General features: G+C 62.9%; 57 protein-coding genes and 1 other RNA gene (2 of these 58 only partly in view). 22 read left to right on the top strand and 36 right to left on the bottom strand.

Annotated features, from left to right (window positions below; all coding sequences use genetic code 11):
* The 4 genes from GE073_RS09400 to GE073_RS09385 all read left to right on the top strand — a co-directional run.
* Positions 1-645: the end of a 6-phospho-beta-glucosidase gene (locus GE073_RS09400; RefSeq protein WP_153783332.1), read on the top strand. It extends 669 nt beyond the left edge of the window; only the last 645 of its 1,314 coding nucleotides appear in the window; its start codon lies off the left edge, out of view; its stop codon occupies positions 643-645.
* A gap of 321 nt (positions 646-966) precedes the next feature.
* Positions 967-2,622, top strand: a complete 1,656-nt coding sequence (locus GE073_RS09395; protein WP_153783331.1) for an extracellular solute-binding protein — start codon at positions 967-969, stop codon at positions 2,620-2,622.
* A gap of 76 nt (positions 2,623-2,698) precedes the next feature.
* Positions 2,699-3,589, top strand: coding sequence for an ABC transporter permease (locus tag GE073_RS09390; protein ID WP_028599530.1), 891 nt, complete (start codon positions 2,699-2,701; stop codon positions 3,587-3,589).
* 12 nt (positions 3,590-3,601) lie between these two features.
* Complete coding sequence (locus GE073_RS09385) at positions 3,602-4,492, top strand: carbohydrate ABC transporter permease (protein WP_153783330.1); 891 nt, start codon at positions 3,602-3,604, stop codon at positions 4,490-4,492.
* A 51-nt stretch (positions 4,493-4,543) separates the two neighbouring features.
* On the opposite strand, the gene GE073_RS09380 is transcribed toward GE073_RS09385, so the two are convergent.
* The 6 genes from GE073_RS09380 to GE073_RS09355 all read right to left on the bottom strand — a co-directional run bounded on the left by GE073_RS09380 (position 4,544) and on the right by GE073_RS09355 (position 10,384).
* Positions 4,544-6,283 carry a cache domain-containing sensor histidine kinase gene (locus GE073_RS09380; RefSeq protein WP_153783329.1) on the bottom strand — a complete coding sequence of 580 codons (1,740 nt, stop codon included), beginning with the start codon at positions 6,281-6,283 and terminating at the stop codon, positions 4,544-4,546.
* 23 nt (positions 6,284-6,306) lie between these two features.
* Positions 6,307-7,917 (bottom strand): response regulator, encoded by a 1,611-nt coding sequence (locus GE073_RS09375; RefSeq protein WP_153783328.1) that lies wholly within the window; start codon positions 7,915-7,917, stop codon positions 6,307-6,309.
* Positions 7,905-8,921: an alpha/beta hydrolase gene (locus GE073_RS09370; protein WP_153783327.1), complete on the bottom strand. Its 1,017-nt coding sequence runs from the start codon at positions 8,919-8,921 to the stop codon at positions 7,905-7,907. Before GE073_RS09370 ends, GE073_RS09375 begins: the two co-directional genes overlap by 13 nt.
* Before the next feature lie 176 nt (positions 8,922-9,097).
* Entirely contained in the window at positions 9,098-9,703 is a 606-nt protein-coding gene (locus GE073_RS09365) for a nitroreductase family protein (RefSeq protein WP_153783326.1), read from the bottom strand.
* Between the two features lie 152 nt (positions 9,704-9,855).
* Positions 9,856-10,167: a hypothetical protein gene (locus tag GE073_RS09360; protein ID WP_028599526.1), complete on the bottom strand. Its 312-nt coding sequence runs from the start codon at positions 10,165-10,167 to the stop codon at positions 9,856-9,858.
* Positions 10,168-10,174: 7 nt separating this feature from the next.
* Positions 10,175-10,384: a YwbE family protein gene (locus GE073_RS09355; RefSeq protein ID WP_153783325.1), complete on the bottom strand. Its 210-nt coding sequence runs from the start codon at positions 10,382-10,384 to the stop codon at positions 10,175-10,177.
* A gap of 219 nt (positions 10,385-10,603) precedes the next feature.
* Here GE073_RS09355 and GE073_RS09350 point away from each other — a divergent pair, with 219 nt between their 5' ends.
* Both GE073_RS09350 and GE073_RS09345 read left to right on the top strand, forming a co-directional pair.
* Complete coding sequence (locus tag GE073_RS09350) at positions 10,604-12,271, top strand: DEAD/DEAH box helicase (RefSeq protein WP_153783324.1); 1,668 nt, start codon at positions 10,604-10,606, stop codon at positions 12,269-12,271.
* Between the two features lie 130 nt (positions 12,272-12,401).
* On the top strand, positions 12,402-12,500 hold the full coding sequence (locus GE073_RS09345; RefSeq protein WP_127464540.1) for a YjcZ family sporulation protein: 99 nt from the start codon (positions 12,402-12,404) through the stop codon (positions 12,498-12,500).
* Between the two features lie 107 nt (positions 12,501-12,607).
* Here the strand turns inward: GE073_RS09345 and GE073_RS09340 are convergent, their stop codons facing one another.
* From GE073_RS09340 to GE073_RS09320, 5 genes are all read right to left on the bottom strand, one after another.
* Positions 12,608-12,946 carry a CD3324 family protein gene (locus GE073_RS09340; protein WP_052333383.1) on the bottom strand — a complete coding sequence of 113 codons (339 nt, stop codon included), beginning with the start codon at positions 12,944-12,946 and terminating at the stop codon, positions 12,608-12,610.
* The gene (locus GE073_RS09335; protein WP_153783323.1) at positions 12,909-13,049 is read right to left on the bottom strand and encodes a hypothetical protein; all 141 of its coding nucleotides are present in this window, start codon (positions 13,047-13,049) and stop codon (positions 12,909-12,911) included. Before GE073_RS09335 ends, GE073_RS09340 begins: the two co-directional genes overlap by 38 nt.
* Positions 13,050-13,338: 289 nt before the next feature.
* The gene (locus tag GE073_RS09330) at positions 13,339-14,139 is read right to left on the bottom strand and encodes a pseudouridine synthase (RefSeq protein ID WP_028599523.1); all 801 of its coding nucleotides are present in this window, start codon (positions 14,137-14,139) and stop codon (positions 13,339-13,341) included.
* Between the two features lie 99 nt (positions 14,140-14,238).
* Positions 14,239-15,057 carry a GTP diphosphokinase gene (locus GE073_RS09325; protein WP_028599522.1) on the bottom strand — a complete coding sequence of 273 codons (819 nt, stop codon included), beginning with the start codon at positions 15,055-15,057 and terminating at the stop codon, positions 14,239-14,241.
* Between the two features lie 18 nt (positions 15,058-15,075).
* Positions 15,076-16,173: a quinone-dependent dihydroorotate dehydrogenase gene (locus tag GE073_RS09320; protein ID WP_153783322.1), complete on the bottom strand. Its 1,098-nt coding sequence runs from the start codon at positions 16,171-16,173 to the stop codon at positions 15,076-15,078.
* 206 nt (positions 16,174-16,379) lie between these two features.
* Here GE073_RS09320 and GE073_RS25415 point away from each other — a divergent pair, with 206 nt between their 5' ends.
* A complete protein-coding gene (locus tag GE073_RS25415) occupies positions 16,380-16,520 on the top strand; it encodes a hypothetical protein (RefSeq protein ID WP_153783321.1) in 141 nt (46 codons plus the stop codon).
* A gap of 17 nt (positions 16,521-16,537) precedes the next feature.
* Here GE073_RS25415 and GE073_RS09310 read toward each other — a convergent pair whose 3' ends face one another.
* From GE073_RS09310 to GE073_RS09300, 3 genes are all read right to left on the bottom strand, one after another.
* Positions 16,538-18,010: a L,D-transpeptidase gene (locus GE073_RS09310; RefSeq protein ID WP_153783320.1), complete on the bottom strand. Its 1,473-nt coding sequence runs from the start codon at positions 18,008-18,010 to the stop codon at positions 16,538-16,540.
* A gap of 133 nt (positions 18,011-18,143) precedes the next feature.
* The gene (locus tag GE073_RS09305; protein WP_028599520.1) at positions 18,144-18,380 is read right to left on the bottom strand and encodes a ferredoxin; all 237 of its coding nucleotides are present in this window, start codon (positions 18,378-18,380) and stop codon (positions 18,144-18,146) included.
* A gap of 86 nt (positions 18,381-18,466) precedes the next feature.
* Positions 18,467-19,750 (bottom strand): DNA polymerase IV, encoded by a 1,284-nt coding sequence (locus GE073_RS09300; protein ID WP_028599519.1) that lies wholly within the window; start codon positions 19,748-19,750, stop codon positions 18,467-18,469.
* Positions 19,751-19,944: 194 nt separating this feature from the next.
* Between GE073_RS09300 and cimA the strand changes: the two genes are divergently transcribed.
* Positions 19,945-21,564: a citramalate synthase gene (gene cimA, locus GE073_RS09295; protein ID WP_028599518.1), complete on the top strand. Its 1,620-nt coding sequence runs from the start codon at positions 19,945-19,947 to the stop codon at positions 21,562-21,564.
* A 299-nt stretch (positions 21,565-21,863) separates the two neighbouring features.
* Here the strand turns inward: cimA and GE073_RS09290 are convergent, their stop codons facing one another.
* Positions 21,864-22,430: a TlpA family protein disulfide reductase gene (locus tag GE073_RS09290; protein ID WP_028599517.1), complete on the bottom strand. Its 567-nt coding sequence runs from the start codon at positions 22,428-22,430 to the stop codon at positions 21,864-21,866.
* Between the two features lie 109 nt (positions 22,431-22,539).
* Here GE073_RS09290 and GE073_RS09285 point away from each other — a divergent pair, with 109 nt between their 5' ends.
* On the top strand, positions 22,540-23,010 hold the full coding sequence (locus GE073_RS09285; protein WP_043111526.1) for a M67 family metallopeptidase: 471 nt from the start codon (positions 22,540-22,542) through the stop codon (positions 23,008-23,010).
* On the opposite strand, the gene GE073_RS09280 is transcribed toward GE073_RS09285, so the two are convergent.
* Both GE073_RS09280 and GE073_RS09275 read right to left on the bottom strand, forming a co-directional pair.
* Positions 22,984-23,718 carry an exonuclease domain-containing protein gene (locus GE073_RS09280; protein ID WP_028599516.1) on the bottom strand — a complete coding sequence of 245 codons (735 nt, stop codon included), beginning with the start codon at positions 23,716-23,718 and terminating at the stop codon, positions 22,984-22,986. The two genes, GE073_RS09285 and GE073_RS09280, sit on opposite strands and share 27 nt — an antisense overlap.
* A 19-nt stretch (positions 23,719-23,737) precedes the next feature.
* Positions 23,738-24,712: a DUF294 nucleotidyltransferase-like domain-containing protein gene (locus GE073_RS09275; RefSeq protein ID WP_228551842.1), complete on the bottom strand. Its 975-nt coding sequence runs from the start codon at positions 24,710-24,712 to the stop codon at positions 23,738-23,740.
* Between GE073_RS09275 and GE073_RS25410 the strand changes: the two genes are divergently transcribed.
* Positions 24,614-24,856, top strand: a complete 243-nt coding sequence (locus GE073_RS25410; protein ID WP_228551933.1) for a hypothetical protein — start codon at positions 24,614-24,616, stop codon at positions 24,854-24,856. The genes GE073_RS09275 and GE073_RS25410 overlap by 99 nt on opposite strands.
* A 9-nt stretch (positions 24,857-24,865) precedes the next feature.
* Here GE073_RS25410 and GE073_RS09270 read toward each other — a convergent pair whose 3' ends face one another.
* Positions 24,866-26,200, bottom strand: coding sequence for an ammonium transporter (locus GE073_RS09270; RefSeq protein ID WP_373864127.1), 1,335 nt, complete (start codon positions 26,198-26,200; stop codon positions 24,866-24,868).
* Positions 26,201-26,629: 429 nt separating this feature from the next.
* Here GE073_RS09270 and GE073_RS09265 point away from each other — a divergent pair, with 429 nt between their 5' ends.
* Together GE073_RS09265 and GE073_RS09260 are read left to right on the top strand one after the other, a co-directional pair.
* Complete coding sequence (locus GE073_RS09265) at positions 26,630-27,067, top strand: MerR family transcriptional regulator (RefSeq protein ID WP_028599513.1); 438 nt, start codon at positions 26,630-26,632, stop codon at positions 27,065-27,067.
* Between the two features lie 42 nt (positions 27,068-27,109).
* Positions 27,110-27,775, top strand: coding sequence for a zinc metallopeptidase (locus GE073_RS09260; protein ID WP_043111552.1), 666 nt, complete (start codon positions 27,110-27,112; stop codon positions 27,773-27,775).
* A gap of 155 nt (positions 27,776-27,930) precedes the next feature.
* On the opposite strand, the gene GE073_RS09255 is transcribed toward GE073_RS09260, so the two are convergent.
* Positions 27,931-28,563: a rhomboid family intramembrane serine protease gene (locus tag GE073_RS09255; protein WP_028599511.1), complete on the bottom strand. Its 633-nt coding sequence runs from the start codon at positions 28,561-28,563 to the stop codon at positions 27,931-27,933.
* 103 nt (positions 28,564-28,666) lie between these two features.
* On the opposite strand from GE073_RS09255, the gene tpx reads away from it, so the two are divergent.
* A complete protein-coding gene (gene tpx / locus GE073_RS09250; protein ID WP_043111525.1) occupies positions 28,667-29,179 on the top strand; it encodes a thiol peroxidase in 513 nt (170 codons plus the stop codon).
* Positions 29,180-29,234: 55 nt separating this feature from the next.
* Here the strand turns inward: tpx and GE073_RS09245 are convergent, their stop codons facing one another.
* From GE073_RS09245 to GE073_RS09235, 3 genes are all read right to left on the bottom strand, one after another.
* Positions 29,235-29,624 (bottom strand): DUF1499 domain-containing protein, encoded by a 390-nt coding sequence (locus tag GE073_RS09245; protein ID WP_028599510.1) that lies wholly within the window; start codon positions 29,622-29,624, stop codon positions 29,235-29,237.
* Positions 29,625-29,739: 115 nt separating this feature from the next.
* A non-coding RNA gene (ssrS, locus tag GE073_RS09240) (6S RNA) lies at positions 29,740-29,925 on the bottom strand.
* 44 nt (positions 29,926-29,969) lie between these two features.
* Positions 29,970-30,749: a YesL family protein gene (locus GE073_RS09235; RefSeq protein WP_028599509.1), complete on the bottom strand. Its 780-nt coding sequence runs from the start codon at positions 30,747-30,749 to the stop codon at positions 29,970-29,972.
* Between the two features lie 165 nt (positions 30,750-30,914).
* Here GE073_RS09235 and yjcZ point away from each other — a divergent pair, with 165 nt between their 5' ends.
* Entirely contained in the window at positions 30,915-31,025 is a 111-nt protein-coding gene (gene yjcZ, locus GE073_RS09230) for a sporulation protein YjcZ (RefSeq protein ID WP_084137398.1), read from the top strand.
* A 189-nt stretch (positions 31,026-31,214) separates the two neighbouring features.
* Here the strand turns inward: yjcZ and GE073_RS09225 are convergent, their stop codons facing one another.
* Positions 31,215-32,852, bottom strand: a complete 1,638-nt coding sequence (locus tag GE073_RS09225; protein WP_028599508.1) for a degradosome RNA helicase CshA — start codon at positions 32,850-32,852, stop codon at positions 31,215-31,217.
* A gap of 170 nt (positions 32,853-33,022) precedes the next feature.
* Here GE073_RS09225 and GE073_RS09220 point away from each other — a divergent pair, with 170 nt between their 5' ends.
* The 3 genes from GE073_RS09220 (at position 33,023) to GE073_RS09210 (ending at position 35,505) form a co-directional block, all read left to right on the top strand.
* Positions 33,023-33,853: a YitT family protein gene (locus GE073_RS09220; protein ID WP_028599507.1), complete on the top strand. Its 831-nt coding sequence runs from the start codon at positions 33,023-33,025 to the stop codon at positions 33,851-33,853.
* A 142-nt stretch (positions 33,854-33,995) separates the two neighbouring features.
* A complete protein-coding gene (locus GE073_RS09215; RefSeq protein WP_028599506.1) occupies positions 33,996-34,190 on the top strand; it encodes a hypothetical protein in 195 nt (64 codons plus the stop codon).
* A 127-nt stretch (positions 34,191-34,317) separates the two neighbouring features.
* On the top strand, positions 34,318-35,505 hold the full coding sequence (locus GE073_RS09210) for a putative glycoside hydrolase (RefSeq protein WP_153783319.1): 1,188 nt from the start codon (positions 34,318-34,320) through the stop codon (positions 35,503-35,505).
* Between the two features lie 138 nt (positions 35,506-35,643).
* Here the strand turns inward: GE073_RS09210 and GE073_RS09205 are convergent, their stop codons facing one another.
* The 6 genes from GE073_RS09205 to GE073_RS09180 all read right to left on the bottom strand — a co-directional run bounded on the left by GE073_RS09205 (position 35,644) and on the right by GE073_RS09180 (position 39,654).
* Positions 35,644-35,847, bottom strand: a complete 204-nt coding sequence (locus GE073_RS09205; RefSeq protein ID WP_028599504.1) for a DUF3906 family protein — start codon at positions 35,845-35,847, stop codon at positions 35,644-35,646.
* 22 nt (positions 35,848-35,869) lie between these two features.
* On the bottom strand, positions 35,870-36,838 hold the full coding sequence (gene pfkA / locus GE073_RS09200) for a 6-phosphofructokinase (RefSeq protein WP_028599503.1): 969 nt from the start codon (positions 36,836-36,838) through the stop codon (positions 35,870-35,872).
* 64 nt (positions 36,839-36,902) lie between these two features.
* On the bottom strand, positions 36,903-37,985 hold the full coding sequence (locus GE073_RS09195; protein WP_028599502.1) for a tetraprenyl-beta-curcumene synthase family protein: 1,083 nt from the start codon (positions 37,983-37,985) through the stop codon (positions 36,903-36,905).
* Positions 37,986-38,008: 23 nt separating this feature from the next.
* Entirely contained in the window at positions 38,009-38,326 is a 318-nt protein-coding gene (locus GE073_RS09190; RefSeq protein ID WP_028599501.1) for a hypothetical protein, read from the bottom strand.
* A 274-nt stretch (positions 38,327-38,600) separates the two neighbouring features.
* Positions 38,601-38,798 (bottom strand): cold shock domain-containing protein, encoded by a 198-nt coding sequence (locus tag GE073_RS09185; protein ID WP_028599500.1) that lies wholly within the window; start codon positions 38,796-38,798, stop codon positions 38,601-38,603.
* Between the two features lie 103 nt (positions 38,799-38,901).
* Positions 38,902-39,654 (bottom strand): class I SAM-dependent methyltransferase, encoded by a 753-nt coding sequence (locus GE073_RS09180; RefSeq protein ID WP_228551392.1) that lies wholly within the window; start codon positions 39,652-39,654, stop codon positions 38,902-38,904.
* Positions 39,655-39,832: 178 nt separating this feature from the next.
* Here GE073_RS09180 and GE073_RS09175 point away from each other — a divergent pair, with 178 nt between their 5' ends.
* From GE073_RS09175 to pepF, 3 genes are all read left to right on the top strand, one after another.
* A complete protein-coding gene (locus tag GE073_RS09175; protein WP_028599498.1) occupies positions 39,833-40,066 on the top strand; it encodes a hypothetical protein in 234 nt (77 codons plus the stop codon).
* 88 nt (positions 40,067-40,154) lie between these two features.
* Positions 40,155-40,334 carry a hypothetical protein gene (locus tag GE073_RS09170; RefSeq protein ID WP_028599497.1) on the top strand — a complete coding sequence of 60 codons (180 nt, stop codon included), beginning with the start codon at positions 40,155-40,157 and terminating at the stop codon, positions 40,332-40,334.
* Between the two features lie 211 nt (positions 40,335-40,545).
* A complete protein-coding gene (gene pepF / locus GE073_RS09165) occupies positions 40,546-42,348 on the top strand; it encodes an oligoendopeptidase F (RefSeq protein WP_028599496.1) in 1,803 nt (600 codons plus the stop codon).
* Positions 42,349-42,511: 163 nt separating this feature from the next.
* On the opposite strand, the gene GE073_RS09160 is transcribed toward pepF, so the two are convergent.
* From GE073_RS09160 to hemE, 6 genes are all read right to left on the bottom strand, one after another.
* Positions 42,512-43,381 (bottom strand): DUF92 domain-containing protein, encoded by an 870-nt coding sequence (locus GE073_RS09160; RefSeq protein WP_052333381.1) that lies wholly within the window; start codon positions 43,379-43,381, stop codon positions 42,512-42,514.
* A 38-nt stretch (positions 43,382-43,419) separates the two neighbouring features.
* On the bottom strand, positions 43,420-44,175 hold the full coding sequence (locus tag GE073_RS09155; protein WP_153783318.1) for a glycerophosphodiester phosphodiesterase: 756 nt from the start codon (positions 44,173-44,175) through the stop codon (positions 43,420-43,422).
* Positions 44,176-44,289: 114 nt separating this feature from the next.
* Positions 44,290-45,663, bottom strand: a complete 1,374-nt coding sequence (locus tag GE073_RS09150; RefSeq protein ID WP_153783317.1) for a CapA family protein — start codon at positions 45,661-45,663, stop codon at positions 44,290-44,292.
* Between the two features lie 120 nt (positions 45,664-45,783).
* Positions 45,784-47,235 carry a protoporphyrinogen oxidase gene (hemG, locus tag GE073_RS09145; protein ID WP_153783316.1) on the bottom strand — a complete coding sequence of 484 codons (1,452 nt, stop codon included), beginning with the start codon at positions 47,233-47,235 and terminating at the stop codon, positions 45,784-45,786.
* Positions 47,232-48,170 carry a ferrochelatase gene (gene hemH, locus GE073_RS09140; RefSeq protein WP_028599491.1) on the bottom strand — a complete coding sequence of 313 codons (939 nt, stop codon included), beginning with the start codon at positions 48,168-48,170 and terminating at the stop codon, positions 47,232-47,234. The genes hemG and hemH overlap by 4 nt, the downstream gene beginning before the upstream one ends.
* Entirely contained in the window at positions 48,163-49,251 is a 1,089-nt protein-coding gene (gene hemE, locus GE073_RS09135) for a uroporphyrinogen decarboxylase (protein WP_028599490.1), read from the bottom strand. Before hemE ends, hemH begins: the two co-directional genes overlap by 8 nt.
* Positions 49,252-49,496: 245 nt before the next feature.
* Here hemE and GE073_RS09130 point away from each other — a divergent pair, with 245 nt between their 5' ends.
* Both GE073_RS09130 and GE073_RS09125 read left to right on the top strand, forming a co-directional pair.
* Positions 49,497-52,955, top strand: a complete 3,459-nt coding sequence (locus tag GE073_RS09130; protein WP_153783315.1) for a PAS domain S-box protein — start codon at positions 49,497-49,499, stop codon at positions 52,953-52,955.
* Between the two features lie 100 nt (positions 52,956-53,055).
* A complete protein-coding gene (locus tag GE073_RS09125) occupies positions 53,056-53,391 on the top strand; it encodes a helix-turn-helix domain-containing protein (protein WP_028599489.1) in 336 nt (111 codons plus the stop codon).
* A gap of 138 nt (positions 53,392-53,529) precedes the next feature.
* Here GE073_RS09125 and GE073_RS09120 read toward each other — a convergent pair whose 3' ends face one another.
* Positions 53,530-55,726, bottom strand: partial view of an alpha-amylase family protein gene (locus tag GE073_RS09120; RefSeq protein WP_153783314.1) — the 3' portion only. It continues 938 nt past the right edge of the window; only the last 2,197 of its 3,135 coding nucleotides appear in the window; the start codon falls outside the window, past its right edge; its stop codon occupies positions 53,530-53,532.

Below are 55,726 nucleotides of genomic sequence, written 5' to 3'. Positions count from 1 at the left end.
GGCGAGGACAGCTTCTCCGCCAAGAACGTCTCCGGCTCCGACTGGGATCCGGCGTTCATCTCCGGCCTGAACGCGATGCCCTCCTACTATCTCAAATACTTCTACATGACCGACACGATGCTCGCCGAGCAGAAAGCCGCGTTCGAGAAGGACGGCAACCGCGCCGAGGTCGTCAAGCGCGTCGAGAAGGAGCTGTTCGAGCTGTACCAGGATCCGGAGCTGAAGGAGAAGCCGAAGCAGCTGGAGCAGCGCGGCGGCGCCTACTATTCCGAGGCGGCAGTCAACCTGATGCGCTCGCTCTATGGCGGCACCGGAGACGTGCAGACGCTGAACGTGCCGAACAACGGCATCCTGCCGTTCCTGCCGGACGACGCCTGCATCGAGGTCAACTGCGTCGTCACGAGCGGCGGCCCGATCCCGCTGCAGCTGACGGCCGTGCCGGCCCCGTGCGTCGGCCTCATCCAGGCCGTCAAGACGTACGAGTCGCTCGCGATCGAAGCCGCCGTCAGCGGCGACCGCAGCATCGCGCTGCAGGCGCTGGCGCATCATCCGCTCGTGCCGTCGGTCCGCGTCGCCCAGGCGCTGCTGGACGAGATGCTGGAGGCGAACCGGGCGTATTTGCCGAAGTTTTTCACGCAGGAATGAAAAAAAGCGCAGCGGCTCCTTCTTCGGCCTGCAGCCATGCTCGCCATGCTTGCCGCTGCGCTTCCCCCTTGCTTCTATGTCGCCGCTTCGCCGCAAGGCCGCTCCCCGCAACCCTCAGCCTGCTTGCCCCCGCCCTGTCCGGGCCAGCGGACAAAAAAGTACCATCCGCCGACAAATCTTTCTCCTTCCGGCCTTCACCCCCAGCCAAATACCGCAAAAAAGGAAATGCGATTGGACAATTATCTTCATAGGCTTGCGTTCTCCCCCGATTTACAATGAACTGGCGGATTGTTCCGTCAGACCAGTATGGGGGGAAATTGAATGTCAAAGAAGAAAATCGCTCTGTTGTTGTCTCTTTGCATGATGCTGGCTTTGCCGACGGCTTGCAGCAACGCTCCGAGCGCAAGCAACGGCGCCGGCAGCGCTTCGACCGGCAATGAGGCCGCGGACGCTCTGGAAGCAAATCCTTCCGACCCTGCCTTCAGCGCCTACAAGGAGCCGGTGACGATCCATACGGTCACTTCGGAATATCCTTCGGCCAAATATCCGCAGGGCGACGACATTACCAACAATGTATGGATCCGGCGCTACCAAGAAAAATACAACATCAAAGTCGTGACGGATTGGGTAAGCGATGAATACGACACCAAGCTGAACCTGGCGATCACCTCCAACGACCTTCCCGACGTGTTCAAGGTCAACGCCTCCCAGCTGCAGCAGCTCATTGAAGCCGACATGATCATGGACTTGACGGAGGTGTTCGACAAGTACGCTTCCAGCCGCTTGAAGGATTACATGAAAGCGGATACAGACAGCTATGAATCGGGGATGAAGGACGGCAAGCTGTACGGCATCCCGCAGCTGCACTGGGGATTGATCGATCAATCCGACTACATCTGGATCCGCAACGATTGGAAAGAAGAGCTGGGACTTAAAGATCCGCAAAGCCCCGAAGACATCAAGAACATCGCGCTTGCCTTCATGGAAAAGCACGGCGGCTACGGCATGGCCGTCGACCAGACGCTGGATTACCTCAATGTGCTTGCCGTGAGCTGGAACGCCCATCCCGACATCTGGATCAAGGACAGCAGCGGCTCCATCGTGTACGGCTCCATCCAGCCGGAAATGAAGGACGCGCTCCAGGCATGGGCGGAATGGTACAAGCAAGGCATCATCGATCCGGAGTTCGCCATCAAGGACTTCAGCGCGATGAACGCGGACGTCGTCGCCGGCAAAGTAGGCCTGCAGCCTTACTATCAATGGTGGGGCTACAATCCCGGCGTCGATACGATTACGAATCTGGGCAAGGAAGCCATCTTCTATCCTTACCTGCTGCGCACGGCGAACGGCGAGGAAGCGAAGCAATCCATCTCCTTTGCCAACGGCAGCTATATCGTCGCCAAAAAGTCGTTCAAGCATCCTGAAGCGGCCGTCAAGCTGCTCAACGATTACGCCTACATCGTCGATGAAGGATTGGAAAAAGAGTCGAAGGAAACGCTGTCCGGCCTGCTCGACAACGATATGGCGCATGTCGTAGGCGCCTTCCGGGTGCTCAATCCGACCTCCGACTACGAGCAGTACGAAGCCGTTTCGGCAGCGCTGGAATCCGGCGACTCCAGCGGCCTCACCTCCTCGGGCATGTGGCAGAAATATAAAAACAGCATTGAATTCAAAGAGAATGCGACTCCTAGCGCCGTAGGCGACTACCTGCAGCAAGGAGCGCCGAAGTCGGCGTTCAGCCTGGCCAAAAAAATCTATGACAGCGGCAACTATATCAAAACCGAGCTGTGGGGAGCGACTCCAGAGGCGCTTGCAGCGTACGGAACGACTCTCGATGATATTTTGACGGAAGGCTTCACCAAAATCATCATGGGCTCCGAAAGCATCGATTATTTCGATACGGTCGTGCAAAATTGGAAGACTGCAGGCGGAGATGCGGCTACTCAGGCCGTAAACGAAGCTTACGGAAACAAGTGACTCTTTCTGTAGAGGGGATGCGGATTTCCGCAGCCCCTTTTCCACCTATCCAAGTCAAGAAACGAGGCGACCATCCATGCTGACGAAATTAAAGCAGCAGCGCGCGCTGCATCTCATGCTGCTTCCGAGCCTCATCCTCGTCTTCATTTTCAGCTACATTCCTTTTTACGGCCTGGTCATTGCGTTTCAAAAGTATAATCCCGGACTCGGCTTCCAATCTCCGTGGGTCGGTTGGGACAACTTCAATCATGTCTTCCAGCAGCCTAACTTCGTCCGAACGATATGGAACACGCTCTATATGTCGGCCTTCAAAATCATCGGCGGCATCGTCGTCCCCGTCGTTTTCGCCCTGCTGCTGAACGAGGTGGCGCACGGACTCGTCAAACGGACGTTCCAGACGCTCGTTTATATTCCGAACTTCCTGTCGTGGGTCATCATGGCCGGCATCCTGCTCGACATCCTCAGCTCCGACGGCATCATCAACCATTTTCTGAGCTTGCTCGGAATTCCCGCCGTCAATTTCCTCGGCAATCCGTCCCTCTTCCCCTGGACGATGATCGTGAGCGATATATGGAAAGGCTTCGGCTTTGGAACGGTCGTTTATTTGGCCGCGTTGTCGGGCATCGACCCCGGCTTGTACGAGGCTGCCGTCATCGATGGCGCAAAACGCTGGAAGCAGACGATTTATATTACGCTGCCGCTGCTTATGCCGACGATCGTGCTGATGTCCGTGCTGTCGCTCGGAAACGTGCTGAACGCCGGCTTTGATCAGATCTACAATCTGTACTCGCCGGTCGTGTACCAGACGGGCGACATCATCGATACGTATGTATACCGCCTCGGCATCCAGCAGGCCCAATACTCGATCAGCACGGCGGTCGGATTGTTCAAGTCGGTCATTTCCTGCATCCTCGTCGGCGTATCCTATGTGCTTGCCTATAAAGTCGCCAACTATAGAATCTTCTAAGGGGGGATCCGGATGATTCAGGACCGAAGCGTCGGGAGATATTTGTTTGTAGCCGCCAACTATGTCATCTTGATCGCCACATCGCTGCTTTGCATCTTGCCGTTCGTCAACCTGCTGGCCGTATCGTTCAGCGGCAGCGCCGCCGTGTCGGCAGGAGACGTCGTGTTCTGGCCGGTGGACTTCACGACCAAAGCGTACGAGTTCGCGATGACCGGCGGAAAGTTCCTCTCTTCTTTATGGGTATCCGTGCAAAGGGTCGTCCTGGGGACGATCGTCAACCTCCTGCTCATCGTCTTGACGGCTTATCCGCTATCCAAGTCATCGGGCAAGCTCGCGGGCCGCAACTGGTACATGACCTTCTTCATCGTCACGATGCTGTTTAACGGAGGCTTGATTCCCACCTACCTCATCGTCGTCAAAACCGGCTTGATCGATTCGATCTGGTCGTTGATCCTGCCCGGGGCGCTCCCCGTATTCAGCATGATCATCCTCATGAACTTCATCCGCGGCTTGCCGGAAGAGATCGAAGAGTCCGCCATCATCGACGGGGCGAGTCCGATGCAGATCTTGATCCGCGTCCTGCTCCCCTTGCTGAAGCCCGCGCTGGCCACGGTCGGCCTGTTCAGCATCGTCGGCCACTGGAATTCATGGTTCGACGGCATCATCTATATGAAAAACCCGGCCAACTATCCTTTGCAGAGCTATTTGCAGACGTTATTGATGAGCTTCGAGCAGCTTATGCTCAAGTCGGGCTCCGATTACACGAAGCTGCTGTCGATGATGAATGCCAGGACAGGCCGCGCTGCCCAGATGTTCCTGGGCGCCATTCCGATTTTGCTCGTCTACCCTTTCCTGCAGAAATATTTCACGAAAGGCCTCGTTCTCGGCAGCGTAAAAGGCTGACCGCTGGGCAAAAACGGCGCTTCCGCATAGGAAGCGCCGTTTTTTGATCGTTCAGGAAATACCGGGAAGCAGGAACGTAAACGTCGTCCCTTCCCCGGGGCTGCTTGCCACTCCGATGCCGTAACGCTCGCCGAAATGAAGCTTGATGCGGCGCTGCACGTTGAACAGCCCGATCCCCCGCGCTTCGGCCTCCGTCCCGGTTCTCCAGCTCTCCAGCAAGCACCGCACCGTCTCCTCCTCCATCCCCGCTCCGTTGTCGTGAATCTCGATGGCGACATCGGCCTGGATCGAGTAGATGCGGATGGTGATGCAGCCTTCCTCCTCCAATTCCGCGAAGCCGTGAAAGATCGCATTTTCAATGATCGGCTGCAGGATCATTTTCGGAATCCGGTAGTCCAGCAGAGGCTCTTCGATTTCCCGGCGGATCTGGATGGAGTCATAATAGCGTACGTTTTGAATCGTAATGTAATTGTCCACATTGTCGAGCTCTTCGCGGATCGTCACGAGCGGGCTTTCGAGCCGCGAGGCATACCGGAGCATGGAGATCAGCGCTTCGGTCATGTCGACGATCTTGTCGGACTGCTGCATCGCCGCGATCCATTTCAACGAGCCGAGCGTATTGTACAAAAAATGGGGATTGATCTGAGAGTGAAGCGCCCGGATTTCCGTCTTCGCTTTTTCGATCTCATCCTGCTGGATTTTTCCGACGAGCCTTTTCAGCTCATCGGCCATCTTGTTGAACCGCTGGGAGAGCTGCCCGAACTCGTCCCGCGCGTTGATCTGCTGCACCCGTTCGAAATGCCCCTTCTCCACGAGCACGATGTTGTTCATCAGCTTTTTCATCGGCCGGGCAATGACGGAGGAAAGAAAGCTCGACACGATGGCCGCGAACAAAACCATGACGACCGCCAGCAGGAGCAGATTGCGCCCCAGCAGCCTTCCTTCATTCGTCAGCTCGCTCTTCGGCATGTATAAATACGTCATCCAATCTTTTTGGCCCAGCCGATTGGTCACGACGATATTTCTCTTTTCGTCGGGGCGGACGTTCGCCCGGAACAAGGTGCCGATCAGCGACTCGTTCCGGCTGTAGACGATTTTGTCCTCGCTGTCCACGATCATATAGTTGGAACGAAACGTATCTTGCAGATTGCGGTTCACATTTTCCACGAATTTAATGTCGATGCTTACGACGATGACTCCAAGAAGCGCTCCCGAAGACGAATCGTATATTTTTCGGGCATGGGAGACGGCCAGCGGCTTCGTTTCGATCTGCTCGTCGACGCGAGTCGTCAGCGTGATCGTCCGCTCCTTGTCATGCATGAATTTTTTGTACCACAGCTCGGTCTCCACGTTGTACGCCTCATGGACCGGGCTGTTCGGGCTTACGATCAGATCCGGCCCGCCGTTCAAGTTGTACAGGTAGATCGAAAAAACGCGATCCTCCATCATGATGTAGGTCATCAGATTGTTGTAAGCGAGCGTCGTGTTCGGCTCGCCGCCCTCTCGCAAAAAATCCTGCACCGGATCGCTTCCGTCTCCGGTCGCAGACTGGCTGCCGCTGAGCCCGGTGCTGGCCAGCAGCGATATTTTTTCGATCTTTTTCAAGAAGTCGTCGATGCGAATGCTCGTCTGATAGCCCAAGTCCTCCATGATCCGCTTATAATTCCGCTCCAGCAGCCGCTCGGAGGAGCGGTAGGAGCTGATCGTCATGACGGTGATCGGCAAGACGATGACGACCATGCAGATCAGGATGATTTTCGTTTTGATCGAGACAGGCCGGCTTCTCCGCATGCTGCACCTCTATCGGCTCGAATTCAATGGATTTGTTCCCGATATTCCTCCGGCGTGACGCCGACATGCTTTTTGAATATTTTGCTGAAATACGTGTAGTTCGGGTAGCCTACCATCTCGGCGACGGCGTATACCTTCAGCTTTCCGCTCCGCAAATAGATTTTCGCCTTCTCCAAGCGCACCTCGGTCAGGTAGGAGACGAAATTGACCCCTTTTTCCTGCTTGAAGATCCGGCTCAAATAAGAGGGGCTGACATTGATTTGGCTGGCTACGCTTTGAAGGGAGATCGCTTCCGCGAAATAGGTATGGATCAGGTCGACAGCCATCCCCGTATACGTGCTTTCCTCGACAACACGGCCCTCCTGGTCGAAGCAGCAGGACACATAGTCCAGCAGTCCGTGATGGACGTCTTCCCAGCTGTCCCCTTTTAGAACGTTTTCATAAGGCGACAGCCCGTTGAAGGAGCTCAACGGTCTTTTGCCGGCCAGCGACAAATAGGCATTCATCTTCTCCAGCAGCAGGATGTAGAACAGCCGGATGCTGCTCTCGTCGAGCCGCTGCTGTTCCAGCTTCGAGCGGAGGCCGGCAAAAAACCGACCGGCCTGCTCCTTGTCCGCGGAGCTCAGCATGGCGAAGAACAGCTGCTCTTCCTCCGAGCTGATTTTGGGGTTCGCTGCTTTGCGCGGCGGCTCCTCCGCCTTATCGTCATAAAAGAAGGTCGCCGGTCCAGAGGCGAAAAAGCGAGCGCCGAGCGCTTGTTCCGCCTGCTTGTACGCCGATTTGACGGAGCTGAAGCCGCTCGCCGGCGCGCTCGCCCCGACCGACACGCTCAGGTTGGTGAAATCCTTCAGAGAAGCGATTATTTTCGCGCACAGCTTTTCGATGTCCGGACGTGCCGACGAGCTTCCCTCCAGCTTGTTGACGACGATCAAATATTCCGAGGAGCTCAGGACGACGATTTCTTTTTCCCATTTGGACGGGATGATTTCCTCTAGAATGTTCAGGATTGAAAATCGAAGCAGCTTTTCGTCTTTCTCGACGTACTTCCTTTTTATCGCTTCGAAATGATTCACTTTCAACGTCAGCGCGATCAGATCCGCCGGCTTGACGCGAATGTGCAGGTCCTCCGCCCGCGCATCGGCTTCGCTTTCGGTCATGAAGCCGCTGATGAGATCCTTGAAAAACTCGGCCTTCTTATGGCTGATGCTGCTGGAGTCGTCGTACGGATGGTCGGCGCTCGCCGGTTGTCCGGATTCAAGCTGAAGCTGCTCGCGGATGGAGGCGAGCAGCTCCATGAGCGCGGCAGAAGTAAGCTCGCTTTTGATCAAATAATCGGCCACATGCAGCTTGAGCGCTTCCTTGACGTATTGAAGCTCATCGAGATTGCTGAGCACGATAAACTGGCATTTCTTTCGCTGCTTCGATACTTCCCGGATGAATTGAAGACCGTCCATGACCGGCATTTTAATGTCGGTGATGATCAGATCCGGCGAAGCCGCCAAGGCGACCTCCAGCCCCTCCTTGCCGTTGGCGGCTTCGCCGACGATGCGGAAGCCGTGCTCTTCCCACTGAATCATGTTCCGGATGCCGATCCGCATCAGCAGCTCGTCATCCACGATCATCAGGTTGTACATAACAAGTCACCTCTGACGGGCTCCATGGCCGTAATCGACAAAAGCGGATCCGGAGCGAGCCACCGCTCCAGAAACGCCCGCACCGCCGCGTCGTACTGCTCCGGCGCTTTTTGCCGCGCCGCGCCATGCTCCGCGCCCGGCACGACGAGCAGCTCCTTGGGCTGCGGGCAGGCCTCGTGCAGCTTGACGCCCATCCAGGTCGGCACGAACGTGTCCGCGCCGCCGTGGATGAACAGCATCGGCACGCCGGCGCGGCGCACCTGCTCCAGCGCGGACGCCTCGCCGAACGAGTAGCCGGCCAGCAGCTTGGTCAGCGCGCTCGTCAGCGGCAGGAACGGGAACGGCGGCAGCTTGTACATGCGCTTCAGCTGGAACGTCAGCTCGTCCTTGACCGACGTGTACGGGCAGTCGGCGACGATTGCCTTCACCTGCGGCGGCAGCGCCTCGCCCGCCGTCATGCAGACGGTCGCTCCGCCCATCGAGATGCCGTGCAGCACGATCTCCGCGTCGCTGCCGGTACGGGCGAGCGCCCAGTCGATCCATCCCAGGTAATCCTTGCGCTCCGGCCAGCCGAAACCGATGTAGCCGCCGCCGCTGCGGCCATGTCCGCGCGCGTCCGGCAGCAGCACGTTCCAGCCGAGCTGCTCGGCGTAAAAGCGGGCGAAGCCCGCCATCTGCTTGGCCTCGCCGGAATAGCCATGCGCGAGAATCGCCGTCCGCGCGCTTCCGCCCGGCGCCGGCAGCCAGTAAGCGCGCAGCTTCAGGCCGTCCGGCGAGAGCAGCTCGGCCTCCTCCGGCGCGCGCCCGCGCAGCCATGCCTGATGGTCGGCGGCGCTGCCTTCCCCGGCCTTCGGCTCCGGCAGCTGCGGCAGATCGGGGTCGCCCTCCAGATACGTCTTCGGCGAACGATGGATCGCCATGCGGTAGAAATAAATGCTGGCCGCGATCAGCAGCGCGGCGAGCGCGCCGGCAGCGGCGGCAATCCAGATGAAACCTTGCGTCATGTCCGGTTCAGTCCTCTTTCCTGAGTTTCTGGCTTGTCGTCGTTCTCGATGATCGCGCCGGACACGCTTCCGGCTGCTATGTCCGTATTATACCAATCGGACGGCGCGGATGATACGAGATGCGCAAAAAGGCCAGCCGCGCTCATGAGCGCGGCTGGCCGGGGTCGATCAAAGGCTTATTTGAATACTTTGACGCGCTCCTCGATCGGCGAGAACTGCTTTTCGCCGGCTGGAGCGACCGGCTTGCCGAACGGCATCTGAGCGATCAGCTTCCAGCTCTCCGGCACGTTGAACTCCTTTTGCACCTGCTCGTCGATGAGCGGATTGTAGTGCTGCAGCGTCGCGCCGAGGCCCTCCGCCTCCAGCGCCGTCCAGATGACGAGCTGCAGCATGCCGTTGGAATGAGCGCTCCATTTCGGGAAGTTGTCCTGATAAGCGACGAACTGCTCCTGCAGGCTGCGCACGACATGCTCGTCCTCGAAGAACAGCACCGTGCCGTAGCCGGCCTTGAACCCGGCCATCTTCTCCTCGGTGGAGCTGAAGCCCTCGCCGCCGCCCGTCACGACGCGCAGCGTCTCGAGCGTGAAGTCCCAGAGCTTGTCCGACTGCTCGTCGAACAGGACGACGACGCGTGCGCTTTGCGAGTTGAACGCCGACGGCGTATGCTTGACGGCTTCCTCGATGATCGACTGCACCTTGTCGACCGGCACGACTTTCTCTTTGCTGATAGCGTACAGGGAACGGCGGTTTTTGATGGCGTCCAGGAATGCTTGCGAAGACATCGGAATCCCTCCATTGAGTTGAATTATCCACGAATTAAGTTACCTACTTTTCTATTGTAACTTAAAAGGGAAATCAAGGCAATCGTCAAGTTTCGCTCGCCCGCAAGTCCGATTCCGAGACCGGTCCGGACGAGGTCGGCGACTGCACAAGTTTACCCCGAGCGGCCGATTTTGAACCGGCTCAGCTGCTCCGTCAAGCCCATTTCCGTCAAGATCCGCTCCTGATGGACGCCGAACAGGTCCAGATGCGGGTATTCGCTGCGGCGGTGGATGTAGCGCGGCTCGAAGCCATGGCTCCGGCACCACCGCTCCAGCTTGCCGAGGTCGCTGCAGCCGACCTTGGTGACGCTGGTCATGCCCGGGAAGCGCTCGTCCATCCAGAAATGCGTCAGCAGCGCGATGTCGCCGCGGGCGACCGCCTGCTTCCAGGCGAGCAGCTCTCCTCTGCCGATGCCGAAGGCCATCCGCCCGCTACAGCTCCCCGGTGTAGGCTACGATGGCCTTGACGCGGCCGACCTGTCCGTCCTGCAGCCGGACCTTGATGCCGTGCGGATGCGTCGGCGAGCTCGTGAGGATGTCCTTGACGATGCCGCGCGTCAGCTTGCCGGATCGCTGATCCTGCTTGAGCACGATGTCGACGGTCAGTCCCGCGCGGATGTCGATTCGTTTTTGAATGGCCATATGCCTTCTCTCCCTTGTCCTTGCCTATTCGGTTCCCCGCCTTCCGGCCGGGTCTCATGCGACAAAGAGTATCACAGACGTCCTCCGCTTGGCAAAATCCGTCCGTTCGGCTCTTTTGCCATGTGCATCCCGCCGCGGCGGCGTGTTATACTGAAGGAATAAGCAGACGCCGGTTCTTCTGCCGCGCTGCACTTATCCAGAAATGAGGAATCTCAACTTATGTCATCCCCTTTTAACGCCCTCGGCATCCGGGAGGAGCTTGTCGGCCTTCTTCACCAGGAGGGCATCCTGGATCCGACTCCGGTCCAGGAGACGGCCATTCCCGTGCTTCTCAAGGGTAAGGACGCCATCGTGCAGGCGCAGACGGGCACCGGCAAGACGCTGGCGTTCGCGCTTCCGATCCTGGAGGGCATCCATTCCAATAAAAGCTATACCCAAGCGCTCATCCTGACGCCGACACGCGAGCTGGCGATCCAGATCAGCGGCGAGCTGGCCAAGCTCGCGCCCGCGCTCGGCGTATCCGTGCTTGCCGCCTATGGCGGCCAGGACGTCGAGTCGCAGATCCGCAAGCTGAAAAATCCGCCTCATGTCGTCATCGCGACGCCCGGCCGCCTGCTCGACCATCTGCGCCGCGAGACCGTGACGCTGAGCTCGATCCGCATGCTCGTGCTGGACGAGGCCGATCAGATGCTGCATATGGGCTTCCTGCAAGAGGTTCAGGCGATCATCGACCAATGCTCGCTCAAGCGCCAGACGATGCTGTTCTCGGCCACGATGCCGGGTCCGGTCAAGCAGCTCGCCGCCCGCTACATGGACGACCCGGAAGACATCCGCATCCGCAGCGCGGCCGTCACGCTCGACGCGATCGAGCAGCGGGTCGTCGACACGACGGACCGGAACAAGCAGCCGCTGCTGCTGGCGCTGCTCGACGCGGAGAACCCTTACCTGGCCGTCGTCTTCTGCCGCACCAAGCTGCGCGCCAAGAAGCTGACCGAAGCGCTGCAGGAAGCCGGCGTCCCGGCGGACGAGCTGCACGGCGATCTGACGCAGGCCAAGCGCGAGACGGTCATGAAGCGGTTCCGCAACGCCAAGCTGCAGGTGCTCGTCGCGACCGACGTCGCCGCGCGCGGCCTCGACGTCGAGGGCGTCACGCATGTGTTCAACTATGACGCTCCGTCCGACGGCGATACGTATATCCACCGCATCGGCCGCACCGGCCGCGCCGGCGAGTCCGGCATCGCGATCACGTTCGCGACGCCGCGCGACCGCACGAGCCTCGAGACGATCGAGCAGAAGATCCGCGCCAAGCTGAAGCATGTGCCCGGCTCCAAATACGGCGTCGGCCAAGGCGCGGCTGCAGCACAGGACGAGCCTGCGGAAGCCCGCCCGCGGCGGACGGGCGAGGCCTCGTCCCGCGGCGGCGCGCGTTCCGGCGGCTCCCGTCCTGCCGGCGCTGGCCGCAAAGGCGGCGCGGCCGGATTCGGCCGCGGCAGCTCCTCCCGCCCGGGCGGCTCCGACCGCCGCGACGAAGCTCGCGGCCCGGCGCGCAGCGCCTCCGCACGCGGCGGCGCTGCCGGCGCTAGGCCGGAAGCTCGCGTCGCGAGCTGGAGCGACGAGCCGCGCGGCGGCGCACGCAGCGGCGGCAGCGCCCGCGGCGCCACCGCTGCCGCAGGACGTGGATCCTCCGCCCGCTCGGCTGGCGGCGCGCGCAGCGGCAAGCCCGCTCCAGGCGGCTCGCGCTCCGCTGGCTTCTCCCGCGCCTCCAAGCCCGCTTCCGGCGGCGGACGCTCCGCCTCGCCTCGTCCGGGCGCCAAGCCGGGCGGACGCAGCGGCAAGCCGTCTCCGGGAAGCCGCTCCGGCGGCGGTCAGGGACGGCGCGGACGGTAACGGCCCTTCCTCTGTGCCAAGCCTATTTTCCGGATATCCGGGCACTTGCCCCGGACCAATCAGGCGGGCGGGCATAGACTGGAGTACAAAGCAGCTCGAAGGCTGCCGCTTGGCCAGAGGAGGGAATCACATGTCCGTCGCAGGCTTTGGTGGAGGCTACACCAGCACAGCCACGATCCTCGTGCTGTTCATTCTGCTCGTTATCGTTTCCCAAGTTTTCCTGCTGTAGGCTCGCATAGACGCAAAGAACCCGCCTTTCTCCGGGAAAGGCGGGTTCTTTGCGGTTAAGCTTGAGTTCGGTGCGCTGCTCCGCGAGCCGCCGTGCCGGCGGGCGCATCAGGAGTGGACGCCGCTGCCTTCGTGGCGGATGGCAGGCGCTCCGGCGGCTGTCTCCAGGCGGACGCCTGCAGCGCGCATTTTGACGACAATCTTGCGCAGGCTTTCGATGGAGAGGTGGAACTTCTGCTCCAGATCAGCCAGCGACAATCCCTTCAGGTAGCAGCGATAGATGTCTTCGTTGCGGCGCTGGATGAGCTTGCGCGATCCGCTCAGCTCGCCCCATGCGGCGCGGCGCTCCTGCTGCTTCGGGATGTAGATCAATTCCCCGTTGATGTATTTCTGCAGCTCTTTCAGCAGGCTAGGGGGAAGCACGTCTTTTCCATTTTTGTAGTTCAAGGTTTCCTACCTCCTCGATTGCATGACCCTTTACGACCAGACGGCGGCTTTCGGCAACAATGCCTTTTGCATTTGCAGCAACACGAACGATTTGATTGTTCATTTTGTGCTTCCTCCTTTCGAGATTTGCCCCTGCGATGGGGGGTGGCGATATCGCCATTCCAATTGTATTCGTTTGCGAACGACAGATTTCCTGCTGGACAGAAAAAAAAACGAAGGGAGGCCATCGGCCTCCCTTCTGGCACGGGTCTCCGCCGTTAGGCGGAGACCACCTCGTATGCCTGATCCATTTCTATCAGCCTCCTTCCAGTAGAGGATGTGTCGGCCCGACATCTATATTAAGCCATACCTTGCCAGGCTTCGGCAAGAAACAACTTGGCTATAGCTGTTTTTTACCGCAGGTTCTCCCGATACGCCTTCAGCGCGTCCGGCTGCAGCGAGGCGAGCTCCGCCTCGGTCAGCTCCCGGTACGTCCCGATCGGCAGCCGATCGTCGAGGACGAGCGGTCCCATCGAGACCCGCTTGAGATGGACGACCCGGCCCCCCGCGGCCTGGAACATGCGCTTCACCTGATGGAACTTGCCCTCGCGGATCGTCAGCCGGACGGACGACAGCGCGCCGCCGTCCGTCTCCTCTCCGGGATCGTCCGCGCCCGCTTCCTTGCAGCCGAGCGTCTCCAGCTCGGCCGGCATCGTCACATAGCCGTCGTCCAGCTCGATCCCGCTGCGAAACAGCTCCGCCTCGCGCTCTCCGACCGGCTCGGCCGAACGGACGAGCGCCTCGTACGTCTTGGGCACATGCTTGCGCGGGGCGAGCAGCTCATGAGCGAGCTGGCCGTCGTTCGTAAGCAGCAGCAGCCCGACCGTATCCTTGTCCAGACGGCCGACCGGGAACGGCTCCAGCACCCGATCCTCCGGCGCGAGCAGGTCGATCACCGTGCGCTCGCGCCCGTCCTCCGTCGCCGAGATGACGCCTGGCGGCTTGTGCAGCATCAGATAGATCTTGTCGCGGAACAGGACCGCCTGCCCGTCCAGCTCCACCTTCTCCTGCTCCGGATCGAGGACCCTGCCGCTGTCCTTCTCGGTCCGTCCGTCGACGGCGACCCGGCCGGCCTTGACGATCCGCTTGATCTCGGCCCGCGATCCATGCCCCATGCTCGACAGCAGCTTGTCCAGCCTGATTCTTCGGCTCATGGCGCCCCCTCCTTCTTCTCGTTTCCCGCCAAAAGAAAGCGGAGCCTCGTGCGGCTCCGCCAGCGATCTTTTTCTTGCAGGCCGCGCGATCGGCGCGGCTTATTCGAGCTCGTCGGCCTGCGGCGGGCTTTTGCGCGCCTTGTGCAGCGACGACTGGATCTCGCCCGACAGCTGCTTGAGGCCGAACGTGTCGCCCTGCTCCCACAGCTCGTTGAACTTGAGCTGGAACTGGACCGCCTCCCGCACCTTGCGGTAGAAATACAGGTCCTGGATGTCGCTCAGCACCTTGTTGACGATATTCGAGCCTTCCTCGAAGCCGATCTGCGCATCAAGAATCTCGCTGCGGATGCTCGACATCTCGTTGTCGAGGTTGAACGCCGCCTCCGCCGCCTTGCGCAGGCGCAGCTTCACGTCATCGGGCAGGCTCTCCTTGAACTTGTAATTTAGAGAGTGCTCGATCGTCGCCCAGAAATTCATCGCCAGCGTGCGGATCTGGATCTCCGCCAGCACCTTCTTGAATCCGAGCGCCGTCTGCACGGGATATTCCACGATCATATGATAGCTGCGATAGCCGCTGTCCTTGTAGTTCGTCACGTAGTCCTTCTCGTAGACGAGCTTGAGATCCTGCCTCGAGCGGACGATCGCGGCGACCCGCGTGATGTCGTCGACGAACTGGCACATGATGCGGATGCCGGCGATGTCCTCGATGCCGGTCTCCAGCTGCTCCATCGGCACGTTCAGCCTGCGCGCCTTGTCGAGGATGCTGGAGATCTTCTTCACCCTGCCGGTGACGAATTCGATGGGAGCGTAGGACTCCCGGGCCTTCAATTCCGAACGGAGCGTTTTGAATTTGACCTTCATTTCCTCGACTGCCTGTTCATAAGGCTGCAAAAAAAGATTCCAATCCCGGCCGTCCATCCGTCCGCCTCCTGTCTGTCATTGATGATCGGCGCCGATAGCCTCCTTGATCGAGCGATAGCCGTCCCGGCGCAGCAGCGCGCCGAGTCCAGCCGCGATGTCCTTGACGATGCCAGGACCGCGATAGATCATGGAGGTGTAGATCTCCACGAGCGACGCTCCGGCCTTGATCTTGGCGTACGCATCCTCCGCCGTGAAGATGCCCCCCGAGCCGACGATCGGCAGCCTGCCGCCGGTCATCCGGTAGAGCTCGGAGACGACCTCCGTCGAGCGCTCCCGCAGCGGCTTGCCGCTGAGGCCGCCGGCCTCGCTCCGGCTCGCATGGCCGAGCCCGTCGCGGCTCAGCGTCGTATTGGTGGCGATGATGCCACTGACGCCGCTCGCCGCGATCGTCTCCGCCGTCAGCGCGAGCTGGTCGCCGGTCATGTCCGGGGCGATCTTGACGAGCACCGGCTTCGGCCGCGAGCCGGATCGGGACGCCTGGGAGGCGATCTCCGACGTGACCGCCGCGAGCAGCGTGCGCAGCTCGTCGCCGTGCTGCAGCGCGCGCAGATCCGGCGTATTGGGCGAGCTGATGTTGACGACGAACAGGTCGGCATGCTCATGCAGCTTGCGGATGCAGGTTATGTAGTCTTCGTGGGCGAGCTCGTTCGGCGTCGTCTTGTTCTTGCCGATATTGACCCAGACGGGCACCGTCCGCCGCCCCAGCGCCGCGAGCCGTCCGGCCATCGCGTCCGCCCCGTCATTGTTGAAGCCCATCCGGTTGATCAGCGCCTCGTCGGAGGGGAGCCGGAACAGCCTCGGCAGCTCGTTGCCCGGCTGGGCGAGCGGCGTCACCGTGCCTACCTCCATGAAGCCGAATCCGATGCTGGAGAATCCGGCGACGGACTTCGCGTTCTTGTCCAGTCCGGCGGCGAGGCCGACCGGATGGCGGAAGTCCAGGCCGAACAGCTCCATGCGCAGCTCGGGCTGCTCAGGCACGCCGTACAAGCTCTCCAGCATCGCGGCCATGCCCGGCACGCGTGATGCTTGATGCAGCCCGTCGATGACCAGATGATGGGCTTTTTCCGGGTCCATGCGGAAGAACACCGGCTTCAGAAAAGATTGATACAGCAACCCCTTCACTCCCGTTCCTACAGAAAATGCTCTGCCCTTCAGTTTATCGCGTTCCGCCTCAAAAGGAAAGAGCGGCTGCGAAAGCGAGCGCTTGCAGCCGGCAACTTACGCTTTCCCGAACAGGGGCTATTGCCCGTCCGGCGCGCAAGCGATTACAATAGGAAGACAGACGGCGGTGCCGGCTGATCGGAAAGGGGATGAACACGATGAGCGCTGCAAAACGGAAGCCTCCGGCGATGAAGCAGGTTCAAAAGGAGCAGCCGAACCGCAAGGCGATCGCGGTCTTTTCGGCTGTATTCGGCGTCGTCGCGGTCGCGATGATCGTGCTGCTGATCGTATATTCCTAAGCGCTCGGACGACGGGCTTACAGCCAGTCGTACCGCTTGCCCGGATTCTCCTCGAGAGCCGCGGGTTCGACCCGGTAGCGGCTCTTTTTCGGCTGTCCGGATTCCGGCTGCAGCCGCTCCAAGCCGCCCTCCTGAATCGTGACCGGAGTGCCGATCGGCACCAGGTCGTACAGCTCCTCCACATCGTCCCGCCCGAGCCGCACGCAGCCGAGGGACTCGTCCTTGCCGATCGAGTCCGGCTCGTCGGTGCCGTGGATCGCATAGCGCGTGTCGGACAGCGTCATGCCGCGGCTGCCGAAGCTGCCGGTCGAGCTTCCATTCGGATTGCGGACCTTCTCGCTGATCTCGAAGCGGCCGAGCGGCGTCCGCTCGCCCCCGAGCCCGGCCGCATAGACGCGCACCGCGACAGGGCCGCTGAAGACGGCGAGCCGGCGGGCCTTCGTATCGACGACGATGCGGAAGCTTTCTGCCATCGCCGCAGCCAGACGCCCGCGGCCGGCCGAAGCTCCGCCCGTCGCCTGTCCGGCCGCCGCCCCGCCAGGCGCCCCTCCGGCCGCTCCGGCGGCGGGCGCGGCCGGCTGCTTCGCTTCCTTCAGCCAGCCGTCGAACCGCTCCTCCATGCCGTCTGCGCGGCCGGCGAGGATATTGTCCGGGTAAGGACGCAGCAGGTCCTCCAGGCGGGCCGGCCATTTGCCGTATCGCCGCTCGAAGCTCCGGATGCCGCTCACGACGGACCAGCGCTGCTCCTGCAGCGCCTTCTCGGAGCGGACGGCTTCGTCGGCTTCCGCCGACAGTCCGCTCTCGCAGCCGCATTCTTCCCGGCCGGCCGGCTCCCGCACGAGGTAGTCCCCGCCAGACGCGCGGCTGGCCAGCGCCGCTCCCGCCGCTTCCGATCGCCAGCGATAATGCGAGCCCGCCTCCGGCAGCGTCGCCGCGACCGCCCGATCCTCTCCACCGGCTCGCGACAAGGCGTCGACGGCGGCAGCCGCGCCCTCCGGAAAGCTCCGTGCGTCGACCCATACGATGCCGATGCCGCTCCCGTCCCCGTCGCGCTGCGCCGGCTTGGAGACGGCAGCCGGCTGTCCGCCGGGCTTGTCCACCGTCGCCGGCAGCGCCGTTCCCGGCGCCCAGGACGCCGCCGGAAGCAGCGCCAGGCCGGCCGCGATCAGGATGGCAGCGCGCAGCGCCGTTCTGGCGACGCCCCCGCGCCGCGGCTCGTTCCAGCGGTCCAGCCAATCCTCGGCGGCCAGATTTTCGAACGGATGAGGCTCGTTCTCATACGCCTCGTAGATCGGACCCGATCGCAGATAGCAGTAATTGGCCTTTCCTTCCTTGCCCAGCGAGGCGTAGGTCTTGCCCAGCAAAAACCAAGCCATCCGGTTCGATGGATTGGAGGCCAGGTAGCGCTTGAGCTCCTCCAGCCGCTGCCGCGCGGCGGCTTCCCCTTCCTGCGGCCCGCCTCCGCTTCCGCCTTGTTCCTTGTCGTCCACCCGCATCCGCTCCTTCCGTGCGCCCTTCAAGAGGTACTATCGGCAATTCGACGCGCCGTCTCCATGAGGCCGCGGTCCCGAACCGCGAAAAAGCCTGCCCGGGTATCCGGGCAGGCGGCATGAGAGCGATGATTTACAGGTTGAACGGTTCGTCGGCGATCTTGATGGAGTCGGTCGGACAGCCGTCGCACGCGTCCTGCAGATCGTCGAACAGATCGTCCGGAATGATCTTCGTTCCCGTGTTGCCGTCGCCTTCGTAGATCGTCTCGGCGAGACCCTCGTCATCGTAATCGTAAATATCAGGGGCCGTCGCGCCGCATGCTCCGCATGCGATGCAGGTGTCTTTATCGACCCATGTATATTTGCCCATGGTGTTCCCTCCTCCAATAAATGAAGCCTGTGGCCCTTATAATCGGATAAGAGTATTCTTACCCGTTATCAGCCTGTCTGTACACATCAATTTATAACAAAATCCTCATCGATTTGCAAGGAGGTGCCGCGCAGCTTGCGGTTGCGGATGAGCGCCGACGGATCCTCTCCGAGCATGCCCGCCGTCAGCACGGCGCTCTCTCCGAACTTGTCGCGCAGCGCGTCCATCGCCTTGGTCAGCGCCTCCCGCCGAGGCTCCTGCTCGTATTCGAACAGATCGAGCTGCACCGCCGCGCTGTCCTTGGGCTGCAGGCTCTGGAGCGTAATGCCGAGCAGCCGCACCGGCTCCGGCCGCGGCCAATGCTCGTCGAACAGGCGGCAGGCTTCGCGATGGATGCTCGCCGCGTCCTCGAGCGGCTTGTCCAGCGTGCGGGAGCGCGTATAGGTCGTCATGTCCGGCAGCCGCACCGTAATCTGCACGCAGCCGGCGACGAAGCCCTTGCGGCGCATGCGGCGCGCTGTCTGGTCGGCGAGATTGAGCAGCACGCGGTGGATCTCCGGCCGGGCGGAGACGTTGGCGGGCAGCGTCGTCGTATGGCCGACCGACTTGCTCGCTTCCTTCGTCTCGCGCACAGGCGAGCGGTCGATGCCGTTCGCGGCCTCCTTCATATGCGGCCCGTACACGCCGAACTGCGACAGCAGCAGCGTCTCGTCCGCCGCCGCGAGCTGGCCGATCGTGCGGATGTTCAGCTTGCGCAGCTTGTCGGCCGTCTTGCGCCCGATGCCGAACAGCTGGTCGCACGGCTTGTCCCAGAGCAGCCGCGGCACGTCGCGGATGCGCAGCACCGTCAGGCCCGACGGCTTCTTCATGTCCGACGCCATCTTGGCGAGCAGCTTGTTCGGGCCGATGCCGACCGAGCACGGCAGCGACCACTCGAGCCGGATGCGGCGCTGGATCGTCTCCGCGATCTCGAGCGGGGACCCGAACAGCGACGAGCCGGTGATGTCCAGGTAGCATTCGTCGATCGACACCGTCTCCATGATCGGCGTATAGGAGGCGGCGATCTGCCGGAAGCCTTGGGAATAGCGCCGGTACAGGTCGAAGTCCGGCCGGATCAGCATCAGCTCGGGACAGAGCTGCAGTCCCTGGCGGACGGTCATGCCGGTGCGCACGCCTTTGGCGCGGGCCGGATACGAGCAGGTGACGATGATGCCTTTGCGCAGCTCCACGCTGCCCGCTACCGCCGTCGGCTTGCCGGCGTATTTTTCCGGCTCCTCGGCCTCGTGGACCGAGCAGTAGAAGGCGTTCATGTCCAGATGCAGGACGACCCGTCCCTTCCGCGCCTCCCGGCCCTCTTCCCGCTTCTCCATGAGAGCGCCTCCTTTTCCGCAGTCCTCGTCCTTGTACTAGAAGCATACCCCCGCCCTTCCCGAGGGTCAACCGCGAGGAAAAATTGCACTTTCTCTTCTATCCTGCGCAGCCGCGGTGTTATAATAAAGTAATCTTTCACCCAATACTTCTGCGCATGAATGCGGCAACACATCAAAGGGGGATTCGTTCGTCTATGAGCCAAGCCATCTCCATCTTCGACACGACCTTACGGGACGGCACCCAAGGCGAGGGCATCAGCCTCTCCGCCGACGACAAGCTCAAGATCGCCCTCAAGCTGGATGAGCTTGGGGTCCATTATATCGAAGGCGGCAACCCGGGCAGCAACAGCAAGGACATCGAGTTTTTCCAGCGCGTGCAGAAGCTAGGCCTGAACGCCAAGATCACCGCCTTCGGCAGCACGAGGCGCAAGCACAGCGTCGCCGAGCAGGACGCGAGCCTGCTGCGGATCGCGGAGTCCGGCGTGCAGGCGGCCACGCTCGTCGGCAAGTCCTGGGACTTCCACGTGCACACGGCGCTCGGCACGACGCTGGAGGAGAACCTGTCCATGATCTTCGACTCCATCGCCTTCCTCAAGCAGCGCGGCCTCGAGGCGATCTTTGACGCGGAGCATTTTTTCGACGGCTTCAAGCACAATCCCGACTATGCCCTCGCCGTCCTGCGGCGCGCGCGCGAGGCCGGCGCCGACTGGCTCGTCATGTGCGACACCAACGGCGGCACGATGCCCGGCGAGATCTCCGATATCGTGAGCCGCGTCCGCTCCGAGATCGACGCCCCGCTCGGCATCCATACGCATAACGACTGCGAGCTGGCCGTCGCCAACACGCTCGCGGCCGTCGCCGCCGGCGCGACCCAGGTGCAGGGCACGATCAACGGCTACGGCGAGCGCTGCGGCAACGCCAACCTGTGCTCGATCCTGCCGAGCCTCGAGCTCAAGCTCGGCTATTCGGCCATCGGCCGCGAGCGGCTGCGGCTGCTGACGCCTACGGCCCGCTACATCAGCGAGATCGCCAACGTCAGCATGCCGGTCGGCCAGCCGTATGTCGGCAACGCCGCCTTTGCCCACAAGGGCGGCATCCACGTCTCGGCCATCCTCAAGGATTCCAAGACGTACGAGCATATCGAGCCGGATCTCGTCGGCAACAAGCAGCGGATCCTCGTCTCCGAGCTAGCCGGCCAGAGCAACGTCATCTCCAAGGCGCAGGAGATGGGCCTCGACGTGACGAGCAACAACGACAATACGCGCGCGATCATGGAGCGGATCAAGGACCTCGAGCATCAGGGCTACCAGTTCGAGGCGGCCGACGCCAGCCTCGAGCTGCTGCTGCGCGACGCCTTCGGCGGCCTGGACGAGGTGTTCGCCGTCGAGTCGTTCAAGATCCTCCTCGAAAAGACCTCGCACGGCATGGTCACCGAAGCGATCGTCAAGCTGCGGGTCGGCCAGGAGTCCGTCTATACCGCCGCCGAGGGCAACGGCCCCGTCAACGCGCTCGACAACGCCTTGCGCAAGGCGCTGCTGCCGTTCTATCCGCGCATCAACGACATCCATCTCGCCGACTACAAGGTACGCGTGCTCGACGAGAAGGACGCGACGGCGGCCAAGGTGCGCGTGCTCATCGAGTCCAGCGACCTGTCCAGCAGCTGGAATACGGTCGGCGTATCCGGCAACGTCATCGAGGCGAGCTGGGAGGCTCTGCTCGACAGCATCCGCTATGCCTTGCTCGGCATGGCGCGCCTGGAGAGCGGCTCCGGCGACGATGCCCTGCGCATGCGGACCGGCGTCGTCAATCATTGATTCGATATGCCAAAAGGCAGCTCCCGACAAGGGGAGCTGCCTTTTTTGTGTCCGCGCCTGCGAGCCCCGAGGGGCCGTTCGATCGCACCGCCGCGCCGCCGAGCGGGAGCGTCTCGCCACGGTCCGATCCAGCGCCCGTTCCGACTGTCCGCCCGGCTGCCCGTCCGGCTGTCCCATTCGGCTGTCCGATTCGACTGTCCGTCCCGGCTGTCCAATCCGGCTGTCCAATCCGGCTGTCCAATCCGGCTGTCCGATTCGGCAGTCCGATTCACCCGTCCGTCCCGGCTGCCCGTCCGGCTTCAGGCGCCGGGCTGCCGCGGCTGCGCGAGCAGATCGTCCAGCTTCTGCTCCCACTGCTTTTTCGTGATGACGCCGGTAATGCGCTCCCTCACCTTGCCGTCCGTTCCGATCAGCAGCGAGGTCGGGAAGTTGCTGACCTTGTACGCCTTCGTAGCCACACCGTCCCGGTCCATCGGAATCGGGAACGTCAGCTTCTTCTCGTCGACGAAGGCGCGCGCGTCGCGCTCGCGGTCGTAGTCCGTCGAGTTGACGCCGTAAAAATCGATCCGGTCGCCGTACTTCTCGAACAGCTCCTGCAAATCCGGCGCTTCGGCGTCGCACGGGCCGCACCAGGAGGCCCAGAAATTGACCAGCACCGGCTTCTCGCGAGCGCCGCCGACCGCATAGGTCTTATCGTCCAGCCCGGGGAGAGAGAACGCGGGCGCATCGTAGCCTTCCTTGGGCTTGGCGTCTTGGCCGCCCGAGAACAATCCTGCGCCGAGCGGCATGTCCGCCCGGTCCATCCAGATCCAGCCTCCGGCCAGCACCGCGGCCAGCAGAATCAGCACGGTCATTCCCTTTTTCATGCTCTACCTTCCTTCGCTACTGCCGTCTTCCTGTCATCGACATGGTATCATGAATGAGGAGGCCGACTCAAGGCCGTCCCTTCCATGATCCCCCAAAGGAGCGCCCGCTATGAAAAATGCCGATTACCTGCTCTCGGCCTCGGCGTTCGGCCAGCTCGTCGCCCGCTGCCGTCAGGCAGCGCCGCAGGAGGCATGCGGCCTAGCCGCAGCTTCGGCCGACGACCCTTGCGGCATCGTCACCTGCATCTTGCCGCTCCGCAACTGCCATCCCGATCCGCTGCGCCACTACCGGCTCGATCCCGCCGAATGGATCGAAGCGCATTACCGCCTCGTCCGCTCCGGCCTCCGCCTGATCGCCGTTTATCACTCCCATCCTCGAGGACCTGCCGCCCCGTCGGAAGAAGACCGCCGCGCGGCGCTTTGGACCGGCTCCCCGCGCGCCGAAGAGCCCTTCGGACTCGCCGAAGGGCCTGGCATGTGGATCGTATCGCTGGAAAACGCCGCCGAACCGGAAATCGCCGCTTATGCCTCCGGACCGGAAGGCCTCCGGCGCTCAGTGCTGGCTCAAATAAGCGTATAGGTCGCCGAGCGTATGGATGTTGCGCGAGCGGATCCTCCCGAGGTACGTCCGCCATAGCCGCGACTGCATAAAGCAATCCTCCAGCGCGTGGTGGCGGCGCGTGATCGGGATGCGCTCCTCCGCCAGCAGCTCGTCGAGGCCGTATGATTCCCGTCCAGGCTGCAGCCATTTGGCGACCATCATCGTGTCGAGCACGCGATGGGTCAGATTGCATTTGTACGTCCTCCACAAGGCGGCGTTCAGGAACTGCTTGTCATGCCCGCTCCCATGCGCGATGAGCAGGCGCTTCCCGCAGAAGTCCATGAAATCATGCAGCACGTCGGCCAGCTCCGGCGCGTCCTCGCCCATTGCGCTCGTAATGCCGGTCAGCTCCGTGATATGGAGGGGAACTTTGCGCTTCGGGTTGACGAGGCTGTAGAACGTCTTGCCCTCGACCGGCTCCCCTCCCTTGAGCAGCACCGCGCCGAAGCTGATGATCTCGTCTCCGTTGTACGGATAGAAGCCCGTCGTCTCCAAGTCGAATACGACGGTCTCCAGATCGTCGAATGGCGTATCGAGCAGAGACTGCTTGCGCAGGTCGCGGTTGACCGAGCGCATAAAGGCCATCTGCTGCGCGTTCTGCGCTCCCAGCATGGACGCGAGGGCCGGCGTGACGCCTCCCATCTTGTACAGCTGCCACATTCGACTGACGCCTTTGCTTTCCTTCATGTTGACTCCTTTCCATCCGTCAGAGCCTGTTCATCGTATGCCGGTACACCCGCCGCTGCAGCTTCTTGCCGACCTTGAGGCCGCTTTTCAGCTCCTCCGCCATCTCCTTCGTCAGCTTGCGCGAGCTCAGCTTGCCGTTGGTCGTGAACCGGCCGTTCTCGATGCGCTCGGTCGTCATCATCCGCAGCCGCAGGAACAGGCGGAACGTCTGAATCCACTCCGCCGCCTCAGAGCGCTGCACGAGCCCCTGCTCCTCGAGCGCGCGGATTCTCTCCAGCGTGCCCGTCTCGCGCAGGTTGGCCTCGATCGCCAGCAGGCGGATGGCATTGACCATCGGGATGTAGGCGCCGTATTTGATGTCGAGGCTGCCCGCGTCTTCGCCGTACGGCTCCCGCAGGAGCTGGCCGAACACATTGAGCAGCACCTTGTGCTTCATCGTATTTTCCAGCATTCGCTTCACGATGACGGGCTGTTGGATGACGTCTCGATAAAAGTAGGCCATGAGCTCCTCGTGGAGCTCCGGAGCGCCGAACACGCAGCGGCTGTCCGCCACGATCAGCAAATAGCGCACCGGCTCCCACGCCGGCTCGTCGAACCAGCGCCCGAGCCGCTCCTGCCAGCTCGAAAGCGGGCGGCACCACTCCGAATTGCTGCTCAGCACATTGCCCTCGCAGAGCGGATAGCCCGCCCCGAGCAGCAGCTGGACGACCTGGTCCGACAGGGCGGCAAAATAGCGGCGGCTTTCTTCTCGGCCTTCGCCATCCGGCGAATCGCCATAAACGATGCCGCTGTCCTGATCGCTGAGCAATGTCTGTTCCCTGCGCCCGCCGCTCCCGAACAACAAATAGGCAAAAGGCGCGGGGGGAGTTCCCATCCCGAGCCGCGCCAATTCGCTTTGAGCGAGCTGAATGGCGCGACGAATCATAGCGTCGTGCGCGTCATTCAGCTCGGCATAGAATTGCTCTGTCTGTTGCTGAGGCAGCCGGGCGACCATCCGGTCGTGGACAAGCTCGCGAAGGCGATGCAGGCTGGCGGAATCTTCCGCGCGGGCGATTCCGTGAAGCAGCTGATGCCAACCCGGGTCTGTCATGCGGCGTCTCTCCCCTCTGGCCTGATCCAAGCTCTGGATGAAGTGTAGCAGATTTCGCTACGCTTGGATATTCTGGCCGGAAGGTTTTTTGAGCTGCTCCGGATAGCCGTAGTTGCCGTGCTCGCTCAGGTCGAGGCCGGCGATCTCCTGCTCCTCCGTGACGCGCAGGCCCATGATGGCCTTCATGATGCCGAGCAGGATGAAGCTCGCGGCGAGGACGAACACGCCGCAGATGACGACGCTCTCGAACTGGACCCACAGCTGATGCCAGCTGCCGGTATCGATCAAGCCGCCTTGGCCGACGCCGACTTTGGTGGCGAGCTCTTCCGTGGCGAAGATGCCGTTGGCGAGCGTGCCCCAGATGCCGGCCGCGCCGTGCACGGAGAGGGCGAAGATCGGATCGTCGATTTTCATTTTTTCGAAGAAGCGGACGCTGTAGAAAACGAGAATGCCGGCGACCAAGCCGATGACGACTGCCGCCCATGGATCGACGAACGCGCAGGAGGCTGTGATGGCGACGAGGCCGGCGAGCGCGCCGTTCAGCGTCGTGCCGATGTCCGCCTTGCCCAGCACCGCCCAGGAGATGAGCAGCGCCGCGACTGCGCCGCCGGCTGCGCCCAGCTGGGTGTTGAAGGCGACGAAGCCGAAGAAGCCGTCGCCGATCGCGACCGTGGAGCCGGCGTTGAAGCCGAACCAGCCTACCCACAGGATGAGGACCGACAGCGCCGTGAACACTTGGTTGTGGCCGAGGATCTCATTGGCGGAGCCGTCCTTGTTGAACTTGCCGATGCGCGGCTTGAGCAGGATCGTGCCGGCCAGAGCGGCCAGGGCGCCGGTCAAGTGGACGACGGTAGAGCCTGCGAAGTCTTGCGCGCCGTCTTGGGCAAGGAAGCCGCCGCCCCAGATCCAGTGCGCGACGACCGGATAGATGAGAGCCGTGAACAGAATCGTGAAGATCAAGTATACGGACAGCTTGGCGCGTTCCGCGAAGCCGCCCCATGCGATCGACAGCGATACCGCCGCGAAAGCGAGCTGGAACAGGAAGAAGACCGTAGTAGGAAGGCCGTTGTCGACCGACGTCTTGGCCGGATCGAAGAAGAAGTCTCCCCATCCGAAGAAGTCGTTGCCGGAGCCTCCGAAGGCGATGCCGTAGCCGAGCGCCCAGTAGACCAGCGAGCAAAGGCCGACCGTGAAGATCGTCTTGCCGGCGACGTGCCCGGCGTTCTTCATGCGGGTCGAGCCCGTCTCCAGCAGGATGAATCCTCCTTGCATGAGCAGGACCAGAATCGCCGCCAGCATGACCCACAGGGCATTTAGACCCATGTTGAGCGTCGCTCCCGAAGGATCCTCTGCGAACGCCATCGCCGGGAAAAGCACCAGCAATGCGCTCATGGAAATCAGCATCTTTTTGACCACTACGACCACTCCCTAATGTAATGTTCTCTAACGTGTGATGAAAGACTTAATGCCATTATAGTCAGAAGTACCTGCTTTGACAATAACCTATTTTTCAGAAACGAAAAGAATATCAAACGTTCCCCTTTCATATCGTAACGAATGTTAAGTTTTCCCCCCACATTCAGCGAGAACGGACGATCCTCCCAGGCTATCCTTCGGTTTTGCCGCGAAAGCAGGATGAAAAACCGATCCGTCAGAAGTCATGCGATGCATCCAGCCTTCATGTAAGCTTTCTCGACAATCCCGCTTTTCTCCCTCGCTGGACCGGCAACAGGAAACGGCTGGGTTTGACGGCATGAAGGCTTACCGATTATCATAGTTTTCATAGAGAAGCAAGGGTTTGATAAGGATGGTGGAGGAGAAATGGCTGAACAACTGCTCAAGATCGGTGAATTGTCCAAGCAGGCTGAGGTCAGCTCCAGAACGATCGACTACTACACGAAGCTAGGCTTGATCCAGCCCGAAGCCCGCAGCGAGGGCAATTATCGGCTCTATAGTCGTGAAACCTTGGAACGCCTCCAGCGTATAGAACAGTTGAAGAAAGAAAAATATACGTTGGACGAAATCAAGCAAGCCCTGGACAGCTGGACCAAGGTCTCATCCGTGTCCCAGGTCACGCAGCGGCTCAGCGATCTCGAGCTGCATCTGACGCAGCTCGAGCGCGAGGTCAAGGAGCTTGAGCCCGTCATTCAGAATCTCAAGCCGAAGCAGGCCAACCAAGCCGTCAAGCGCCTCATCCCGCAGACCGCGGCATGCATCGAGGCGCTGATGCTGATTCTGAACAAGGGCAATTTCATGTAGCCAACGAAGAAAGATGGAGGGATTGCCTTGTTTTTTCATCCGATGGACTTCCTGATCCTGATCGCCTTCGCTCTGTCGATCTGGGCGCAGTTCAGAGTCAAGGGCACGTTCAACCGCTGGTCCGAGGTGCAGGCGATGAGCGGCCTGACGGGCTACGAGGCCGCGCGCCGCTTGCTTGACGCGAACGGACTGTACGACGTGCCGATCGAGCCGGTTCCGGGCCGCCTGAGCGACCACTACGATCCGATCCACCGCGTCGTCCGCTTGTCGGAGCCGGTCTACTACGAGAGCTCCATATCGGCGATCTCGGTCGCCTGCCACGAGGTCGGCCACGCGATCCAGCATAAGGTGAGCTACCCGATGCTGACGCTGCGCCACCGGATCTTCCCGGTCGTCAACTTCGCCTCCGGCATCGCGCCGTTCCTGCTGCTCGGCGGCTTCCTGTTCCAGGCGACCGGCCTGATCGGCATCGGCATCATCTTCTTCTCGGTCGCCGTGGCCTTCCAGCTCATCACGCTGCCGGTCGAGTTCAACGCCAGCAGCCGCGCCCGCGAGCTGATGGTATCCGAGGGCTTCATCTCCAACGAGGAAGAGCGCGGCGTATCCAAAGTGCTCAACGCCGCCGCCTTGACCTACGTCGCGGCCGCCCTCATCTCTCTGCTGGAGCTGGTCAAGTACATCATGATCTTCTTCAGCAACCGCGAATAACACGCAAACGAAAAGCCCCTTCCGTCTCCAGACGGAAGGGGCTTTTCGTTTGGCGGAGCAGGACTCGCTGTTATGCGAGGCCAGCTCCTGCAACGCCCCACGCGGCTGATCAGCGCCGCATGGGGGGCATGGCTAGGGTTGCCGCAACCCCCGCCTCAACGCTGGCGGGCCCGGCGGTAGCGCTCCTTGTTGTCCATCGCGGCGTAGATCAGATAGCCGCCGATGAGGCCGCCCAGATGGGCATACCAGTTGATGTTGGAATAGAACAGCAGCGACACGACGCCCAGGATCAGAATCATGTAGACCGTCTTGACCGAGCTCTCGTCCATCATGCCCTTGCGGTGCAGCGCCATGAACAGATAGGCGCCGTAAACGCCGTAAATGGCGCCTGACGCGCCGAGAGACGACTGGACTCCGGTAATCGCGACCGCGGACAGCACGTTCCCGGCGATGCCGCTCAGCACGTACAGCAGCGTGTAGCGCCAGGCGCCGATAAGCCGCTCCAGCGGCGGAGCGAAAACGAGCAAGGCGAACAGGTTGAAGAACAGATGCTGCAGGCTGCCGTGCACGAAAATCGAGGTGATGTACCTCCACGGCTCCTGGAGGCCGAAGGCATTGTCGGCATAGCCGGGCTGATCCTGCCACTGGATGAACATCAGATCGTAGGTGAGGCGGTCGTTCGTCAGCAGCTGGCCGGCGAACAGGATCAAGTTCAGCGCGATCAGGATCGACGTGACGGGATACGACTTCAGGTATCCCCGAAAGCTTTCGTAGCGCAGGAAAATCATGAGGCTCTCCCCTTCTTTCCCGATTGGACAACCGGGTTGGCGAATGTTTATAATGAGAAGGCATTTCCTATTCCATTGTTGCAAATGAAGGAGGACATATCAGATGGCTCAAGAACGTCAAGCAAGCTTCAAGGGCAACCCGATCACGCTGGTCGGCCCGCAGCTTCAGGCAGGCGACAAAGCCCCTGCATTCACCCTCAACAAATCGCTCGTGGACACGGCCACGCTCGGCGATTATGCAGGCAAGATCAAGCTGATCAGCGTCGTGCCGAGCATCGACACCGGCGTATGCGACGCCCAGACCCGCCGCTTCAACGAGGAAGCCGCGAAGCTCGGCGACAACGTGGCCGTGCTGACGGTGAGCGCGGACTTGCCTTTCGCCCAGGCGCGCTGGTGCGGAGCGGCGGGCATCGACAAAGTCGTCCTTCTTTCCGACTACAAGGGCAATGAGTTCGGCCAAGCCTACGGCGTCTACATCAAGGAATTCGGCCTCGACATGCGTTCGATCTTCGTTCTCGACGCCGACGACACGATCCGTTATGTCGAGGTGCTCGGCGAGATGACCGAGCATCCGAATTACGAAGCCGCTGTCGAAGCGGTGCGCGCGCTGCTGTAGCGCCAGGAACAGAAAAGCGAGCAGGGACGATGTCCTTCGCTCGCTTTTTGCTTGTTCAGGAGGTCGTCTTGACGGCCGCCAGCTTTTTGTCCAGGGTGCGGTAAATATCGAGGATGACCCGGTAATTGGCGCCGAGATCCCCGAGGGAGCCCCGCGAGGCGGAGTAGATATCGACCGCGGATGTGACGGGTCCCGTACCGATGACCGAGACGGTGATGTCCATCGTCCGGCCCGTGACGGTCCGCTTCTCCAGTACGATCTCGCCGACCGACGGCACGTCATGCAGCACCTTGTAGCCCTGCATCTTCTTGAGCGTGCTTAGAACCTCGTCAAAAGCCTTGTCCTTGGAGAGCTTGTAGTAATGGGACTTGAGCAGCGGATCCTTCGCCTTGTCCCCCGACTGCTCGAAGCTGCGCAGCAAACCGAAAAGCGTCCGTTTCAGCAAGGATGATTCCCCCTCCGACCTCTATGTATAAGGGTGTGGCTCGTATGTCGGCATCAGGCATGCCGTTTCAAAAAAAAGGCTCTGACAGCTGTCAGAGTCGTCTTGAACTCTAGAATTAAGTCCCGCGATGCCGTCCGGCTTGCTTGTTTCTGAACCCGCTCTCGCAGGTGGGTGTCCGCAGATCTGCCTTTGAGATCCTCCATGAAATGAAGGCGTGTCAGCCGCACATCGATGTTGAACTCCCGGGAAACAGCCATTGGTTCAAAACAATTTAAAGCCGTAACGAGCATCGCAGGATGTATAGCTATTATAAGCCTTGCGGCCGCAAAAGTAAAATTCGCCGCTTTATTTTTTGGCGCCCTCTCCAAGCTCCGTATCCACGACGTCGGCTTCTTCCGCGGCGAGCCGATTCTTCTCCTCCAGCTGGGACTGCACCTTCTGGTAGACGAGGTAGAAGTTCCAGAATGCGAAGTAAGCGATCAAGCTGCCCATGAAAAACGGGATCAGGAACGTGATCTTCGTGAAGCTGATATACAGGATGAACCCGGCCACGATCGCCGTGGAGAACGAGCGCAGCGGCCGCCCGATCGTGATGAGGATCGCATTTTTGAGCAGCTGGAACGTCTTCATGTGATAATGCACGACCATCGAGAAGAAATTGAACACCGAGATCGACAGCAGCAGCATCAGGCCGATGAAGATGTACGAGACGAGCTGCAGGCTCGGATTGTTCATATATACCCGGTAATCGACGATCATGATGGCGAATAGAAGCGCATACAAGATGCCGCCGACCATGCTCTGCACATAGTTTTCCTTGTAGGTCCGGAAAAAGGTCTTGAACAGAGGCACGTCCAGGTCGCCCATGACCCACTTGCGCGCGACGCCGAACATCGCGGACGTCGCCGGGAACAGCGTGAACGGGGCGACGACGAGCGCGAGGAACATCCAGCTGAAAAAGCTTGCCGCAACGTCGACATCTTCGATCCCCGTGGAAAGGAATGCGGTCAGCACCAAAAACGCAAACGGAAAGGAGCAGACGACCCACAGCAGATTGATGACCGCAAGCCTCATGATCCATTCGGAAAGGCGGTAGAAGCCGCCCATAATGCCTCTCATTTCCATGTCGTACTCATTCCCCCCAGCTGACTATTGCTTCTATTATACCGCGTATCGCAGCAGAAGCCCAACTATATCGAGACCGGGCATTCGTCCTGTCCGTACAACTGTCCCCCGCATACACTGACATCAGCTTCACCCAAATCAATCCATTTCATAGGAGGTGTCGATATGGGCGCAGCTTACGGAGGATTCGGTGGCGGCTTCGGCGGATACAGCACGGGAGCCATTCTGGTCCTGTTCATTCTTCTGGTCATCATCACACGTGCATTCTGGTACTGATCCGACGGATGCCGACCGAGACCGGACTACGGGACTCCTGCCAGGCAGGATAAGCTCGGTCCGGAAGGCGACTCCGCTGGATCGGGGCTAGGCATGAAACGGCGATGCACCTTCTTCTTTGCAAACGAAAAGCCGGGATGGCCGCAAATGCGGTTGTCCCGGCTTTTCGTCTAGACGCATCGTGCAGGATTATTGGTTGACGAAGTCGTCCGAGGAGAACTTGGGACGACGGTCGCCGCCGCCGCTGCCGCTGTTGCCGCGGTTCTCTCCGCGGCTTTCGTAGCTGCGGCCGCCCTCGCCTCTCGGCTTGTAGCCGTCACGGCTGCCGCCGCGATTGCCGCCGTAGCTGCTGCTGCCGCTGCCGTATCCGCTGCGTCCACGAGGAGCGCTGCCGCTGCCTCCAGTACCGCCGCCAGTACCGCCGCCAGTGCCGCCGCGATTGCCGCCGTAGCCGCTGCCCGTAAAGCGGCGACCGCTCGAACGTACATCCGGACGGCGCTTTTTGGCGCGGATCGGATCTTCCGGCGTCAGCTCGATGCTGACGTCCTTCTTCTCGCCGGTGATCAGCTTGATCGCCGAAGCGAGCACATTGACGGAGTCGTACTGCTCCAGCAGCTGGATGGCGATGCCCTTGTACTCTTGGAAGCTGTCCGTCTGCACGATCTCGATGATGCGCTCCGCCGTGATGCGCTGCTTGCCCTCGATCGCCTCCGCGATGGACGGAACCGGCTTCTTGGAGATGCGCTGGCGCGTCACCTTCTCGATGAAGTGCAGGTGATCCGTCTCGCGCGGCGTCACGAAGCTCCATGCCGTGCCTTCCTTGCCGGCGCGGCCCGTACGGCCGATGCGGTGGACATAGCTCTCCGGATCTTGCGGGAGGTCGAAGTTGATGACATGCGTCACGCCGGATACGTCGAGGCCGCGAGCCGCGACGTCCGTCGCGACGAGCACGTCGATGCTGCCGTCGCGGAACTTGCGCATGACGTTGTCGCGTTGGTTCTGGCTCAGGTCGCCATGCAGGCCGTCCGCGGAGTAGCCGCGCTTTTGCAGCGCTTCGCTCAGCTCGTCGACGCGGCGCTTCGTGCGGCCGAAGATGATCGCCAGCTCTGGGCTTTCCATATCGAGCAAGCGGCTCAGGGCGTCGAACTTCTGACGCTCGTGCACTTCGATGTAGGCCTGGTCGATCGTCGGAGCGGTAACCTGTTTAGGGATGACCGAGACATGCTCGGGATTTTTGAGGAACTGCTGGGCGAGACGCTGGATGTTCGGAGGCATCGTCGCCGAGAAGAGCATCGTCTGGCGCTGCTCCGGCACGAGGCTCAGAATGGACGTGATGTCCTCCATGAAGCCCATGTCGAGCATTTCGTCCGCCTCGTCAAGCACGACGTGCTGGACGTCGTCAAGCTTGATCGTCTTGCGGTTGATGTGGTCGAGCAGACGGCCCGGGGTGCCGATGATGATCTGCGGACGCTTCTTGAGCGCGCGGATCTGGCGGCCGATCTCTTGTCCGCCGTAGATCGGAAGGGAACGGATGCCCTTGAAGCGGGAAAGCTTGCCGATCTCCTCGGCGACCTGGATGGCCAGCTCGCGGGTAGGCGTCATGATGAGCGCAACGATGCGATCCTCGGTCGTCGGAATGTTGTTGATGAGGGGGATGCCGAAGGCTGCGGTCTTGCCTGTGCCCGTCTGGGCCTGGCCGATGAGATCGGTGCCTGCGAGGGCGATCGGGATGGCCTTATCTTGAATTGCCGTGGATTCCTCGAATCCCAGCTCCGTAATTGCCTGCAACACCTTAGCGTCGAGGCCAAATTCAGCAAATGTTTTCAAATCTTATTCAAACTCCTTCTCTTTGCGAAGCTCGCTTCAAAAATATCCTGTTAAGTATAGCACAAAGAACCTGGTGAATACCAGTCGCAGGCAAACAGCCATACTACGGGCGTATGCAAAGGGAACGGCCGCCCAGGGGACAAGCCTCCGGCGGCGGAAACGGAGGAAGCATGAAGCCTTACCAAGCATTGGCCTCCTGGCTGGCCGTCACGGCCGGCTCGATGCTCATCGCGGCCGCCTTCAATATCCTCCTGATTCCGGAGCAGCTGCTGAGCGGGGGCATCTCCGGCATCTCCATGATGATCGGCTACCTGACCGGCAGCAACATCGGCTGGCTGTACCTGGCGCTCAACGTTCCGGTGCTCGCCTGGGGCTGGTTCACGCTCGGCCGCCGCTTCGTCTTCTGGAGCAGCTACTCCGTCGTCGCCGCCAGCGCCTTCATGCAGCTCATCCCTGTCCAGCCGGTCGCGCAGGACATCCTGCTCGCCTCGGTATTCGGCGGGTTGCTGCTCGGATTCGGGACCGGCCTCTGCCTGCGCGCCGGAGGCTCGTCCGGCGGCTTCGACATCATCGCGTCGATCGTCAGCCGCAGCCGCGACCTCCCCGTCGGCATGATGATCTTCATCCTCAACGGCCTCGTCATCGGCATCCTCGTCGTCTTCACCGGCAACTGGGACATCGCGCTCTACTCGCTGATCTCCATCTTCACCGCCGGGAAAGTCGTCGACCTCGTCCATATCCGCCACCTCAAGGTGACGGCCTTCATCGTGACGCAGAAGACGGAGGAGCTGCTGAAGCAGATGCTCTCCCGTCCGCGCGGCGTGACGATCGTCAAGACGAGAGGCGCCTTCTCCTCCGAGGAGCGCGACATGCTGATGACGGTGACGACCCGCTACGAGCTCGACGAGCTGAAGCGGATGGTCCGGCGCCTCGATCCGAAGGCGTTCGTGAATATCGTGGAGACGGTCGGCGTCATGGGCGATTTCCGGCGCAACGGCTGACCGGAGGAAGAGGCGGAAGCGGATTTGTGGCCCCTTCCCTTTCTTCCTCCTCCGCATTGGAGTATACTGGAGCTATCCCGTAGTTCATTGTTTCATGCCCAGCGTTCTGCCCTGTTATCTGAATGAGAAAGGGTGATGCAAGGTGGAAGTGGAAACGGTCAAACTTTCGAGGATTGTGGAAAAGCTGGCGCCTGAGCTTCATTCCTTCCTTACGGCGCATGAGCTTGATCTCAAGATTGTCCTCCGGGACGGACTGTCCGTGCTGGAGCCGTCTGACGCGATGGAGATCGTGCAGCACAGCATTTGCGAATACCAGAAGCTGACGCTTCTGCATTGACCCTTCTCGATCCGAGAAGGCCGAGGGCCCGCCGCCAGGCGGGCCTTTTTTAGCTGAAATTTCTTGTGTCAGCTTGTCGGATCTTGTTTTATAATTTCATGAGAAGAGTACATAGGGAGAGAACAGAATGGAAATGGTGTATTCAACGATGCTGCTGCTGATGCAGCTGTTGTCGGGCGGGACCGGTCCGGAGTCGGACGCCTCTCATCAGATGATGGCGTCCTATGTGAACGCGGCCGCGGGCAAGCCGGTGATCGCGATGCCGGACGCGGAGGTCAAGGCTCCGGACGCCGGCGGCGAGTTCGTCAAGAAGGATCCGCAGCCGGACGCGCCCGAGGTCAAAGGCATCTACGCGACGGCGCACAGCGCCGGCGGCGCGCGGCTGGAGAAGCTGCTCTCGCTGCTCGACCGGACGGAGCTCAACAGCATGGTCGTCGACATCAAGGACGACTACGGCTACATCACCTACCCGACCGACAATCCCGAGCTGCTGGAGATGGGCACGGCCAAGAAATACATCAAGGATCTCCCGGGCCTCATGAAGACGCTCGAGCAGCATAAAGTGTATCCGATCGCCCGCATCGTCGTCTTCAAGGATACGGTGCTCGCGGCGAAAAATCCGGAGCTCAGCTTCGTGCGCGGAGACGGCAGCGTCTGGAAGAACGGCAAGGGCGACAGCTTCGTCAACCCTTATTCCAAGGAAGTCTGGGACTACAACATCGCTGTCGCCAAGGAAGCGGTCAAGTTCGGCTTCAAGGAAATCCAGTTCGATTACGTGCGCTTTCCGGAAGGCTTCGAGAAAAAAGCCGACTCGCTCAAGTATGAGAAGACCGACATCAGCCGCGTCGACGCGGTCGCCGGATTCGTCAAGTACGCGCGGGAGCAGATGGCCGATCTCGGCGTCCGCGTCTCGGTCGACATTTTCGGCTACGCCGCCTCCGTCCCGGCTGCCGAGGGCATCGGCCAGGACTTCGTCAAAATCTCCAAATATGTCGACGTCATCAGTCCGATGGTCTACCCGAGCCACTATTCGACCGGCTGGTACGGCGCCAAGGCGCCGGATACGAAGCCTTACGACGTCATCAAAGGCTCGATGGTCGATACGCACAAGAAGCTCGATCCGATCGGCAGCTTCAAGCCGGTCATCCGCCCTTGGATCCAAGACTTCACGGCGAGCTGGCTCGGCAAGGGCAACTACATCAAGTACGGCAAGGCCGAGGTCGAGGCGCAGATCCAGGCGCTCCACGACACGGGCGTCAAGGAATACCTGCTCTGGAACGCGGGCAACAACTACACGGAAGCGAATTATAAGTAACGCCGGACTCATCCGCCTTTATTGCGAGCGGGAGGCGGCAGGGAAACCTGCCTCCTCCCGCTTTTTTTGCCGCGCCAAGACAAAAAGCGGCCGCGGCGTCCATGGTGGACGCCGCGGCCGCTCGGCGCGCGAAACGGATCAGCCTTCGATCAGATAGCCGCTGCCCGGCTCGGGCCGCTTCTTCTCGACGATGGCGATCGACTGGAGCTCGGGGGTATGCAGGAAATGGCGCTGCGCATGGCTTTCGACGTAGGAGAACGCCTTCTCGTCGCTCGCCGCGAGCACGATCAGATGCGCCTGCTTGCCTTCCGGCAGCTGCAGCTCGATTTTATACAGGAACAAGGGGCTCGCCCTCCTCTGCGGCTTATTGGGACAGGCGAAGGGCCAGGTTGTACAGGTCCATGTTGAACGGCTTCTTGGTGTTGACGACCAGGTCGATGTCCGTCGCCGTCAGCTCGCCCTTGATGATGCCGCAGGACTTGGCCGATTCGCCCGCCATCAGCTGGCGCACGGCGAAGTCGCCGAGCTGGCTCGCCAGCACGCGGTCGTTGTGGGTCGGAGAGCCGCCGCGCTGGATGTGGCCCAGCACCGTGACGCGAGGGTCGATGCCGCAGCAGCTCGTGATATGGTCGGCGACGTCCTGGCCCTTGCCGGCGCCTTCGGCGACGATGATGATGCTGTGGCGCTTGCCGTGGCGGAAATTGTCCTGCATGCGACGGGAGACTTCGTCCAGATCGTACGGCACCTCCGGCACGAGGATCGTCTCCGCTCCGCTCGCCAGGCCCGCGTAGAGGGCGATGTCGCCGCAGTGGCGGCCCATGACCTCGACGATCGAGGAGCGCTCATGGGATGTCATCGTATCGCGCAGCTTGTTGATGGCGTCGACGACGATGCTCACCGCCGTGTCGAATCCGATCGTGAAGTCCGTGAACGGAATGTCGTTGTCGATCGTGCCCGGCAGGCCCATCGTCTTGATGCCGAGCTTGCTCAGCTTGTTGGCTCCTTGGTACGAGCCGTCGCCGCCGATGACGACGAGGCCGTCGATGCCGCGCTCGCGCAGCACCTCGGCGCCCTTTTGCTGGCCCTCGGGAGTCATGAACTCCTTGCAGCGGGCCGTCTGCAGGATCGTGCCGCCGCGCTGGATGATGTCGCCGACGCTGCGCAGGTCCATCGGACGCAGATCGTCGTTGATCAGTCCTTGATAGCCGCGCTGCACGCCGTATACGTCCAGGCCGTGATAAAGGGCGCTGCGCACGACAGCGCGCACCGCCGCGTTCATCCCCTGGGAATCTCCGCCGCTCGTAAGGACGGCAATGGATTTGACTGCTGACATAGTAGGTCCTCCAATGACGCATTAGTATAGGTGCAAAAAGAAAAGAAACCGGTTCGGAAGCGCGCTAGGCCCGGATCCGGCGGATCCAGACGCTGTTGAGCAGGAAGAACAGCCGGGCGAGCGGACTGCCCTTCATGAGCGCGCGGGACACCCGCTTCACGTCCTCCTGGCCGCCCACCTTGGGATCGGACAGATACAGAGCCAGCAGCCCCTCGACGATCAAGCGGTGGAAGCCGGGGTCGGGCAAGGCGAGCGCATCCGCTCGCGCCTGCTCGACGATGGCGCCGATGCGCGCCGCCGCCTCCTCGGTATCCCGATAATAGTTGCAGAAGTTGAGGTCCCCGCCGGCCAGGTCCTCCTCCTGATCGATCAAATAGTCGAGCAGAATGTGGAGGCCGCATATATGCGGGAAATAGCCGCCTCGCACGCGGGCGGCGCCCTCCGGCGTCAGGCCGGGATCCACGGCGGCCGTGAACAGCGCGAACATGCCGAGCGTCGAGCCCGTCGCGGCGGCGAACTCGTTCCAGCGAAGCTCGGGACTGAGCTGCCGATGCCGCTCCCGCCAGGCGAGCAGCTGCTCCTCGCGCAGGTCCTTGCGGATGTGCTTGTACACCTGCAGGTCGCCGTACAGCGAGACGAGCTGCGCGACCTCGGGCTGCGCGGCCGCATAGCCGGGCAGCCGGCGCACGGCTTGCTGGCAAGTCCGCACGAGATGATGCAGATAGCCGCCGTCATCCTGCTCGGCCCTCCGCGCGTAATAGTTCGTCAGCTCGGCGTCCGGGTCGATCGCGTCCAGCATCGAGCGATGCAGCAGGCGAAAGTCGTCCGGATCGAGCGAGGTGCTGCGGTCGCATAGATTGTCCAGGTAGTCGCTGATCGTCTGCAGCGCGACGATCAGCGGAATGAGCAGGCGGCGCTTGGACGGATCTAGGATCGCGTAGACGCAGCCGCCCTGGCAGTGGAACCGCTTGTCCCTCATGCTCGCGAGCGCCTGCGTCCGCAGCTCGGGATCGGGGATGAGCTCCGCCCGGCGGCGCAGGGCGGCCAGCTCTGCCGATACGCCGGGCAGCACATAGCGGTAGACGCGGTACATCAAGTTCATCGGCTTGGACGGAGCCTTGACGGCTCCGATCGTCCTGTCGTTCATTCGAGGCGCCCTCCTAGCGGTCGTCAGGAATGGCGCCGCGCTTCAATCTCCTGATTGACGCGGTACCAAATATGCAGGTCATTGATGCGGCTCGCCAGCTCGGCGATGTCGGAATTGAGGCGGCATGAGCGAGCGAAGTCCTCCTCCTCGTCCAGCTCCCGCTGCAGGAGGACGATCTGTCTCTCCAGAGCGAAAATGACGTCCGGAATGCGGCCGCGGATCAGCTCCCACTGCTCCACGATCCCCATCTGCTCCGCGGCGTCATATTGATCCCAATTCCGATCCAGGCGGGGCAAGTCGATGCCGAGCCTGGCGTCCGGTACGAAGAAACGGTCCCTCATGGTAAACCTCCATTGATACTTTACCATCCTGATGCCTTAAAATCCAGTGTCGAAGCGGAAAACGATCACCGCCGCGTGGGCCGCGAAAGGGGGATCGAGCCGGGATTCCGGTCCCGAGCGGGGAGACAAAACGCATAGACGAATCAAGCGCCAGCCGCCGGTCCGCTTGACGGATGCCGCCGCTGGCGGCCGGAGGCCGCTCGGCAAAAAAAATAAGGCCCCTCGAAAGGGGCCTTATCTTGCTCTATAATAAGCGAATCCGACGAAGCGGATCTTACAGCTTGACTACGTTCGCAGCTTGAGGACCGCGGTTGCCGTCCGTGATGTCGAATTCAACTTCTTGGCCTTCGTCGAGGGACTTGAAGCCTTCTGCTTGGATCGCAGAGAAGTGAACGAATACGTCTTCGCCGTTCTCAACCTGGATGAAGCCGTAGCCTTTTTCTGCGTTGAACCACTTAACTGTTCCTTTCAAATGAACAACCTCCTAAAATGACGCTGCTTGAAGCAGCGAATAAGCCCATTATACACTCGCCACTCCCTGATTGCAATGAGGTCGAGACGGCTATAGCCGTTCTTTACCGGACGATTTCGAGAAAATGGGTCGACTGCGGCAGAAAAGGCAGCCTCGAGGGCTTCAGATCCGGCCGTCCGCCGGCCGCGCGGATCTCGTCGAGCAGCCGCTCCAGCTCCGGATAAGGCTCGGCGGCCAGCGACAGCAGCGGGTAGATCCGCACCGTGCCGCCTGGCCGGCAGACGCGCATCAGCTCCAACGCCGCGTCGCGATGGAAGCGGTAGCCGAACTGCTCCGCATATAGAAATAGGAAATGGCTGCAGAAGACGAGGTCGAACTTCCCGTCCGGCGCAGGCAGAGTCGGCAGCATCGCCGCCAAATATCTTCCTTCCGCCTCCACCGAGGCTCGGTCGGCCAGACAGCGCTCCAGGGAAGCGATCCGCTCCGCATGATGGCGCTCCAGCGTGCCGTAGTAGCTCCAGTCGAATGTCTCCTTCAGCGCGTCCAGCTTGGCCGTGGACAGCTCGATCTCCTCCCGGGCCGACTGCGCCCAGCTGCCGAGCGGCTCGCCGAAGCGCGGATCGAAGGCATAAGCATCCGCTCCCGCCGCCCTCGCGCCGGCGCAGAACGAAGATGCTCCTGCGGCTACATCCGCGACGGCGATTCCATGGAACGCCTCCGGCTCGAGGCCGAACATCGCGGCGTACTCCGCGAAGCTTCGGCAGGTCATCGCCACGCCCGACTGCTCGTAGCGCTCCCGGCTGAACGATGGCGGATTTGATTCAGGCTCGCGGCCCCTGCTCATGAATGGGTTCATGCGTTCATCTCTCCTCTTCTCGTCTTCCCCGCCGCTCTCGCGGCGACGGCGGAGCATCCCTTTTTCGAAAAGGAGGGATGCATTTCCATGCTAATCCACCTCTTGTTTGCTTTGCAACGATTTTTAGCGCTATGATGAAGGGATAGCAAGTCCGACACATGAAGGGGGATTTATCGTCATGATCAAAAAACATCTGATCTACAAGACCGACAAATACAATATGCTGAACGTCGAGGTCCACGGCAAGACGATCATCGCAAGGGAGATTTCCGACCAATGGGGCGAGGAATGCCATACGTTCCTGAGCCGTCCGGAGCTGATGCATTGGGCGGAGAGCCGCTTCCGTCCGGAGAAGTTCGAAGGCCGCGAGGAAGAGCTGCAGACGATTCTGCAAAATTTGCGCGAGGTCTAAGAGCCGGCGGCAGGATTACTCCCCGCCCTTCACGAAGGTTACACGCATCCCCGGATCAATTCCCATAAAATGGAGGAGCCTTGCCCGGATGGACACCACCAATGCCGTCATCTTCATCATCGCCAGCTTCTGCCTGGCCGCGATCGTCCTCATGAACCGGTCGTCGCTGCCGGATCGAGTGCGCAAGCCGCTCGCGATCAGCGCGATCGCGCTCGTCTCGATCGCGTTCGTGCTCCTCGTCGCCTCCTTGTTCCGCATGGGAACATAAGGCAAGCCCCAGGCAGGCATACTAAAGGGTATTCTTGTTCCCGATGGAGGCCTGCCGAATGAAATGGTTGCCCGTGCTGCTGTCGCTGACCCTGCTGGGCGGAGCTCCGCCGCGCATCGCCGCCGGCGCGCCGCCCGCCGCCGCGCCCGCCCATCCCGCTTCCGGGAGCGCGGACGCGGCTCCACTACCGAACCTTCCAAGGAGGGCTATCATGAGCCAAGTACCGAAACGTTCCGAAACCGCACCGGAGTACCGTTGGAAGCTGGAAGACATCTTTGCCGACCAGGCCGCCTGGGACAAGGAATACGGCAAGGCGAAGGAGCTCATCCGCTCCGCCGCCGCGTTCCAGGGCACGCTCTCCGAAGCGTCCCGCCTCAAGGCTTGCTTCGAGCTCGAGGACGACATCGGCTACCATGTGGAGCGCCTGTACGTATTCGCCAACATGAAGCATCACGAGGATACGGCGGAGCCGCAATACCAGGCGCTGTCCGAGAAGTCCCAAAAGCTCAGCGTCGAGGCCGGCGAGGCGCTCAGCTTCCTGACGCCCGAGGTGCTCGCGCTGCCGGAAGAAAAGCTCGAGGCGTTCATCGCCGACCCGCAGCTCGCTCCGTACAAGCATACGCTCGAGGAGATGAAGCGGCAGAAAGCCCATGTGCTCTCCAAAAACGAGGAGTCGCTGCTCGCCCAGGTCGGCAACATCAGCAGCGCGCCGAACACGATCTTCAGCATGCTCAACAACGCCGACCTCAAGTTCCCGAAGGTCCGCAACGAGCAAGGCGAGGAGGTCGAGCTGTCGCACGGCCGCTATATCGAGTTCCTGGAGAGCCGGGACCAGAACGTTCGCCGCGAGGCATTCAAGGCGATGTACGATACATACGGCAAGCTCAAAAATACGCTCGCCTCGACGCTGAGCGCGAACGTCACCAAAAACGTCTTTTACGCCAAAGCCCGCAAATATCCGTCCGTGCTGGAGATGTCGCTCTACGGCGACAACATTCCGAAGACCGTGTACACGAATCTGATCGACACGGTGCACGGCTCGCTGCCGCTCATGTACCGCTACATGGAGCTGCGCAAAAAGCTGCTCGGCGTCGACGAGCTGCATATGTACGACCTGTTCGCGCCGCTCGTGGACGAATTCGACATGAAGATCACGTTCGACGAAGCGAAGAAAATTACGGCCGAAAGCTTGAAGCCGCTCGGCGAGGACTACGGCAAGGCGCTGCAGCAAGGCTACTCGGACAGCTGGATCGACGTCTACGAGAACGAAGGCAAGCGCAGCGGCGCCTACAGCTGGGGAGCCTACGGCACGCATCCGTACGTGCTGCTCAACCATAAGGACAACCTCAACAGCATGTTCACGCTGACGCATGAGATGGGGCACGCGCTGCACTCGTTCTATTCCGACGGCAACCAGAAGTACCGCGACGCGCAGTACACGATCTTCCTCGCGGAGGTGGCCAGCACGCTCAACGAGGCGCTGCTCATGGACCATCTGCTCAAGAAATCGACCGACCGCAAGGAAAAGATGTACCTGCTCACCTACTATGCCGATCAGTTCCGCACGACCGTGTTCCGCCAGACGATGTTCGCGGAGTTCGAGAAGATCATCCACGAGAAGGCGGAGGCGGGCGAGTCGCTGACGCCGCAGGAGCTGTCCAAGATCTACTACGGCCTCAACGAGCTGTACTACGGCAAGGGCATGACGGTCGACAAGGACATCGAGATGGAATGGGCGCGCATTCCACATTTCTACAACAGCTTCTATGTGTACAAATACGCGACCGGCTTCTCGGCGGCGACGAGCTTCGCCAAGCAGATCCTCGACGAGGGCCAGCCTGCGGTCGACCGCTACCTCGGCTTCCTGAAGAGCGGCGGCAGCGACTTCTCGATCAACATCCTGCGCAAAGCCGGCGTCGACATGAGCTCGCCGGAGCCGATCGAGCAGGCGATGAGCGTGTTCGAGGACGTCATCCGCCAGCTCGAGGAGCTGGTCGATTCTCCGTCCGAATAGTCCGCATCGCATCGCCAAAGCCAGAAAAAGCCTTTCCCGGGCAGCTGCTGCCGGGAAAGGCTTTTTGGCGTGGCATGGAGGCGGTGCGTGAAGCGGCGGGCGCGAGCGTCCGGAACGCTCCGCCGGAAAGCGCGGGAGCGTCGATCCCCGCCCTCTCCGGCGGTTATCCCAGCAGCGCCATCGCCGCGGCGAGCGCGCCGGCGAGCAGCGACGAGACGAGGTTGACCGCGTCGTTGGTCATCCAGGCGAAGCCGCGCACTCGCTCGGCGGGACGCCCGCAATGCTCGGCGCGCTCCGTCTCGCTGCCGCAGGCGGAGCAGCGGTACATGACCTGGAACGTCGCGCCGAGCCACGAGTCGGCGAGCGCGCCGGCCAGTCCGGCGAGCGCGCCGGCAGCCAGCAGCGCGCCAAGCGGCGGCGCGGGGACGGCCGCGGCGGCGCCCCAGGCGAGCGGCGCGGCCGCAGCCAGCAGCGCGGCGGCGGCCCCGATGAAGGCGCCGCCGAGCAGCGCCGCACCGGTGCCGAGCGGCGTGACGCCGCCGCTCGTGCCGGCCGGCACGCGGCGGAGCGTGCGCACCGACCGCGGCAGGCGGCGGCTCAGGGCGCCGATCTCCGTCGCCCAGGTGTCGGCGTTGACGCTCGCCATGACGCCGACAAAAGCGAGCGCCAGCCAAGGCTGCGGCCAGATGGCGTAGGCGGCGCAAAGGAGCAGCCCCGCCCCGCCGTTGGCCAGCACCTGTCCGGCGTCGCGGCGGCTGCCCTTGGCATAGCCGCGCTCCGCGCCGGCCTTGGCGCGGTGATGCTTTTTCCACTTCGACCAGAGCGTCGAGCTGACGAAAAACGCCAGCAGCAGGCCGAACCAGAACGGTCCGCCCAGCGCGACATAACCGGTGCCGACCATTGCGGCCGCAAGCGCTCCCGAGCCGGACAGCGCGCGCAAGCGCCAAGCCGCGCCCGCGATCGCGGCCGCTCCGGCGGCCGCGGCGGCCAGCCTCAGCAGCGGCTGGCCGTCGAGCAAGCCCCACGCGTCCATCGTCTTCCCCCTTTCGACGCCAACGCGCCTCGCTGTTGTCAGTCCCAGGTCCGGTGCGGCTGCGGCAGGCTGCGCATCGCCTCGCGCCAGCACGCCGGATCGTTCGTGCAAATCATCAGCCGGTCATCCATCAGAGCATGCTGACGGATGAGCCGGTAATCGTCGATCGTCCACGCCATGACGCGCAGGCCCGCCTCGCGAAGCCGCCGCAGCCGCTCCCGGTTCAAAGCGCGGTAGTCGATCGACAGCAGGCCGCAGCCCAGCTCCCGCAGCTCCTCCGGCAGGCGGCCGTTCCAGCTGTCGGCGATCAGGCCGGTCGGCACGGCGCCTCCGAGCTCGCGCAGCCGCTGCAGCGTGCCGCGGCTGAACGAGGTCAGCACGCAGCGCTGCTCCATGCCGGCGTCGCGCACCGCTGCGAGCACCCGCTCCTCCAGGCCGTCCGCCCCGCCGTGGCGCTTGAGCTCGATATTGAAGCGCAGCCGCCCGCCGAATTCGCGCAGCGCCTCGGCCAGCGTCGGCACCGGCTCGCCCCGATAGGCGGCCGAGAACCAGCTGCCCGCGTCGAGCCGGCCCAGCTGCTCGGCCGTCAGATCGGCCGCTTCGCGGCGGCCTCCGGTCGTCGTCCGCCTGAGCGTGCGGTCATGGAGCAGCACGGGCGTCCCGTCGCCCGCCAGCTGCACGTCGATCTCCGCCCAGCCGATGTCGGGCGCCTCCGCGGCCAGCCGGAGCGCCGAGAGCGTGTTCTCCGGAGCGAGGCTCGACCAGCCGCGATGCGCGACGCACGGATTCCTCAACGCGGCTCACCTCCCCGCGGACTTCTCAACGCGGCTCACCTTCCCGCGGACTTCTCAACGCAGGCTCACCTTCCCGCGGACTTCTCAACGCGGCCTCGCCGTCTCGCGGACTTCTCAACGCGGCTTCACCGTCCCGTCCGCTCCGATGGAGGCGGCCTTGCTGATGCCGTTCAGCCGCTTCAGCTGAGCCGCGAGCTGCTCGCCCGAGACGGGCGCAGGGCGCGACTGAGCGATCTTCATCGGGTGGAACTGGAGGCCGCAGCGGCCGTCCTTGGCGCAGACGGCGTCGAGCACGCCGGTCTCGCTCGTGTTCGAGTTCGCATTGGAGGTGAAAATGAAGTTGCCGAGGCTGTACGCGATCCACTTGCCCTTGTACAGCTCGAAGCCCTGCAGCACATGCGGATGCGCGCCGATGATTAGATCGGCTCCGGCGTCGATGAACGCCCGCGCGAGCGAGCGCTGGTGGTCGACCGGCTGATCGGCGCGCTCGCGGCCCCAATGGACCATGACGACGACGAGATCCGCCTGCTTGCGAGCGGCGCGGATCGCCTCCTCCGCGCGCGCCGGATCATAGGCTTCGGCGACGCCGGCACGGGTCGGGCCGGCTTTCCACTCGACAACCGGCAGCACGCGGCTGACGCCGAGATAGGCGACCTTGACGCCGCCGCTCTCCAGCACGACCGGCGCGTACGCTTCCTTGTCGGTGCGGCCGCCGCCGACATGCGGCAGTCCGGCGTCGTCCAGATGGCCGATCGTATCGAGCAGCCCCTCGACGCCCTGGTCGAGCGTATGGTTGTTGGCGAGCGTGACGACGTCGAAGCCGGCGTCCTTGAGCGGCTTCACGTATGCCGGCTTGCCCTTGAAGACGAACTGCTTGCCCGTGGCAGGATTGCCGCGTGACGTGATCGGCGTCTCCAGATTGCCGGCGGTCAGATCGGGCTTGGACAGCCGCTCGGCCGCGCCGGTGAACGGGTAGTCCAGCCCCTCGCTCTCCATCAGGCCGGCTACCTTGGCGGCCAGCAGGATGTCGCCGGTAAAGGCGAGGCGGATCGTCGGCGCGTCCTTGGGCACGAGGCCCGACCAGCCGGACGGCGAAGCCGTCGGCCGCGCCCCTGCTCCCGAGCCGCTCGGCGGCGTGGAAGGCTCGGACGGCGAAGCGCTCGGCGCAGCCGATGGAGCTGCCGACGGAGAAGCCGACGGCTCGGGCGACGGAGTCGCGGAGGGCGTCGGCGATGCGGACGGCGACGCCGTCGGCGATGCGGAAGGCGGCGCCGTCGCCGGGGCAGGCTCGGACGGCGCGGCCGTCGCCTCGGCCAGCGGAGCTCCGCCGGAATCCGGCCGATTGTCGCGGCTCAGGCCGAAGACCAGCACGGCGCCGGCTCCGAGCAGCAGGGCGAGCAGAATGACGTTCAAGACGAGCAGGCGGCGGACCGCGCGCTTGCGGCGCTGGCGCTGCTGCTGTCTGGCTTGGCTGCGGTTGCGGTACAAAAAGACAGCTCCTCTCGCGAAGGCAGGAATGAATGGATGAGGCGAACCGGATTCCGCCAGATGGACGGACCTTACGCCATTATACCATTCTATCCCCGCTCGGAAAGGAGCCGGTTCTTCTTAGCTTAAAGACGCCCAGATTTGCCGCGCCGCCTCGCGGCCTTGGCGGATGCAGTCCGGCAGCCCGACGCCGTCGAACGCGGCTCCGGTCGCATAGACGCCCGGGCAGTCGCGGCGCATCGCGGCGCGCAGCCCCGCGATCGCCTCGACGTGGCCGACCGGATACTGCGGCATCGAGCGGCGCAGGCGCGTGATCTCCGTGAACAGCGGCTCCGCCTCGATGCCCATCGTGTCGCGCACGTCGCGGCGGACGGCGGCGATCAGCTCGCCGTCCGGCAGCAGCGCGCCCTCCTCCGCTCCCGCGCGGCCGACGTAGCAGCGCAGCAGCACGCGGCCGTCCGGGCTGCTGTGCAGCCATTTGGACGACGTCCATGTGCAGGCGGTGATCGTACGCCCTTCGGAGCGCGGCACGAGGAAGCCGGAGCCGTCGAACGCCATGTCGGCGATATCCTCCTCGCGGAACGCCATGACGACGTTGGCGACGGAGACATACTCGACGGCGCGCAGCGCGGCCGTGTCCGTCAGAGGATCCAGCAGCGCGGCGGCCGCCTGGCTCGGCACGGTCACGACGACCGCGTCCGCGGCCAGCGTCTCCCCTCCCGCCAGCTCCAGCTCATACGCCGGAGCCGCCTCGTCGGAGGAGCGGCGGCGGATCGCCTCGATGCGCGTTTGCATCCGCCGCTCGATGCCGCCCAGCGCCTCGTCCAGCCCGTCGACGAGCGTGCGCAGCCCGCGCCGGTACGTCATGAACACGCCGCCGCGAGCCGCCGCCGGCACGTAGTCGGGCGCCGCCGGAGCGCCGCCGGCCTTGGGCGCTCGCATGCCGCGGATGAGGCTGCCATGCTCAAGCTCGGCCTGGCGGAACTGCGGAAACGTCGCCGCGAGGCTGAGCTTGTACAGATCGCCGGCGTAGATGCCCGCGAGCAGCGGCTCGCTGATGCGCTCCACCATCGCCCGCCCGAAGCGCCGCTCCAGCAGGCTGCCGACCGACTCGTCGCGTCCGTCGTCCGGACGCGGAGCCGTCAGGAAGTCCTGCGAGGCGCGGAACTTCTCCTGCGGGTCCATCAGCTCCGTCTTGAGGAAGCTGGCCATGTCCGCCGGCACGCCGAGCGCGAGCCGCGCCGGCATCGGATGCAGGCGGCCTCCTTGGTAGATGTACGTCTTGGCCGCCTTCGGATTGGTCGTGACGAGCTCGTCCAGCAGGCCGAGCTCCTGCGTCAGCTCCAGGATCGCCGTCTTGCGGCCGAGGAACGAATCCGGGCCTTTTTCGATCGTGAAGCCGTCCTTGCGCAGCGTCTCGATGCGGCCGCCGAGGCGGCCGCTCGCCTCCGCCAGCACGATCCGCGCCTCCCGCCCCTCCTGCCGCGCCTGCAGCTGCAGGTAGAACGCCGCGCTGAGGCCGGTCAGTCCGGCTCCGGCGACGACGATGACCGGCGTCCGTCCGGACGTCATGACGGCAGCTTCGCCGCCGCTTCGCGGATGCTGTCGGCGAGCGTCTCCATGTACAGCGGATCGGAATTCAGCATGCGGATGCGGCCGAACGCCACGCCGAGCTTGTCCGCATGGGCCATCGCCTCGATGTCGAGGTCGTAGAGCACCTCCAGATGGTCGGAGACGAAGCCGACCGGCGCGGCGAGCAGCGCCCGCTCCCCTTCTCCCGCCAGCTTGTCCATCGTCTCGAGGATGTCCGGACCGAGCCAAGGCTCCGCCGTGCGTCCCGCGCTCTGCCAGGTGAACTGCCAGCGCGGCGCTCCGGCCGCCTCGGCGACCGCGCGCGACGTCTCCAGCAGCTGCTCCTCGTACGGATCGCCCGCCTCGCGGATGCGCTCCGGCAGGCTGTGCGCGCTGAACAGCACCTTGACGTCCGCTCCGCCGGCTTTGGCCGACACGGCCTCGACGCCTTCGCGCACGCGCTCCGCGAGCGCCTCGATCAGGCTCGGATGCAGATGGTAGGATTCCACGCAGGCCAGCTCGATGCCGTGCTTCTGCGCCTCGGCGAGCGCCCGCTTGTTGTAGCTGGCGATGCTCATCGTCGAGTAATGCGGCGCCAGCACGATGCCGACCGCGCGCTTCACGCCGTCCGCGGCCATCGCCGCGACGCCGTCCTCGATGTAGGGACGGGCATGCTTGAGGCCCTGGTAGCAGCGGAAGCGGCCCGGCTCGGCCGTATCCAGCTTGTCCTGCAGGCTGGATACTTGGCGGTCCGTGTTCTCGCGCAGCGGAAAGACGCCGCCCGCGATCGCCTCGTAGCGGTCGGTCAGCTCCTTGAGCTGCTCGGCCGACGGCGCATGGCCGCGGCGGATGTGGGTGTAGTACTCCTCGACGGAGTCGAGGCTTTCCGGCGTCCCGTACGACATCACGAGCACGCCGATCGCAGCGTTAGACATGAGGCAGCTCCTCTCCCGTATGGACGGCTGCCGGCTGCGCGCCGGACAGCGCCTTGGACGAATAGTCATGCACGAAGGCCGTCAGCTCGCGCAGCTTGTCGAGCGAGGCTTCGGGGAACAGGCCGTGGCCGAGGTTGAACACATAGCCCGGCTCCTGGATGCCCTGGTCGATGATCGCGGCGGCGTGGCGCTCGATGACGTCCATCGGCGCGGTGAGCACGACCGGATCGAGGTTGCCCTGGATCGCATAGCCGCCGCCGAGGCGCCGGCGCGCCTCGGGAATGCTGACGCGCCAGTCGATGCCGATGCCGCTCGCCTGCAGGTCCCGCAGCTCCGGCAGCAGCTCGCCCGAGCTGACGCCCGGGAAGTAGATGCCCGGCTGCTCCAGATCGGACAGCTCCGCGAAGATGCGGCGGATCGTCGGCAGCACGTACCGGCGGAAATCGGCCGGAGCCAGCGAGCCGACCCAGCTGTCGAACAGCTGGTACGCCTTGCCTCCGCTGGCCGCGTGGGCCCGCAGGTAGGCGATGACCATATCGCCGAGCTTGTCCATGAGCAGGAACCAGGTGTCGGGATCGCCGTACATCATCGCCTTGGTCTTGAGGTAGCTTCGCGACGGCTTGCCCTCGATCAGATAGCTGGCGATCGTGAACGGCGCGCCGGCGAACGTGATCAGCGGCACCGTCAGCTCGCGGTCGAGAATGCGGATCGTCTCTAGCACATGGCCGAGGTCGCCCTCGACGTCGATCGGCTTCAGCCGCCGGACGTCCTCCGCGCTGCGGATCGGATTGTGGATGACCGGTCCCGTGCCGGCCACGATATCGAAATCGATCCCGATCGAGGCGACCGGGTTCATGATGTCGGAATAAAGGATGGCTGCGTCCACGCCGAGCTTGCGCACCGGCATGAGCGTCACTTCCGCGGCCAGCTCGGGCCGGCGGCAGATCTCGAGCAGGCTGTACGATTCCTTGATCTTTCGGTAATCCGGATCGTAGCGCCCCGCCTGCCTCATGTACCAGACCGGAACATGGCCGGTCGTTTCCCTCCGGAGAGCCCGGAGGAAGGAGTCGTTGTTGATCATGTGCGCGCCCCTTCGCTCTCTATGAATTTCCCATCGTTTCCATTATGCCCGTTTTCAAAAACGCTAACAACCTTCGCCCCGCGGAGGCTATGACAATCCTATGACAAACGAGTTTCAACCCCCGATCAAAAAGATTATACTAGGGTAATGAGCAAAAGGCGCCTTACGGCCTGGGCAAATGCTCCGTCAGGGCGGGTTTGCAACTGCGCCCTAGGCCGTCAAAACGCGAAGGAGACCGCTGATCTATGACTCTATATCCCGTTCGCCACGATCTGGCCGCCTCGGCGCTGGAGCAGTCGCCGTTTGCCGTCGCTCTGCTCGATCCGCATGCGATGGAATGGGCCGGCATGAATGCCGCATTCCTTCGGCTGGCCGGATACGGACAAGAGCCGAACCGCCCGGCTCCGCCCGGCCCCGAGCAGCTGCTGAAGCTGGAGACCGGCACGCTCCGAGACGTCGCCGAGGGCGTCCTTGGCGGGGCGTCCGGCGAGCGCCGCGCGATGCTGCTGACGGCGCGCTCCGGCTCCCTTCCGGTCCGGGCCGCCTTCGCGGACGCTTCCGCAGGGGGAAGTCCCTGCATCGGCGTCTATATCCTGGAATCAAGCCCGGCCGCGGACGAGCCGCTCGTCGAGGACAACATCGCCGAGCTGATCGCCGACCATACGCTCGATCTCATCACCTGCAGCACGCCCGAGGGGACGATCCTTTATTGCGCGCCCTCCATCAAGGAGATTCTCGGCTACGACGTGAGCGAGATGATCGGGCGCAACCGGCGAGAGTTCTACCATGAGCAGGAGGCGAGCGAGATGACGCCGGAGCGGATGTACGACACCGTCCGGAACTTCGTGCGCCGCGTCCGCCACAAGGACGGACGCTTCATCTGGATGGAGACCTATTCCCGAGAGATCCGGCTCCAGAACGGCCGCAAGCGGGTGCTTACGTTCGGACGCGACGTCACCGGCATGAAAAAATACGAGGACATGCTCGCCGCCGTCCATCGCATCGCCAAGATCGGCGCCTGGGAGTGGGACATCGAGCGCGGCCTCATCACCTTCTCCGAGGATGCCCGGCGCATGTTCGCCTATCTGCTGCCTGCAGAAGCGGCGCCCGTGGACGCCCTCGTCGACTCGCTGAACCTCGACGACGGGCCGGTCGACCGCAGCATGAAGGAGTTCCTCCGCCTCGGCAAGGACAACTCTCCCGGCGAAAAGGTGTGGGAGTACGCGCTCGACCTTCCCGACGGCTCGTCCAAGACGATCCAGGTCCGCTGCGAGCCGCGGCTGAACGAGCAGGGCAAGCCCTACCGGTTCACCGGCATCGTGCGCGACGTCACCGAGCAGCGCCAGCTGCAGCGCCAGCTGCTCGAGAGCGAGCGCAACTACCGCCTGATTACGGAAACCTCGCCCGATCTGATCACGCGCCACAAAGGCGATCGGCAGGTCGAGTTCACCTTTCTCTCCCCTTCGGTCGAGAAGCTGCTCGGCTACAAGGCCGAGGAGCTGCTCGGGCGGACCGTCCTTCCGTACGTGCATCCGGACGACCTGCAGCGGGTGCAGGGCTATATCGAGCAGCAGCTGCAGGCCGACAGCTCGCAGACGGTCGAATACCGCTTTCTCCGCAAGGACGGCTCCTACGTCTGGCTCGAGGTCACCTGCAGCTGCATCCGCGACGGCAAAGGCCGGCCGCTCGAGATCGTCGCCGTCTCGCGGGACATCTCCGAGCGCATCCTCGCCAGCCACAAGCTGCAGGAGAGCGAGCAGCGCTACAAGTCGCTGTTCGAGCATAGCCCGCAGGCGGTCTACTCGATGAACCTGCAGGGCGACTATTTGACGGCCAACGAGCATCTCGAGCGGCTGACGGGATACAAGCTCGACGAGCTGATCGGCATGTACTGGGGACCGATCGTGACCGAGGAATATACCGAGAAGACGCTTCATCATTTCCAGCTCGCCTGCCAGGGCCATCCGCAGTCGTACGATCTCAAGATCCGCCACAAGCAAGGCCACGAGCTGCTGATCAATACGATCAACATCCCGATCATCGTGGACGACGAGGTCGTCGGCGTATACGGCATCTCCAGCGACATCTCGGAGCGGGCGCGCTACGTCGAGCAGATCGAAAAGCTCGGCTATCAGTACACCCTCATCCTCAACGCCGTGTCCGAGGGCATCCTCGGGCTGGACAACGAAGGGCGGGCGATGTTCGTCAACCCGGCGGCGATGGCGATGCTCGGCCTGACGGCCGCCGAGTCGAGCGGCGGCTCCTATCTGGACATGATCGAGCAGACGCGGGCCGACGGAACGCCCTACAAGCGCCACGAGTCGCCGATCCATCAGGCGCTGCGCGAGGGCCGCTCCTACCATAGCCCGGAGGCGGTGCTCTGGCGCAAGGACGGCTCCAGCTTCCTCGCGGAGTTCCGCGTCACGCCGATCTTCGACCGGGGCGAGCATCGCGGCGCCGTGCTCGTCTTCCAGGACATGACCAACGAGAAGGAGATCATCCGCGCCAAGGAATCCGCCGAAGAGGCGGACCGCGCCAAGTCGGAGTTCCTCGCCATCATGAGCCATGAGCTGCGCACGCCGATGAACGGCATCCTCGGCATGGCCGACCTGCTCGCGGGGACGGAGCTCGACGAGGAGCAGCAGAGCTACGCCGACATGATCATCCAGAGCGGCGAGTCGCTGCTGCGCCTGCTCAACGAGATTCTCGACTTCAGCAAGATCGAGGCCGGCAAGATGGTGCTCGAAAAGGAGCGCTTCTCCATGCCGAAGCTGGCCGCAGAGGTGGCGGATCTGTTCCGCGCCGTCGCCTCGGAAAAGCAGCTCCGGCTGGAGCTGCGGCTGGACGATTCGATCCCGGCCGCGCTGCTTGGCGATGCGGGGCGCATCCGGCAGGTGCTGGTCAACCTTGTCGGCAATGCCGTCAAGTTCACCGAAGAGGGGCGGGTGTGCCTGTCCGCGCGGCTGCTCGGCCGCGACCGCAGCGCCGCCCTGCTGGAGCTGGCGGTGCAGGATACCGGCATCGGCATCCCGCTGGACAAGCAGAACCTGCTGTTCCAATCGTTCTCGCAGCTGCATCCCGGCCTCAACCGCAAGTATGGAGGCACCGGGCTCGGCCTCGCCATCAGCCGTCGCCTCGTCGAGCTGATGGACGGCTCGATCGCCGTGGAGAGCATGCCGGGCGAAGGCTCGACCTTCCGCGTGCTGATCCGCCTGGAGGTCGAGGAGGACGAGGGGCTCCGGCAGTCCCGGCCTTCCCACGAGGGCCGGCTCGATGCGGTCGAGCCGGCGGCCTCCGCCCGCTTCAGCGGCGTCCGGGCGCTCGTCGTCGACGACAATCAGGTCAACCGCATGCTGCTGAACGCCCTGCTCGGCAAGATGGGCTGCTCGACCGACAGCGCCGAGAGCGGCCAGGAAGCCGTCCACGCGCTGGAGCGGGGGCGCTACGACATCGTCTTCATGGACCTGCAGATGCCGGTCATGGACGGACTGGAGGCGACCCGGGCGATCCATGCCCGCATCCCGGCGGAGCTTCAGCCGGCGATCGTGGCGGTGACGGCGTTCGTCCGCCAGGCCGACCGCGACAAATGCCTTGAGTCCGGCATGAAGGACTTCATCGGCAAGCCGGTGTTCGCTTCGGAGGTCGCCCGCGTGCTCGGCACGCTCGTCTCCGGCGGCTACGGCGCGGAGCGCGCGCGGAGCTGAGCTCGGCTCGCAAGAATGGAACGATAGGTTCAATTGGAATCCCGATCCATGTAAGGCGGCGTTCAACGTTGCTATAGTTTGGATTAGGGTGATCGAAGACATGGCTTATGACTACTCCGTAATCGGCAAGCGGATCCGCAGGGCTCGCGAGGAAAAGGGCTTGACCCAGGAAGCGCTGGCCGAGCAGCTCGACGTGTCCAACGCCTACATCAGCAAGATCGAGCGAGGCCGGACGCCGATCAATCTCGACCGGCTGTCCGAGCTGTGCGTCGTCCTCGAGGAGACGCCGGAATACTTGCTGAGCGGCGCGAACCGCTCCTCCCAGGACTTCTTGCGAGGCGAGATCATGGAGATGCTGGAGGGCTGCTCGCCCGAGAAGATCCGGCTCATCTCCCAGGTGATCCGCCCGATCGTGGATTTCAAGGAAAAAGAGTAATCAAAGGGGCAGCCCGCGGTCCGATTCGGACCGCGGGGCTGCCCTGATGCCGGCTGCGCACGCCGGCGGGCTGCCCCGCCCAACGAACGCCGCCGCTCCCCTAGCCCCTGGCAGAGGCCCTCATCTGCGAGAGACGCCTCAGCCCCGGGAAACCGCGGCGCGCGCCTGCACCTGCACCTCGTCCGGACGGTAGACGCTCACGAGCGAGCCGTCCTTGGCGGCGGCGAACAGCACGGAGCGCTCGGCTTCGAGGGTGAACGCATACGACGTGCCGGTCGCCGGATCGACGACGCGGATGTCCGCGTCCAGCGCGTATTCGGAGACGAAGATGAAGACGGCTCCGTCCTTGAACTGCAGCTTGCGGCCGTAGACGCCGGCCAGCTCGCCGCCCTGCTCCCAGAGCAGCTCCTGCTCCACGCCGGCTGCCTCCAGCGCGATGTCGTATACCGCCTCGAGCGGCATCCAGCTCTCGGCCAGCTCGAGCGGCAGCGGGCACCAGAGCAGGCGGCCCTGGCCAAGCGCGATGTCATGCAGCTTGGCCGCGGCGGCCGGACGGCCGTCCTCGCCGAGCGGCGACTCCTTGCTCAGCCGCGCGATGCCCTCCCCGCCAAAGCCGACCGGCAGCAGCTCGCCGTCCAGCTCGAGCGCCTCCTCGCGGCGGACGTTGCCGACAGCCGTCGCTCCGATCAGTCCGCGCGCGCGGGCCGTCGGGCGCCAGTACGCGTCCAGCGACAGCGGGCCGGTGACGAGCAGCGTGCCGCCGGTCCGCTCCGCCCAGTCCGTCAGCGCCGCGAACGCCTCGTCGCTCAGCGCATGCGCGGACGGCAGCAGGATCAGCTTCGGCGATTCGTACGAGGGATCGCGCAAAATGTCGAGCCCGTACTCGCCGAGCGAGCGGAACGGCACGTTCATCCGATGCGCAAGCGAGCGCGCCAGGCGGGACGTGCTTTCCTCGACGCTGGAGCGGTTCGAGAAATCGCTGCTGTACGGATAGACGACGGCGACCTCCTCCAGCCTGCGGTCCTCGAACAGATGCCCGCATTCGCGGATGAAGCGTCCGAAGTCGTACGAGACGTCCGCCTCCGGCTTCTCCGTGCCGTCGGCGCGCAGCGCCCCGATATGGGACTCGTTCACGTTGTGCATATAGAAGTTGATGTTCCAGATCCACTGCACCGCGCCCGCTCCGCCCGTCGAGAACGCGTAGGCGTACTTGCGCTCGAGGATCGCATGCAGCTCCTCCTCCGTGCGCTTGGCGAAGCCGTCCGGCGTCTCGACGTACATGATGCCCGTCTCCTGGATGACGTTCGGTTTGTTCGGCGTCTTGGCGAAGACGCCGTCCAGCACGAGCTGGTCGTTCTTCCACCAGGAGTGGACCGTCGTGTAGTCGACCGCCTGCTCGTAGAACAGCGGGGACGGACGCTGCGCCTGCAGGCCCTCGTCCTGGCCGACCGTCACGAGCTGCTTCGGCTGCACCGCCTGGATCGCCGCCCGCAGCTCCGACGCCCAGCGGTTGTGCATATCCTGCGAGAACAGCAGGTAGTCGAGCCACTGGCCGCTGCGCTTCTCGACCAGCTCCGTCGTGGAGAAGCCGATGTCCTGCGGCAGCGGAGGCAGGATGCTCTCGAACGACGGCAGGTCGAGCGGCGACATGTTCCAGCGCTCCTGCAGCGTCCCGATGTCGCCGTGCCGCTCCTGCAGCCACTGCCGGTACGCGGCGACCTCGAAGCGGTCGCGCAGCGTGCTCGCCGCGTTCCACAGCTTCGCCGGGTTGAACATCGTCGGCTCGTTGATGAGGTCCCAGTGCACATGCGCGCTGTCCTTGTGCCGGGAGACGATCGCCGTCAGGAAGCGCTTCTGCGCCTCGACGCTGCGCGGGTCGAGATACGGGTTCTCCCCTTCCCACAGCTCCGGCGTGAACGCGAAGAAATTGAACACGAGCTCGAGGCCGTGGCGCTTCGCCGTCAGGATGAGCGCGTCGACCGCGCGCAGCATCTCCTCGCTCACATGGCCGTCGACGAACGCCATCTTGCGCAGCGCCGTCCAGAGGCCGGTGCGGATCAGGTTGATGCCCGCCCGCGCCATCTGCTCCATGTCGCGGTCCCAGACGGCCGCGTTCGGCAGATGCAGGTACTTGCGCGCGACGTCGCTCGTCATGTACGTCATGCCGACGATCGGCAGCGGGCGTCCTTCCTTGACGAAATAATCGCGGCCCGCCTGGAGCATCCCGCCCTCGCGCAGCAGCGCCTCGTCGCGGCCCCAGAAGCCTTGCACGAGGCGGCGCTTCTCGCCGCTGCCCGCCGCCGTCAGCTCGGCGTCGATCCGGTAGTAGCCCGGC

It is taken from the genome of Paenibacillus sp. B01, from assembly GCF_009649995.1.
Lineage (GTDB): Bacteria > Bacillota > Bacilli > Paenibacillales > Paenibacillaceae > Paenibacillus_O > Paenibacillus_O pasadenensis.
This window is presented reverse-complemented; position numbering and strand designations above follow the sequence as displayed.

Coding starts and splice junctions, on each gene's coding strand:
- tpx (WP_043111525.1), top strand. CDS start 28,667: ATGGCTCAAGAACGTCAAGCAAGCTTCAAGGGCAACCCGATCACGCTG.
- GE073_RS09210 (WP_153783319.1), top strand. CDS start 34,318: ATGGAAATGGTGTATTCAACGATGCTGCTGCTGATGCAGCTGTTGTCG.
- GE073_RS09275 (WP_228551842.1), bottom strand. CDS start 24,712: ATGGTCGCCCGGCTGCCTCAGCAACAGACAGAGCAATTCTATGCCGAG.
- pepF (WP_028599496.1), top strand. CDS start 40,546: ATGAGCCAAGTACCGAAACGTTCCGAAACCGCACCGGAGTACCGTTGG.
- GE073_RS09375 (WP_153783328.1), bottom strand. CDS start 7,917: ATGTACAACCTGATGATCGTGGATGACGAGCTGCTGATGCGGATCGGC.
- GE073_RS09180 (WP_228551392.1), bottom strand. CDS start 39,654: ATGAACCCATTCATGAGCAGGGGCCGCGAGCCTGAATCAAATCCGCCA.
- GE073_RS09270 (WP_373864127.1), bottom strand. CDS start 26,200: ATGAGCGCATTGCTGGTGCTTTTCCCGGCGATGGCGTTCGCAGAGGAT.
- GE073_RS09300 (WP_028599519.1), bottom strand. CDS start 19,750: ATGGAGAAGCGGGAAGAGGGCCGGGAGGCGCGGAAGGGACGGGTCGTC.
- GE073_RS09350 (WP_153783324.1), top strand. CDS start 10,604: ATGTCATCCCCTTTTAACGCCCTCGGCATCCGGGAGGAGCTTGTCGGC.
- GE073_RS09285 (WP_043111526.1), top strand. CDS start 22,540: ATGAAAAATGCCGATTACCTGCTCTCGGCCTCGGCGTTCGGCCAGCTC.
- GE073_RS09335 (WP_153783323.1), bottom strand. CDS start 13,049: ATGAACAATCAAATCGTTCGTGTTGCTGCAAATGCAAAAGGCATTGTT.
- GE073_RS09325 (WP_028599522.1), bottom strand. CDS start 15,057: ATGGACGGCCGGGATTGGAATCTTTTTTTGCAGCCTTATGAACAGGCA.
- GE073_RS09305 (WP_028599520.1), bottom strand. CDS start 18,380: ATGGGCAAATATACATGGGTCGATAAAGACACCTGCATCGCATGCGGA.
- GE073_RS09260 (WP_043111552.1), top strand. CDS start 27,110: ATGGACTTCCTGATCCTGATCGCCTTCGCTCTGTCGATCTGGGCGCAG.
- hemH (WP_028599491.1), bottom strand. CDS start 48,170: ATGTCTAACGCTGCGATCGGCGTGCTCGTGATGTCGTACGGGACGCCG.
- hemG (WP_153783316.1), bottom strand. CDS start 47,235: ATGACGTCCGGACGGACGCCGGTCATCGTCGTCGCCGGAGCCGGACTG.
- GE073_RS09190 (WP_028599501.1), bottom strand. CDS start 38,326: ATGAGGGACCGTTTCTTCGTACCGGACGCCAGGCTCGGCATCGACTTG.
- GE073_RS09265 (WP_028599513.1), top strand. CDS start 26,630: ATGGCTGAACAACTGCTCAAGATCGGTGAATTGTCCAAGCAGGCTGAG.
- GE073_RS09195 (WP_028599502.1), bottom strand. CDS start 37,985: ATGAACGACAGGACGATCGGAGCCGTCAAGGCTCCGTCCAAGCCGATG.
- GE073_RS09380 (WP_153783329.1), bottom strand. CDS start 6,283: ATGCGGAGAAGCCGGCCTGTCTCGATCAAAACGAAAATCATCCTGATC.
- GE073_RS09390 (WP_028599530.1), top strand. CDS start 2,699: ATGCTGACGAAATTAAAGCAGCAGCGCGCGCTGCATCTCATGCTGCTT.
- GE073_RS09360 (WP_028599526.1), bottom strand. CDS start 10,167: ATGGCCTTCGGCATCGGCAGAGGAGAGCTGCTCGCCTGGAAGCAGGCG.
- GE073_RS09280 (WP_028599516.1), bottom strand. CDS start 23,718: ATGAAGGAAAGCAAAGGCGTCAGTCGAATGTGGCAGCTGTACAAGATG.
- GE073_RS09125 (WP_028599489.1), top strand. CDS start 53,056: ATGGCTTATGACTACTCCGTAATCGGCAAGCGGATCCGCAGGGCTCGC.
- GE073_RS09365 (WP_153783326.1), bottom strand. CDS start 9,703: ATGTCTTCGCAAGCATTCCTGGACGCCATCAAAAACCGCCGTTCCCTG.
- GE073_RS09385 (WP_153783330.1), top strand. CDS start 3,602: ATGATTCAGGACCGAAGCGTCGGGAGATATTTGTTTGTAGCCGCCAAC.
- cimA (WP_028599518.1), top strand. CDS start 19,945: ATGAGCCAAGCCATCTCCATCTTCGACACGACCTTACGGGACGGCACC.
- GE073_RS09170 (WP_028599497.1), top strand. CDS start 40,155: ATGGACACCACCAATGCCGTCATCTTCATCATCGCCAGCTTCTGCCTG.
- GE073_RS09370 (WP_153783327.1), bottom strand. CDS start 8,921: ATGACGCAAGGTTTCATCTGGATTGCCGCCGCTGCCGGCGCGCTCGCC.
- GE073_RS09175 (WP_028599498.1), top strand. CDS start 39,833: ATGATCAAAAAACATCTGATCTACAAGACCGACAAATACAATATGCTG.
- GE073_RS09330 (WP_028599523.1), bottom strand. CDS start 14,139: ATGAGCCGAAGAATCAGGCTGGACAAGCTGCTGTCGAGCATGGGGCAT.
- GE073_RS09395 (WP_153783331.1), top strand. CDS start 967: ATGTCAAAGAAGAAAATCGCTCTGTTGTTGTCTCTTTGCATGATGCTG.
- GE073_RS09160 (WP_052333381.1), bottom strand. CDS start 43,381: ATGGACGCGTGGGGCTTGCTCGACGGCCAGCCGCTGCTGAGGCTGGCC.
- GE073_RS09220 (WP_028599507.1), top strand. CDS start 33,023: ATGAAGCCTTACCAAGCATTGGCCTCCTGGCTGGCCGTCACGGCCGGC.
- GE073_RS09235 (WP_028599509.1), bottom strand. CDS start 30,749: ATGGAAATGAGAGGCATTATGGGCGGCTTCTACCGCCTTTCCGAATGG.
- GE073_RS25415 (WP_153783321.1), top strand. CDS start 16,380: ATGAGCGCTGCAAAACGGAAGCCTCCGGCGATGAAGCAGGTTCAAAAG.
- GE073_RS09345 (WP_127464540.1), top strand. CDS start 12,402: ATGTCCGTCGCAGGCTTTGGTGGAGGCTACACCAGCACAGCCACGATC.
- GE073_RS09355 (WP_153783325.1), bottom strand. CDS start 10,384: ATGGCCATTCAAAAACGAATCGACATCCGCGCGGGACTGACCGTCGAC.
- hemE (WP_028599490.1), bottom strand. CDS start 49,251: ATGATCAACAACGACTCCTTCCTCCGGGCTCTCCGGAGGGAAACGACC.
- GE073_RS09255 (WP_028599511.1), bottom strand. CDS start 28,563: ATGATTTTCCTGCGCTACGAAAGCTTTCGGGGATACCTGAAGTCGTAT.
- GE073_RS09290 (WP_028599517.1), bottom strand. CDS start 22,430: ATGAAAAAGGGAATGACCGTGCTGATTCTGCTGGCCGCGGTGCTGGCC.
- yjcZ (WP_084137398.1), top strand. CDS start 30,915: ATGGGCGCAGCTTACGGAGGATTCGGTGGCGGCTTCGGCGGATACAGC.
- pfkA (WP_028599503.1), bottom strand. CDS start 36,838: ATGTCAGCAGTCAAATCCATTGCCGTCCTTACGAGCGGCGGAGATTCC.
- GE073_RS09130 (WP_153783315.1), top strand. CDS start 49,497: ATGACTCTATATCCCGTTCGCCACGATCTGGCCGCCTCGGCGCTGGAG.